The organism is Kitasatospora sp. NPDC002543 (genome assembly GCF_053594915.1).
Map to the genome: position 1 here is coordinate 1 of NZ_JBSFWR010000057.1, position 52,168 is coordinate 52,168.

A 52,168-nucleotide genomic window follows, 5' to 3' on the forward strand; every position below is an offset into this window, starting at 1 on the left:
CTGCCCCCGCCGTCGGGCGCCCCACTCGCCCCACGGCAGTCTGAAAATCATCCAGCCCCCGCAGCACCCACCCCCGGAGCCGCCCCCGGCCCCCCACCCTCCCGAGAGCCCCCCTCCCCCGCCGACCCCCGCAGGGCCCGCTCCAAGTCCCGCAACGCCTGCCCCACCAACCGCGTCCCCGCCCGCACCACATCCCGCTGCACCCCCGGCGGCGCCGACGCCAACCCCTCCTCCAGCCAGGCCTGCGCGTCCCGCACCGCACCGAACTCCACCGGCTGCCCGGTCAGCATCGCCGCCGCCGCGAGCGCCGTGGCCAGCCGCAGTTCCTCCGCGTACGCCGCCGTCCCCGGGACGGGCTCCGCGTCCCCCGCCGGCAGGTGCGCCTCCAGCAGCACCGCCGCCCGCCCGAGGGCCCCGACGGCCGCCCGGGCCCGGTCGATCTGGCGCCGGCTGACCCCGGCCAGCCCGGATTCGTGCCGCCCCGGTTCCGCGTCGGCCCGCTGCATCGCCTGGATCAGCTCGGAGCGGGCCTCCCGCGAGTCGAGCAGCGCGCTCCGCACCACCCGTCCGCGCGGCGCCGACGGCACCTCGTAGCAGGCGATCACCGCTCCCGCGTACCGTCCGGCCGCCGCCAGCCATTCGGCGAGCCGTTCGCCGAGCCGGGCCGTCTGCCAGGTCGGGAACAGCGCGTACGTGACGAGCGCGATCGATCCGCCGAGCAGTGTGAGCCCGACCCGTTCGAAGGCCGTCACCAGCGGGTTGCCCTCCTGCAGTCCGAGCAGGAACACCACGTACGTGGAGATCCCGACGGTGGTGAGCGCGTACCCGGTCCGAAAGGCCAGGTAGGACCCGCCGATGCAGACCACGGCGAGTGCGGCGAGCACCCACTCCCCGGGGTGGGCGAGCTGCACCACGAGCGTCGAGACGGCGACCCCGACGACCGTTCCGGCGAGCCGGGCGACGCCCCGGCTGTAGGTCTGCGCGAAGTCCGGCCGCATCACCATCGCGGCGGTCATCGGCGCCCAGTAGCCGTGGTGGAACCCGACCAGCCGGGCCAGCAGGTAGGCGACGGTGACCACCCCGGCGAGCCGGACGGCGTGCTGGAAGATCGCCGAGCGCGGGTGCAGCTGCCGCCGGACGGCCCGCGCCGCGACCGGCAGCATCCGGGCGATGGTCGGCTTGTGCAGCGATCCGCCGGCGCCGACGACGGGCGTGGTGATGGTGTCCTCGTCGTTGCGGTCCAGGGTGTCGGCGGCCTTGCGCAGCAGTCCGCCGAGCCGCCGGGCGGAGCGCCGGGCCGCGCCCTGGAGCCGCGGTCCCTCGTCCGAGCCGACCAGGGTGAGCGAGGGCGCGGAGCGGGGGAGCCGGACGGGGTCGCCGCTGCGGACGGCCCGGGCGAGGGCGTCCATGACCTCGGCGGCGGCGGCCAGCACCTCCCGTGCCCGGTCCCGTTCGGGCCCTTCCTCGGGGGCGCCCACCTTGGGGTCGGCGAGTGCGGCGAGGGTGGGCCGGATGCGTTCGGCGATGCCGCGCAGGCCGCGCAGTTCGGGTGGCCGGTGGCGGTCCTGCCAGGGGGTGAGGGCGGCCGCGTGGCGGGCCGTCATGAACGGTTCCGGGTCCACGTGCGCGGTCGGGTCCTGACGCAACCGCCGCGCGTAGTCGGCGAGTTCGGCGTAGGTGTCGGCGAGCGCCTCCCGTTGGGCGGTCCAGCTGCCGATCGGCCAGACGGTGATGACGGTGGCCTGGACGACCCCGCCGAGCGCGGCGACCAGCCCGTGGCCGAGCGCGGTGGCCGTGCTGACCGGGAGCTGCACGACGATCAGCATCACCGAGACGGTGTTGGTGGCGACGACTCCGGCGGTGGGCCCGATCGCCCAGGCCAGCCCGGCGCCGAAGGCCCACACGGCGAGCAGCACCGGGAACAGCCCGGGGACGCCGGCGGCCAGGTAGCCGAGGAAGGTGCTGATGCCGAGTCCGGCGCCGGCCGCGACGGCGAGGCTGGCCCGGGGCCGGAAGCTGCGCTGGAAGGTGGCCGAGCCGGCGATGAACGCGCCCATCGCGGCCGAGGTGGCGAGCGCGACCCCGCCGAGCGCGAGGGTCGGGAAGAGCACCAGTGCCACCGCGACCGCCCCGCGCACCGCCCGCTTGGGGTCGGTGAGCGCCCGGTCCAGGGTGAGCCCGGTCCGCGCGGTGTCACGAAGTGCGGCGAACCAGGACATAGCGACATCCTAGGGGGCGGACCTCCGGCGGATCCGACTCAGCCGCGCCGCGACCCACAGCAGTGCCCCGGTCGGCAGGAACACCGCGTCCGCCGCGATCATCGCGAGCGAGAAGACCGGCAGCCCGAGCACCACCGCGATCCCCGCGTGTTCCAGCATCATGACGGCCAGCAGGACGTTCTTGACCCGCCGGTTGAGCAGCGTGAACGGGAACGCCACCTGGAGGAGCACGGTGCCGTACGAGATCAGGAAGACCGGCAGCAGTGCCGAGCCGACCAGGGCGGACAGCCCCGGCCAGGGGGTGAAGTAGTCCAGGTGCAGCGGGTAGTACAGCGCGGTGCCGTCCTGCCAGCGCGAGCCCTGCACCTTGTACCAGCCGGCCGTGGCGTAGATCAGCACCACCTCGGCGGCGATCACCAGCATCGCGCAGTTGTGCACCATGTTGGCCAGCGCGTCGAGCACCGCCCGCGGCTCGCCGTCCGGCCGCAGCCGGCCGAGCACCCACCAGAGCCCGGCCACCGCCCAGAGCCCCCAGAACAGCGGTGACCAGCCGAGGTACGGGAAGGACCGGTCGGTCCAGGTCAGGCCGTCGCCCGCGAACCCGCCGAACTGACAGGCCGCCAGGGCGGTGCCGAGCAGCGCCCAGAGCACCGCCCCGGTCCGTCCCGCCCGGGGCCGGCGCGCGTCCAGCGACCAGACCTCGGCGCAGCGGGTGAAGACCAGGTAGACCGCCATCAGGTGGACGACGTTGTCGCCGCCGTCGCCGAGGAAGACGTCGCGGTTCTGCAGGGACAGCACGGTGACCAGGAACAGCACCGTGCTCGCCTTGGTCCGCCAGCCCAGCAGCACGGCCAGCGCCGCCAGCACCGCCAGGTGGTAGACCAGTTCGAACCAGAGCCGTCCGCCGAACCAGGGCAGCACGGTGAACGCCCCGTTGTCGGCCAGCAGCCGCTCGGCCAGTTCCATCGACCAGGGGGAGCGGTCGCCGTACAGCACCCGCCGGTGCGGCCACTCGCGCAGCAGGTAGGCCAGCCAGACCAGCCCGAAGCCGATCCGCACCACCGCGGCCTGGTGGCGGCCGAGCGCCCGCCCGGTGAGGGCCTCCGCCGCCCGGCCGAGCGGCGAGCGCGGCCCGCCCGTCTCCCGGACGGCCCCGGGCTGTCGCGGCAGCCGGTCGGCGGGCAGCGCCCCGTCCGTCGGGCCGGCCGGCGCCGTCGTCCCGTTCATCCGAGCAGCCCCCGGTAGTCCTCGTCGGTGACCCGCCACCACGGCAGTTCCCGCACCCGGGGCGCCGGCGGCGCGGGCTCGCCGCTCCAGGACGGCGGCGGGACGGTGGCCGCGGTCGAACGGAACTGGATCTCCACGATCCGCTCGCCGTCCGCCTCCCGGCCGATCCGCTGCAGGGCGATCCGTTCGAGGTACTGCTCGGCGAGCCCGGCGCGCGGGGAGGTCCGGGTCTCGTCCTGCGGGTTGTGCGAGCCGTCGTAGAAGTCCCAGGCCCGGCGCAGCAGGTTCTGCTCGACGTGGCTGGGGGCCGGGTTGCCCCGTATCGCGGCGACGTCCTGGGCGGTCAGCCCGATCCAGTCGTGGGTGCGGGTCGTCCCGTCGGACGCGGCGGTGCGGACCCTGGCGTCCACGCCGACGTTCTGCTGGAGCGGGTTGGGTGCGAACAGCTTCCAGTTCTGCTCGAACTCCGGGTACACCACGCCGTCGATCTCGTCCCGGTACTGCCGGGACACCGAGTTGGCGGGGGAGACGTGCAGGAACACCGCGGCGAGGAACAGCCCGGTGCCGCCGGCCAGCACCGCCCCGGCGAAGCCGAGGACCAGCTGTGCGGGCCTGGACCAGGCCCGCCCCGCGGCCGGCCGGTCCGTCGTCTCGGTCATGGCATCCCCAGCCCGGTCGGCGGGCGCCGCCGGCCCGCTGCCGGCGTGCTCGCGCGCGCCCATCCTGCCCTAAGGCGTGGGCGCGGACCGTCAGAGGACGAAGGCCTCCTGGCCGGTGCTGCTCACCATCGGACGGCCCGCGCCCTGCCAGGCGTACATCCCGCCGTCCACGTTCACGGCTTCCCGGCCCTGCTGCACCAGGTACTGGACGACCTGCGCGGAGCGGCCGCCGACCCGGCAGAGCACGTACAGCTTCTCGTCCGGCAGTTCGCCGAGACGGGCGATCACCTCGCCGATCGGGATGTGCAGCGCGCCGTCCACGTGGCCGGCGTCCCACTCGTCCTGCTCGCGCACGTCCAGCAGGGCGGCGTCGGCGGGCACGGCGGCGGCGTCGGCGGAGGGGATCTGCGGGAACATCGTGTGGCTCTCCTGGGATTCGCTGGGGTCGGTGTCATTGTCGCCCACCGGCGACGTTCCGTGGTCGTCGGAGGACGGGCCGGCCGCCGGGGCGGGGCCGCCGAGCAGCCGCTCCAGCTCGGACTGCTGCGCGGCGGCCTTGGCCAGCAGTTCCTCGGCGAGCTGTTCCAGCAGCCGGTCCGGGTCCTGCGGGGCGAGGGCGAGCAGCCGGCCCATCGGGGTCTGCTCCAGCCGGACCTGCTCGGCGGCGGTCTCGGCGATCTTGGCGGTCAGCCAGTCCAGCCGGCGGCGCAGCCAGTCCGCGCGGTCGGGGGCGTCGACGGCGGGCGCGGCCTCCGGCGCGGTGGACCACTCGGCGGCCAGGGCCCCCAGGGCGGACGCGTCCCCGTAGGCGTAGGCCTCGTTGACCCGGACCAGGAAGGCGGCCCGGCGCTGTTGTTCGGACGGGTCGGTGGTCAGGTCGGGGTGGGCGCGGCGGACCAGCTCGCGGTAGATCCGCTGGGCCTCCTTGCCGGGCCGCACCCGCGCCGGCGCGGCGGGCGGCGGCGGGGCCGGCTCGCCGTCCTGGCCGGACTGCTCCCGCACCGAGTCGAACAGCGCGTCCAGGTCGGGCAGTTCCTCGACCTGCCGGCGCGCCTCGGCGGCCCGGCGCAGGTCCTCCGGCCGGCCGGTGCGGGCCGCGACGGCCTCGGCGACGAGCGCGTCCAGCTCGTCCAGCCGGGCGTAGAGCGGGCCGAGCAGCTGGTGGTGGATCAGCGCGAAGTTGTCGATCTCGACCCGCAGCGTCTGCACGTCCACGTCCATGCTGAGCCAGGCCAGCTCGGCGGCGGCGACCCGCTCCTCCAGTGCCTGCTGCTCCGGGTCCGTCCAGCGGGCGGGGCTCTGCGCGCTCACTTCTCGCCTCTGTCTCGTCCGGCCGGCCGGGGTCCTGCGGGCCACCCGTACGGACGGTCCGGCCTGCCACCCTACCGCCGTGATCGCGGGCCCCGTCCGGATGAACCGGGGGTACGGACCGGCGCGCGGCACGCGACACGCAACCGATCCTGAGGAATCTCCCCGTTTCGGTGTCGGGTCCGGCCCGGTCCGTGCTTCGCTGGTATCCGCACAGCGTGTCTTCCTCCGGAGAGACGGCCGCCCCCGGGCGCGGCGGCCAGGCGGGAGCAGAGCGGATCCATGGTGGCCGAGTCCAACTCCACACCGCGGCCGGCGGGTGACGGTACCGCGCCGGGCGACCACCCCACGGGTGTGGCCGCCCTGGTCCGGCTCGCCCCCGTCCTGGTCGACCGGTCCGGCCGGATCGCGCAGTGGGGGCGGGCCGCCGAGGAGCTCTTCGGCCACCGCGCCGAGGTCGCCCACGACCGCCCGGCCTCCGGTCTGCTGCCGGCCCTGGAGTCCCGGGTGCTCGAACGCTGCTCCGTCCGCCGCCCCTGCGACGCGTTCGACACCCTCGCCGAGCGGACGGCCGACGGCCGCCCCTGGATCGGCCGGCTGACCGTCACCGACCGCGAGGAGCACCAGCGCGACGTCCTCTGGTGGGCCTACCCGCTGCCCGGCCCGGCCGGCGGCCTGCTGGCGCTGGCCGCCGACGCCCGCCCGCTGCGCTCCACCGGGCCGCGGCTCGCGCTCGGCGAGCGGCTGCTGCCCTTCGCCGCCGCGCCCGGTGTCCGGGGCGCCTTCCACACCCCGGCGGCGGCGCTCACCCCGGCCGGGATGCCGGTGCCCGAGCCGCTGGCCCGGCTGCTGCCCGCCGCCCACCGGGCGGCGCTGCTGGCCGCGCTGGAGCGGGGCGGGCTGCCCGCGCTGCGGCTGGACCCGGGCACCGTGCTGCCGGTGCTGCCCGCCGACGTGCAGGCCGGTGCGGCGCAGGCGGCCGTCGGCCTCGGCCGCCGCTACCCGACGCCCCAGCAGCGGGCCGCCCGGGTCGGCCCGCCGGCCCAGTCCGAGCAGACCGCGCCCGGCCGCCGCCCGGCCGGCCCGCTGCCCGTCCAGCGCGAGGCCGTCGAGCGGCCCGCGGCCCGGCCGGTGGCAGCCGTCGGCGGCGCCGCGGCGGGTGGCGGCCCGGCCGTCCCTCCGCCCGGTTCCGGCCCGGAGGGCCCGGAGGTGCTCCCGTTCGGCGGGGGAGCCGCCGCCGTCGGGCGCGCCGCCGTCGAGCCGCTCGGCGACCAGGCCCCGCCCGTCACCGTCCCCCTCACCGTCCAGGTGCCCGCCCCCGCCGTCGGCGAGGGCCCGCCCGGAGGCCGGCTCGGCCCGTTCCTCACCAACGGCCAGGCCGGCGAGCAGCTGGCCCTGCTGAACGAGGTCGGCGGCAAGGTCGGCACCACGCTGGACCTCGGTTTCACCGCCCACGAGCTGTGCCAGGTGCTGGTCCCCCGGGTCGCCGACTTCGCCTGCGTGGACCTGGTGGACGGGCTGATCTCGGACTCCGAGCTGCCGGCCGCCCGCCCGGACGACGACACCATGCTGCGCCGGGTCGCCCTGGTCTACAACGAGACCGGCGGCGCCTGGGACCACGTGCTCTCGGAGGGCTCGCTGGTCAGCATGCCCCGCCGCACCCCGCCCGGGATGGCCCTGCAGCTGAACCAGCCGGTGCTGGTCCCGGTGGTCAGCTCGGACGTCGCGGTCGACTACGCGATCGCGCTGGGCGGCGCCCGGCTGGTCCCGGTGGTCTCCGGCCGCTCGATGCTGGTCGTCCCGCTCTCCGCCCGCGGCACCGTGCTGGGCATCCTCAAGCTGCTCCGGCTGCCGGACCGCGCCCCCTTCGACGAGAGCGACGCCGCGACCCTCAAGGAGCTGGCCGTCCGCGCCGCGCTGTCGCTGGACAACGCCCGCCTGCACCGCGCCGAGGCCAGGGTCGCCACCACCCTGCAGCGCTCGATGATCCCGACCCGCCCGCCGCAGATCCCCGGCGTGCAGATCGCCCACCGCTACCTGCCCGGGGACCCGAAGGCCGAGGTCGGCGGCGACTGGTTCGACGCGATCCAGCTGCCCGGCAGCCGGGTCGCCCTGGTGGTCGGCGACGTGATGGGCCACGGTCTGCACTCGGCGGCCGCGATGGGCCGCTTCCGCACCGCCATGCAGACCCTCGCCGCCCTGGACCTGCCGCCCGGCCAACTGCTGCGCCACCTGGACAACCTGGCCCACAAGCTCGGCGACGACCACCTCGCGACCTGCCTGTACGCGGTCTACGACCCGATCAACCGGACCTGCGAGCTGGCCAGCGCGGGCCACGTCCCGCCCGTCCTGGTGCACCCCGACGGCACCGGCGAGCTACTGGAGATCCCGGCCGGCGCGCCGATCGGCGTCGGCGGGGTGCCGTTCGTCGCCAAGACCATCGACGTCTCGGACGGCTCGATGCTGGTGCTCTGCACCGACGGCCTGGTCGAGGTCCGGGGCGGGGACATAGGAGCCGGTCTGGCCGCGCTCTGCGGCAACCTGATCGACCCCCGGCAGAGCCCCGAGCAGGCCTGCGACGTGGTGCTGCGGCGGCTGCACTCGGACGACCGCAAGGACGACGTCGCCCTGCTGGTGGCCCGCTTCGACGGGGTCGCCCCGTCCGAGGTGGCCACCTGGGACCTCACCGTGGACCACCGCGAGGTCGGCCGGGCCCGCTCACTGGTCCGCGAGCAGTTGGCCGGCTGGCATCTGGAGGCGCTCAGCGACACCACCGAGCTGCTGGTCAGCGAGCTGGTGACGAACGCCGTGCGGGTCGCCCGGGACACCGTGAAGCTCCAGCTGATCCGGGTGGACAAGCTGCTGGTCGAGGTCAGCGACGACAACCACAACCTGCCCTCGCTGGAGCCGGCCGAGCAGCTCGGCGAGACCGGCCGCGGCCTGACCCTGGTCACCAAGCTCGCCGAACGCTGGGGCACCGCCCGCAAGGCGGTGGGCAAGGTCGTCTGGTTCGAGCTCCCGTTCCCGCACTCCTGACGGCCCCGAACGCGCACGGGCCGCGCACGGACACCCGTACGCGGCCCGGCCGGCACGGACGTCAGGGGATGGCGGCCCCCGCCGAGCGGCGCCGCCGGGCCTCGACCGCGACCTCCCGCGAGGCGGCCGCGGCCACCGAGGTCGCGGCACCGACGCCGGCCAGCACCCGCGGCCAGAAGTCCCCGAAGACCTCGACCGAGACGGCGATCAGCAGCGCGGTGATCACCGCGACCACGTGCTCCAGACCCGCCAGGTTCGGCAGCACGATCGCCTCGCCGATCATCACCGCCACCACCAGGCCGCCGGTGATCCGGGCCCGGCAGCGGAACGCGATGCAGATCGCCAGTGCCACCACCGCGGCCGAGGGCCCGGTGTCCCGCACGTAGGCGACCCACTTCGGGAAGCCGAACACGTGGTGCGGCCCGACCGCCACGCCGACCCGGGCGAACAGCGTGCCCGCCAGGGTGCAGGTGTAGGCGACCAGCAGGGTCATCCGCCGGCCGAGCACGATCTCGGCGATCGCGAAGACCACGAACACCTGGGCCAGCGCCCCCCAGACCGGAAGGTCCAGCGCCGGCACGTACAGGGAGAGCGGGGTCCGCAGCAGCGAGACCTCCAGCGGCAGCGCCGCCCGCACCACCCCGATGTTGTTGACGAAACGCTCGCCGCCCGGCAGGTGCTGGACGATGCTGAACAGCAGGATCAGAAACGTCGCCACCGTGGCCAGCGGAACGGCCGCGAGCTTCTTGCGCACCACCGCGTCCCGGACCGTCGCGTACAACGTCCCCCACTCGGCGACAGCGACCGATCTGGCGGTTGCCAGCGGCCCCTTTCGCACGCCCCCCGCGTGGGTCCTGTGAATCACAACCGTTTCTCCGAATCCCCGAACTCTCTGCTACTCCCACATTAGAAGCCGGTTAACAGAGCCACATCGGCATGGATGGGGAGTCACGTCATCCTCTGGAGGGAGGCAGTACCCCCATCGGCCCCCCATTTCGGCCGACCGGTCCCCTCCGCCCCCCGACGGAGGGCTACCCCTTCCCGTCCCGGGCCGCCACCGGGACCCTGGGCGCCACCACGGCGGCCCGGGCGTGCCGGCGGCGGAACAGGGCGGGCAGGCTCGGCGCGACGATGAATCCCTCGGCGCGCGCGCTCGCGATGCCGATCCGCGGAATCTCGCTGCTCTTCTCGAAGAGCAGGTAACGCGGTTCCCAGATCGGCCGGTACTTGGCGTTGGCGCGGTACAGCGACTCGATCTGCCACCACCGCGAGAAGAATCCCAGGACCGAACGCCACAGCCGCAGCACCGGGCCGGCGCCGAGGCGCGATCCGCGCTCGAAAACCGAGCGGAACATCGCGAAGTTCAGCGACACCCGCTTCAGCCCGACCTCGTCGGCGCGCTGCAGCAGCTCGATGACCATGAATTCCATCAGGCCGTTCTCGGTGTCCCGGGCCCGGCGCATCAGGTCCAGCGAGAGCCCGTCCGGGCCCCACGGCACGAAGCTCAGCAGCGCCTTGAGCTCGCCGTCGCCGTCGTGGCACTCCAGCATCACGCAGCGGCCGTCGCCCGGGTCGCCGAGCCGGCCGAGCGCCATCGAGAAGCCGCGCTCGGTCGCCCCGTCGCGCCACTCGTCGGCCTTGGCCACCAGCTCGGCCATCTCCGTCTCCGAGATGGCCTCGTGGCGGCGGATGCGCACCGTGTAGCCGGCCCGCTTGACCCGGTTGTAGGCCTGCCGGACCACCCGCATCGCGCGGCCGTCCAGCGAGAACTCGTCCAGTTCGACGATCGCCTCGTCGCCCAGCTCCAGCGCGTCCAGCCCGTGCCGGGCGTAGATCACCCCGGCCTCCTCGGAGGCGCCCATCACGGCCGGGGCCCAGGCGTGCTCGCGGGCCTCGGCCAGCCAGGCGTCGATCGCGCCCGGCCAGGCCTCCGGGTCGCCGATCGGGTCGCCCGAGGCGAGCGAGACGCCGCCGATCACCCGGTAGGTGACCGCGGCCTTGCCGCTGGGGGAGAAGATCACCGCCTTGTCCCGGCGCAGCGCGAAGTAGCCGAGCGAATCCCGCTCGCCCTGCTTGTCCAGCAGGCCGCGCAGCCTGGCCTCGTCCTCGGCGGTCAGCAGCTCCTTGCCGCGCGGGCTGCGGAAGGCCACGTACAGCACCAGCAGGAAGAGCACCGCGCCCATCGCGTTGATCGCGGCGTTCACCCAGGTCGGCGCGGCGATCACCGAGCGCAGGTGCTCGGACGGGGTGATCGTGATCATCCGGCCGACGGAGTACCGGAACAGGTCCCAGAAGCCGGCGCCGGGCAGCTCGTTGGTCAGCCAGACCAGCAGCGCGCCGACCCCGCCGCCGAAGGCCAGCCCGCCGACGAAGGTGGCCGCCGCCGTCTTCGGGTTGGAGCTGTCGCCCTTGGACGTGAACTCCTTCCGCCCGACCAGCAGTGCCAGCACGAACAGGCAGGTCAGGACGGTGGAGACGTAGTTGAGCGGGTGGGCGTCGAAGCGCTCGGACGGCACCAGCATGGCCGCCACGTAGAGCAGCGCGAACATCCCGCCGAGCGCCGTGTTGAAGATCCACGCGGCGCGCTTGCGCCGCCGCATCGCGATCGCGAGGAACACCGACAGCACCGCGCTGGCCAGGCCGGCGGTCATCAGGTACGGGGTGAAGTACTCACCCTCGTTGTGCTCGTAGACCTGGTCGCGGAAGGGCACCAGCAGCACCGTCGCCACGTTCAGCAGCGCGATCAGCCGCAGGTACCAGACGGAGGCCGCGGCGGCCCGGTGGCGCCAGCGGTCGGGCACGCCCGCGGGCCGGGGCCCTTCGGACGTGGCGGACGGCTCCGACTTCACAGTGGACGACACAGCTCAATTCCAAACGATCAGATGGTGGGGCGCATCCGCGAACGGCCCGGCGCCGGGCGCCCGCTCTGCCCGACGGACTGACCGGCGACCTCACCCGGCCGACCGCCCGATCGGAGAAGCGGCCGGGGAAAAGGTCAGCCAACTCCATGTTTCCCCACCGAAGCTGAGAATCGCGTGAACCGGGTAGCGGATTCCCACCCCCGCCGAACGGCGGGGGTGACCACCCCCCGGACGTTCGGCACCCCGCCCCCGCAGCCCCTACTCTCGAAACGACCCACGCGGACCGCCCCACCCGGCCGCCCGAACCGAGGAGGCACCATCACCACCACCCGCGTGCTGATCGTCGACGACGAGATCCTGGTCCGCTCCGGCCTGGGCCTGATCGTCGGCTCCGCCGGCGACCTGGAGGTGGTCGGCGACTGCTCCGGCGGGCAGGCCGAGGAACACGTCCAGCGACTGCGCCCGCACGTGGTGCTGCTCGACATCCGGATGCCCGACCTCGACGGCATCTCGGTGCTGCGCCGCCTGCGGGCCCTGCCCGACCCGCCCGCCGTGGCGATGCTCACCACCTTCGACACCGACGAGTACATCGGCACCGCGCTGCGGGCCGGCGCGACCGGCTTCCTGCTCAAGGACACCGCCCCCGAGCAGCTGGTGCACGCCGTCCGGGTGCTCGCGGCCGGCGGCAACATCCTCTCCCCGACCGTCACCCGCACCGTGATCGGCGGCTACGTGGACGGCGGCGGCCCGGACGCCGAGGCCACCGCGCTCGCCCGCACCCTCACCGGCCGCGAGCTCGACGTGCTCGCGCTGCTCGGCGAGGGCCTGTCCAACGCCGAGATCGCCGACCGGCTCTTCCTCGGCACCGGCACCGTCAAGGACCACATCAGCGCGATCCTCGGCAAGCTCGGCGCCGCCAACCGGGTCCAGGCCGCCGTCCTGGCCCACCGGGCCGGGCTGGTCCGGCCCAAGCCCGGCGACGGGGCATGACCGCCGCGGACCACCTACCGTCCGGACGGCTGCCGGCCTGGTGCACCGCCACCTGGCCGATGCTGCTGCTGCCCGTCCTGTACTCCCTGCTGGACGCCGCCCTGGTGGCCCGGGAGGCCGCCTGGTGGCAGGTGGCGCTGTCCACGCTGGCCGCCCTCGCGCTGTTCCTGCGCCGCCGCTTCCCGGTGACGGCACTGCTGCTCACCATGCCGGGCAGCTGGGTGGACGAGATCTGGCTGGCCCCGATCACGGCCGTCTACTCGGTGGCCGCCGAGCGGCCCCGCCCCCGGATCGTGGTGCCCTGCGGCATCCTGTTCGCCCTGGTCGAGTTCTTCCACTGGCCGCTGCCCGACGGCGTCCTCGACCTCAGCCGCGCCACCGCGCTGGACGCCATCCAGGCCGTGATGCTGGCGGCCGGCCCGGCCGCCACCGGCCTGCTCGCCCGCACCCGGCGGGAACTGGCCGCCCGCCTGGACGAGCTGACCCGCGGCCAGGAGCGGGAGAGCCGGCTGCTGGCCGAGCGGGTGCTGATCAGCGAGCGCGGCCGGCTGGCCCGGGAGATGCACGACGTGGTCTCGCACCAGGTCAGCCTGATCAGCATCCAGGCCGGGGCCCTCCAGGTGAGCAGCACCGACCCGGCCGCGGTGACCGCCGCCCGCACCATCCGCGAGCTGTCCGTGCGGACCCTGGACGAGCTGCGCCAGATGGTGGGGGTGCTGCGCGGCACCGGCGGGCTGCCGGACGCCCCGCTCGCCCCGCAGCCCCGGCTGGCCGACCTGCCCCGGCTGATCGAGGAGAGCGGTCTGAGCGCCGACGCCGAGCTGGTGCCCGGCGACCGCCCGTGGCCGGAGGCGGTCGAGCGGGCCGCCTACCGCACCGTCCAGGAGGCGCTCACCAACATCACCAAGTACGCGCCGGAGGCGGCGGTGCACGTGCGGGTCCGGGCGAAGGGCCGCCGGCTGCGGGTCGAGGTCCGCAACGAGGCACCGCCGGCGCACCCGTCCGAGACCCTGCCGGGCGGCGGCCACGGCCTGGTCGGCCTGCGCGAGCGCGCCCAGCTGCTGGGCGGCACCCTCAGCGCCGGGCCGACCCCGGACGGCGGCTTCGAGGTCCGCGCCGAACTCCCGGCCGGTCACGGCTGACCGGCCCCGCCACCCGGATCGGGGGCCGGATCCGGGCCTGGGGGAACGACAAAAAAGCCCCGCAGATCCGTAGATCTGCGGGGCTTCGCTGTGCGCGAGGGGGGAGTTGAACCCCCACGCCCTTTCGGGCACTGGAACCTGAATCCAGCGCGTCTGCCTATTCCGCCACCCGCGCATGGGTGTTGTCTTCTCTGCCGACCGGTCCTCCGAACCGCTCGGTACCATCGGTACTTCGCGTTTCCTTGGTCCGGCCTCCCTTTCGGGCGGCCCTTCCGACGTGGAAAACATTAGCACGACCTGGGGGGCTGCTCCGAATCCGTTGTCCGGGGAGGCCCACGGCATCCGAACCGATGCCCGACGAACGTCCGTACGACTGCCGGGAGCCCGTTCCCACGAGCACACCTGGCGTGCCGTACCCGAAATGCGTCACCCTGTGTGTCCGAGCCCACCCCCGGGCACCACACGGTCCGGGAACCGTACGGAAGGGCCCGGCGTGGATACGATCAGTACGGAAGTACCGCAAGTAGGAGGCGCGACCGGGTCCCGGGCGGGATCCGGCCGGCAGGCAGGCGAACGAACCCTGGAAGGGGGTGCCCCATGGGAGTGCTGAAGAAGTTCGAGCAGCGGCTCGAGGGTCTCGTCAACGGCACCTTCGCCAAGGTGTTCAAGTCCGAGGTCCAGCCCGTGGAGATCGCCGGAGCGCTGCAGCGCGAGTGCGACAACAACGCGAGCATCTGGAACCGCGACCGCACCGTCGTGCCGAACGACTTCATCGTCGAGCTGAGCCCGCACGACTACGAGCGACTCAGCCCCTACTCCGGGCAGCTCGGCACCGAGCTGTCCGGCATGGTCCGCGAGTACGCGGAGGCCCAGCGGTACACGTTCATGGGGCCGCTCCAGGTGAACCTGGAGAAGGCCGACGACCTGGACACCGGGCTGTACCGGGTGCGCAGCCGCACCCTCGCCGCCGAGGAGCCCCCGCAGCAGCAGCCGCAGCAGTACGCGCCGCAGCAGCCCGGCTACGACCGGCCGCCGGCCGCTCCGGCCCCCGGCGCACCGTGGCAGCAGCCCGGCGCCGGCCAGTACGGCGCGCCCCCGCCGCCGGCCGCGCCCCCCGCGATGCCCCCGGGTCCGCCCGCGCCCGCGGGCGGCAACGTCCGCGCCTTCCCCGGCGCGGGACACGGCGGCGCCGGGATGCGCCGCTGGGTCGAGGTGAACGGCTCCCGGCACCAGATCACCGGTTCCGCCTGCGTGCTCGGCCGGTCCACCGAGGCCGACGTGCGGATCGACGACCCCGGGGTCTCCCGCAAGCACGCCGAGATCCGGCCCGGCACCCCTTCGATGGTGCTCGACCTGGGGTCCACCAACGGCATCGTGGTGGACGGACAGCACACCCAGCGCGCTACGCTCCGCGACGGCTCGCGAATCGTCGTGGGCTCCACCACCATCGTCTACCGGCAGGTCGAAGGGTAGTGTCCGAATTGTTCGCGCGCCTCGCTCACCGACTGGCGGGACGGTCATGTCAGAACTGACCCTCACGGTCATGCGGTTGGGCTTCCTGGCCGTGCTGTGGCTGTTCGTCATCGTCGCGATCCAGGTGATCCGCAGCGACCTGTTCGGCACCAAGGTGAACCCGCGGGCCTCCCGCCGCGGCGGGGGCGCCGCGGCTGCGGGCGGTGCGGCCACCACGACCGCGGCACGCGCCGCGGCGCCGACCCAGGCCGGTCCGTCGGCCGGGCAGACCCAGGCCGGCCAGACCCAGGGCGGCGGGCGCCGCCGCGGCGGTCCGACCCAGCTCGTCGTGGTGCAGGGCTCCCTGGCCGGCACCACGGTGGCGCTCCAGGGCCAGACCATCACGCTCGGCCGCGCGCACGACTCCACCATCGTGCTGGACGACGACTACGCGTCCTCCCGGCATGCCAGGATCTATCCGGATCAGACTGGGCAGTGGACGGTCGAGGATCTAGGCTCCACCAACGGCACCTATCTGGACCGGCAGCGCCTGACCGCGCCCACCCCGCTCCAGCCGGGCATGCCGATCCGTATCGGCAGGACCGTCATCGAACTGCGGAAGTAGTAGCGCATGAGGGACAGCATCCCGTCCATGACCCAGAGGGGGGCACAGGTCGCATGACCCTGGTGCTGCGCTTCGCCGCCGGCTCCCACAAGGGACTGATCCGGGAGGGGAACGAGGACTCCGGCTACGCCGGGCCGCGGCTGCTGGCCGTGGCCGACGGCATGGGCGGCGCCGCGGCCGGCGAGGTCGCTTCCTCCGAGGTGCTCGGCTCGATCGTCCGGCTGGACGAGGACGTGCCGGGCGCCGACCTGCTGACCCTGCTGGGCGACGCCGTCCAGGGCGCCAACGACCGGCTCCGGCAGATGGTCGAGGAGGACCCGCAGCTGGAGGGCATGGGCTGCACCCTGACCGCCATGCTGTGGACGGGCCAGCGGATGGGCATGGTGCACGTCGGCGACTCCCGCGCGTACCTGCTGCGCGACGGCTCCCTGGTGCAGATCACCCAGGACCACACCTGGGTGCAGCGCCTGGTCGACGAGGGCCGGATCACGCCCGAGGAGGCCGAGACCCACCCGCAGCGCTCGCTGCTGATGCGGGCGCTGGACGGCCGCGGCCAGGTCGAGCCCGACCTGTCGATCCGCGAGGTCAGGGCCGGCGACCGCTACCTGATCTGCTCCGACGGCCTCTCCGGTCCGGTCAGCCACCAGACCCTCCAGGAGACCCTCGGCAGCTACTACGCGCCCGAGCAGACCGTGCAGGAGCTGATCCAGCTCGCGCTGCGCGGCGGGGGCCCGGACAACATCACCTGCATCGTGGCGGACGTCATCGACGTCGGCGCCACGGACACCATGAGCGGCCAGTTCAACGACGTCCCGGTGGTGGTCGGCGCGGTCGCCGACGCCCCGCCGTCCTCGGCCGCCGCCGACCGCTCGATCGCGGACACCCCGGCGGGCCGCGCCGCCGGACTCGGCCGCAGCCCCCAGGGCGCCTTCGGCCCCGCCGAGGGCTACGAGGGCGAGTACGGCTCCGGGCAGGGCGGCTTCGGCCCCGCCGAGGGCTACCAGGGCGGCGAGTACGGCTACGGCTCCGGCGAGCCCTCGGTGTACGGCACCGAGGAGTTCGACGAGGAGCGCCCGGCGAAGCGCAAGCGCAAGGGCCTGACGGTCTCGCTGGCCGCCCTGGTCGCGCTCGGCCTGCTCGGCGGCGCCGGCTGGTTCGGCTACCAGTGGACCCAGGACCAGTACTACGTCGGCACCCAGGACGACCACGTCGCGATCTACCAGGGCATCAACCAGAACCTGGCCGGCCTGCGCCTGTCCTCGGTGCATTCCTCGTACAGCAGGATCCAGCTGAAGTGGCTGCCCGAGGACCAGCAGGTCCACGTGAAGAAGACCATCTCGGTCGGCAGCATGAAGGACGCCCAGTCGACGGTCAACGAACTCGACGGCTGGGTCCAGCTCTGCCAGCGGGCGGCGAGGGCGGCCGCCCCGGCCGCACCGCCGGCCACCCAGGCGGTGCAGGCGGCGTACCTGGCCGCCACGCCCACCCCGACCGAGAAGAACCGCGGCCCGGCCGCGGTGGCACCGACCAGCGCACCGACCACCGCGCCGGCCACACCGACGCCGACCGCCCCGGGGGCACCCGCCCCGGCGCCGAACGCCACCCCTCCGACGGCCGGCGGGCAGGGCGACCAGGCGCCGCTGACCGAGGAGGAACTCGGCCGGGCCAACTCCTGCCCGAAGCAGTGACGTCCGTGATCCGACATAGGACCGCCCCGAGCGGTCTTGCCGGCCGTCAGGGAGCGGTCACCACGTGAGCAGCTACGACCTGACCCAAGAGTCCACCCGGTCCGGCCGGCGCCGGGCGGCGGCCGAGCGTGCCGTCCCCCGCCGACGGGGCAACACCACGATCTCCCCGCAGGAGACGCCCAACCGGCGCAACACCGAGCTGGCCCTGCTGGTCTTCGCGGTGCTGGTGCCCGTCCTCGCGTACGCCAACGTCGGCCTCGCGATGGACGGCAAGCTGCCCACCGGCATGCTCGGCTACGGCCTCGGCATGGGTGCCCTGGCCGTGGTCGCGCACCTGTTGGTGCGCCGCTTCGCGCCGTACGCGGACCCGCTGATGCTGCCGATCGCCACCCTGCTGAACGGGCTCGGGGTGGTGATGATCTGGCGGCTGGACAAGGCGGGCAAGCTGCTCAGGGGCAACTACCCGGCGGCCCAGAACCAGCTGATGTGGTCGGCCCTCGGGATCGCCGGCTTCATCGCGGTGATGGTCCTGCTGAAGGACCACCGGGTGCTGCAGCGCTACACCTACATCTCGATGGTGGTGGCCCTGGTCCTGCTCGCCGCACCGGCCTTCTTCCCGGCCCGGGCGGAGGACTTCGGCGCCAAGATCTGGATCCGGATGGGCAGCTTCTCCATCCAGCCCGGCGAGTTCGCCAAGATCGTCCTGACCGTCTTCTTCGCCGGCTACCTGATGGTCAAGCGGGACGCCCTGGCACTGGCCAGCCGCCGGTTCATGGGCCTGTACCTGCCGCGCGGCCGCGACCTCGGCCCGATCGTCGTGATCTGGCTGCTCAGCCTGCTGATCCTGATCTTCGAGAACGACCTGGGCACCTCGTTCCTGTTCTTCGGCCTGTTCGTGGTGATGCTCTACGTCGCCACCGAGCGGACCAGCTGGATCCTGTTCGGCCTGCTGATGTCGGTCGGCGGCGCGGTCGCGGTCGCCTCGACCGCCAGCCACGTGAAGGTCCGCATCGACGCCTGGCTCGACCCGATGGCCGCCTTCGGCGCGAACCCGCCGAAGGGCTCCACCGAGCAGATCGGCCAGTCGCTGATGGCGCTCGGCTCCGGCGGGGTCACCGGCTCCGGCCTCGGCCAGGGCCGCTCCTGGCTGATCGCCTTCGCCGCCAAGAGCGACTTCATCCTGGGCTCGTTCGGCGAGGAGCTCGGGCTGACCGGCCTGATGGCGATCTTCCTGCTGTACGCGCTGCTGGTGCAGCGCGGGCTGCGCACCGCGCTCGCCGCCCGCGACCCGTTCGGCAAGCTGTTCGCCGTCGGCCTCTCCTCGGCGATGGCGATCCAGGTGTTCGTCGTGGCCGGCGGTGTCACCGGGCTGATCCCGCTCACCGGTATGACCATGCCGTTCCTCGCCCAGGGCGGTTCGTCCGTGGTCGCCAACTGGGCGCTGGTCGCGATCCTGCTGAAGATCAGCGACAGCGCCCGCCGACCCGGGGTCGAACCGGCCCCGGCCCCCGAGGGCCAGGGAGGACCCGCCCGATGAACAAGCCGATCCGCCGGGTCTCGATCTTCTGCCTCGTGCTGATCCTGGCCCTGATGGTGCGCACCAACTGGGTGCAGGGCGTCCAGGCCGACTCCTGGGCGACCAACAAGAACAACAAGCGCCAGCTGTACGACCGGTACGCCCACCCGCGCGGCAACATCATCGTCAGCGGCCAGCCGGTCACGAAGTCGGACTTCGTCAACGGCCTGCGCTACAAGTACAAGCGCTCCTGGGTCGACGGCCCGATGTACGCCCCGGTGACCGGCTACTCCTCCCAGGCCTACGGCTCCAACCAGCTGGAGAACCTGGAGGACGGCATCCTCTCCGGCACCGACGACCGGCTGTTCTTCCGCAACACCCTGGACATGCTGACCGGCGAGCAGAAGCGCGGCGGCGACGTGGTCACCACCATCAACGCCAAGGTCCAGAAGGCCGCGTTCGACGCGATGGGCAACAAGAAGGGCGCGGTGGTCGCGCTCGACCCGAAGACCGGCGCGATCCTGGGCCTGGTCTCCACCCCGTCCTACGACCCGGGCACCTTCGCCGGCGGCGAGGCGGCCGACACCAAGGCCTGGACGGACCTCAACGCCGACCCGAACAAGCCGATGCTCAACCGGGCGCTGAAGGAGACCTATCCGCCCGGCTCGACCTTCAAGCTGGTCACCGCGACCGCGGCGTTCGAGAACGGCCGGTACCAGGGCATCGACGACGCCACCGAGACGCCCGAGCCGTACATCCTGCCCGGCACGAACACCCAGCTGAAGAACGAGAGCCCGAACGAGCGCTGCGAGAACGCCACCGTCAAGTCCGGGATGGACCAGTCCTGCAACACGGTCTTCGCCAAGATGGGCGCCGACCTGGGCAAGGAGCGGATGCGGGCGCAGGCCGAGAAGTTCGGCTTCAACAGCACGGTCGACACCCCGATCCGCTCCGAGAAGAGCGTCTTCCCGGACAGCCCGAGCCTGGACGGCACCGCCCAGGACTCGATCGGCCAGCACGACACCCGCGCCACCCCGCTCCAGATGGCCATGGTCTCCGCGGCGATCGCCAACAACGGCAGCCTGATGCAGCCGTACCTGGTCGACCAGGAGCGCTCGGCCACCTTGACCACCGTGTCCAAGCACACCGAGAAGCAGTTCTCCCAGGCGATGAGCCCGGCCACCGCGCAGAAGATGCAGGACCTGATGGTCTCGGTGGTCGAGAACGGCACCGGCACCAACGCCAAGATCCCCGGCCTCCAGGTCGGCGGCAAGACCGGCACCGCGCAGCACGGCGAGGACAACGCCGGGCTGCCGTTCGCCTGGTTCACCTCCTGGGCCAAGACCCCGGACGGCCAGTCGGTCGCGGTCGCGGTGGTCGTCGAGGACGGCTCCCAGAACCGCGACGGCATCAGCGGCGGCCGGCTCGCGGCCCCGATCGCCAAGGCGGTGATGCAGGCAGCACTCGGCAAGTAGGAGCGCGGATCCGGGGTGAGGGGAACGTCACGATCGGCAGCCCCGTCCGGATACCGGTCTGATATCGGCCGACGGCTGACTCCGGTCCGATGCGGTCCGACCGGTAGCGTATCCGCCAGCAGCGGGTGTGCCCGTTGCCGCCCGCGAGGCACCGCACGGCCCGGCCGGAGAACCGGTCGCGGACCGCGCGGCGTCACCCAGAGCGTGCGGGGACACCTACGTCACAACCTCACCGGCGGGTGAGGGAGAGGGTCGGAACTATGGAAGAGCCTCGTCGCCTCGGCGGCAGGTACGAGCTCGGCGGCGTCCTCGGACGCGGCGGCATGGCCGAGGTGTACCTCGCCCATGACACCCGGCTCGGCCGCTCCGTCGCAGTGAAGACGCTCCGGGCCGACATGGCCCGGGATCCGTCGTTCCAGGCCCGGTTCCGCCGCGAGGCGCAGTCGGCGGCGTCCCTGAACCACCCCGCGATCGTCGCCGTGTACGACACCGGCGAGGACTACATCGACGGCATCTCCATCCCGTACATCGTGATGGAGTACGTCGAGGGGTCCACGCTGCGCGAGCTGCTGCACTCCGGCCGCCGGCTGCTGCCCGAGCGCGCGCTGGAGATGACCATCGGCATCCTCCAGGCCCTGGAGTACTCGCACCGGGCCGGCATCGTGCACCGCGACATCAAGCCGGCCAACGTGATGCTGACCCGGCAGGGCAACGTCAAGGTCATGGACTTCGGCATCGCCCGTGCGATGGGTGACGCCGGGATGACCATGACGCAGACCTCCGCCGTCATCGGCACCGCCCAGTACCTCTCCCCCGAGCAGGCCAAGGGCGAGCAGGTCGACGCCCGCTCCGACCTGTACTCCACCGGCTGCCTGCTCTACGAGCTGCTGACCGTCCGCCCGCCGTTCGTCGGCGACTCGCCGGTCGCGGTGGCCTACCAGCACGTCCGGGAGGAGGCGCAGCCGCCGTCCGTCTTCGACCCCGAGGTGCGCCCCGAGGTCGACGCGATCGTGCTGAAGGCGCTCGCCAAGGACCGCGACTACCGCTACCAGACCGCCGACGAGATGCGCGACGACATCGAGCGCTTCCTCGACGGCCTGCCGGTGGCCGCCGCCCAGCAGGCCGCGTACGGCATGGGCGCGGCCGGGTACGGCTACGACCAGAACGGCTACCCGCAGCAGCACGACCCGTACGGCCAGACCAACGTGCTGCCGCAGCAGCCCGGCGGCGGCCCGACCACCGTCCTGCCGCAGGCCTCCGGGCAGCCCGGCTACGGGCAGCAGGGCGGCTACCAGGACGACGGCTACGGCCAGACCTACGCCGGTGCCGCGGGCGGCGGCAACGACGGCTACGACGACGGCTACGGCCGCGGCGGCCGCCGGGGCGAGGACCCGCCGAAGAAGAGCAACACCTCCTGGATCGTGCTGGCGGTGGCCGCCGTGCTGGTCCTGGTCGGCACCTTCTTCGTCGCCCAGGCGATGTTCGGCAACGACAAGAAGGAGACCGCGAAGGTCACCGCCCCGGGCCTGGTCGGCAAGACCCTGGCCGAGGCCAAGACCGCCGCCGCCGCGGCCGGTCCCAAGCTCGTGGTGGCCGAGGGCGAGAAGATCGCCTGCCCGGACACCAACATCAAGAAGGACCAGGTCTGCGTCCAGACCCCGGCGGTCGGCACCCAGGTCGCCGAGGACTCCACCATCACGGTGCAGATCTCCTCGGGCCCGGCCAAGGCGCAGGTCCCGAGCGTGGTCGGCAAGCCGAAGGACCAGGCCACCAAGGCGCTCGCCGACCTCGGCTTCACCAACGTGACCACCGAGTACAAGGACGACGACAACGCCGCGCAGGACACCGTCACCGCCCAGGACCCGGCGGCCAACGCGGCCGTCGACCCGGGCACGGCGATCAAGCTGACCGTGTCGCAGGGCAAGGCCAAGGTGACCGTCCCGAACGTGGTCGGCTCCCAGAAGGAGGACGCCCAGGCCACCCTCCAGGGCCTCGGCTTCCAGGTGGACGTCTCGAAGACCACGCCGGCCCCGGACCCGAGCAAGGTCAACACCATCGCCTCGCAGTCGGTCCCGGCCAACACCAAGGCCCCGGCCAACACCAAGATCACGCTGGTCGTCTACAAGGCGCAGGACAAGCCCCAGATCCCGCCGCTGGCGAACGTCAAGCTGGGCGCCGCCGCGGACCAGCTGAAGGCGCTGGGCCTGACCTACGTCGTGGTCAGCGGCCCCGCGGACCCGAACGCCACCGTGCAGCAGAGCAACCCGCCGGCCGGCACCCTGGTCGACCCGAACAGCCAGATCCAGCTGTACACCAAGGCGGCGGAGCCGACCAAAGGGGGCGACCCCACCACCACACCCCCCAAAGGGGACCACTAGGCCCCCGATATTCCCCTGGTTCGGCTGAACCGGGGGAGGGGCCCGGGTAACTCCCCAGCACGCCCGAGGGCCCGCCGCGATGTCCGCGGCGGGCCCTCGGGCATTTCCGTGCCCGGCCCCCTCCCCAGGGCCGTACGGCGGCCTCAGGAGCGGCGCAGCTCCGGCGGCGGGGTGCGCTTGGCGTCCATGTCGTCCACCCGCACCAGGCTGCCCCAGACGGCCATCCGGTAGCGCGAGGTGTACACCGGCGTGCAGGTGGTCAGGGTGATGTACCGGCCGGGCCCGGCGTAGCCGGAACGGGCCGGAACGGGCGCCACGATGCCGGTGTCGTACTTGGACGTCTCCGCCAGGGTCGCGTCGACCTGGTAGACGTACCACTTGTCCCGGGTCTCGACCACGACCGCGTCGCCCCGGTGGACGGCGTCCAGGTCGTGGAACTTGGCTCCGTGGCCGTCCCGGTGGGCGGCCAGCGCGAAGTTGCCCTGCGGGTCCCACGGCATCGCGGCCTTGTACGGCTGCTCGTAGACGCCCGCGACGCCCTCGTCCAGGACCTCGGTGGAGGTGCCCATCCGGATCAGCACCTGGTAGTCCCGGCCCATCGCCGGGACGTGCAGGAAGCCGACGTCGTCCCCGGCCGCGAACTGCTTCGGCACGGCGCCGGGGGCACCCGGGTCTCCGGGCGTGCCGGAGGCTCCGGGGGCCGGGGCGGGGCCGGGGGACCCCGAGGGGCCCGGGGTCGGCCCCGCGGCCCAGCTGCTGCGCAGCCGGTCGGCGGCCTGCGAGGCGGAGCGGTCCGCCTGCACGTTGGTCCACCACAGCGAGTAGGCCACGAACAGGCCGAGCACCAGGCCCAGGGTGATCAGCAGCTCGCCGAAGACCCCGAGCGCGGCCAGCGCCCGGTTCCGGCCCCGCCCGGCCCGCGGCTCGGGCGGGCGGAAGGCCTCCTGCGCCGGTTCGGCCGACTGCGCGGTCTCGTCCTGCATCTGCGGTGCTCCCCCTCCGGGCCGGGCGGCCGGGCGGCTACCCGCCCGTGATCGCGGCCGGCTTGCCCTGGGCACGCGGCCGTTCCTCGATCATCTTGCCAAAGACGATGAGACGGAACTTGGAAGTGAACTCCGGGGTGCACGTGGTGAGCGTGATGTAGCGGCCGGGCCCGGCGTACCCGGCGCCGTTCGGCACCGGCTTGATCACGCTGACGTTGTTGGGGGAGGTCTCCGGGATCCCCCCGGTGACCTCGTAGGTGTAGTAGCCCGCGGCGGTCTCCACCACGATCTTGTCGCCCTTGCCGAGCTCGTTGATGTACCGGAACGGCTCGCCGTGGGTGTTGCGGTGGGCGGCCAGCGCGAAGTTGCCCGCCTTGTCGCCCGGCATCCCGGTGTTGGCGTAGTGGCCGACCAGGCCCTTGTCGAGCACCGACGGCTTGGAGGTGCCCTCGGCGATCGGGAACTTCAGCCCCAGCTTGGGCAGGTAGATGATGGCGAAGCCCTTGCCGGGCTCGAACACCTCGGGCTTGTCCGGGGCGGCCGGCGCCGGCTGCCCCGGCTGCCCCGGCTGGACGGGCGGGGCAACCGCGTCGAACTGCTGCTCCAGCCGGTTGCGGGCCCCGTCGGCGGCCGCGTCGGCCTGCACGTTGGTCCACCAGAGCTGGTACGCGACGAAGAGCAGCATGACCAGGCCGAGCGAGATGCACAGCTCGCCGACGCCCCGGGCGGCCACCACGAGCAGGGACTCCTTGGGGCGCACCCGCCCGGCGGCACGGCCGTTCGCCCGGCGCCGGCCGTTGCCGGAGCGCAGCGAGGTGCGGCCCTGGGCGGCGCGGCGGCGCTCGGCCCGGCCGCCGGTGGGGGCCGGTTCGCCGGCCGGCGCGCCGATGTCCGGGGGCAGCCGCAGCTGGAGGGTCTGGTCGGGCAGCCAGGGGTACTCGGGCCCGTCCACGAGGGGCTCCTGGGCCTGCTCGTACACGCCCCAGGCGTCCTCGGGCACGGCCTGCACCGGGTACGGGGCGCCGTCGGTGCCGTGTTCCCGGCCCGGGTGGCCGGGGCCGCCGTACTGCCGCACGGTGCCGTACGGGTCCGTCTCCGGCTGGAAGCGCCGCTCCGGACGCAGCGCGGTCACGCCGGTCAGCCCCGGCCGATCACCGGGGCGAGCCCGGCCGACCGGTCGACCGCCTGCGGGAAGCCGCACTCCGCGAGCCAGTTGGCAAGCATCCGGTGACCGCCCTCGGTGAGCACCGACTCGGGGTGGAACTGCACGCCCTCGACCGGGAGTTCACGGTGCCTCAGGCCCATGATCACACCGCTGCCGGTGCGGGCGGTGACCACCAGCTCGGCCGGCACGGTGGCCGGTTCGACCGCCAGCGAGTGGTACCGGGTCGCGGTCAGCGGCGAGGGGAGGCCCGCGAAGACCCCGCCGTCCTCGTGCTCGACCGGCGAGGTCTTGCCGTGCAGCAGCTCGGGCGCCCGGCCGACCACCGCGCCGTAGGCGGCCGCGATCGACTGGAGGCCCAGGCAGACGCCGAACACCGGGAGCCCGATCCGCGCGCAGTGGTGCACCATCTCGATGCAGACCCCGGCCTCCTCCGGGGCGCCGGGCCCGGGGGAGAGCAGCACTCCGTCGAAGCCCTCCTCCCCGGAGCGGCGGACGGCGTGCTCGACCGTCACCTCGTCGTTGCGCACCACCTCGCAGGTGGCGCCCAGCTGGTACAGGTACTGGACCAGGTTGAAGACGAAGCTGTCGTAGTTGTCCACCACCAGGATGCGGGGCGGGGTGCTGGGCCGGGTCGTCATGCGCGCGTGGTCTCCGTGGGATGCGGTGCGGGAAGGGAGTGCCGGGCCCGCCGGCTCAGCCGGTCGCGGCGCCGTCGCCGCCGTCCACTGTGACGTCGCCGAAGGGGAGCAGCGGTTCCGCCCACGGGAAGACGTAGGTGAAGAGGAGGTAGACGATCCCCAGCACGAGGAGCAGCGAGATGACGGCCCGGACCAGGGTGTTCCCCGGGAGGTGACGCCAGATCCAGCCGTACATGGTGCTCCCTCGACGTAGCGGACTGGGTTAAAGAGTAGACCCGCCGGGTTCGGCCGCGGGGCCGGTCCGCTACTGCTGCCCGCCCGCCGAGCGCAGCTCGGTGGTGCCGGAGTAGCCGGGCAGGGTCAGGTCCCCGCTCTCCTGGACCTTCCAGCCCAGCCCGTACGCCTGGACGTACTGGAGGTAGTTGCGGATCGTCGGGTCCGTCTCGACGGTCGAGCGCAGGGCGTCGGTCTTCCCGACCGCCTTGACCACGTAGGGCGGGGAGTAGACCCGGCCCTGGAGCAGCAGGGTGTTGCCGACGCAGCGGACGGCGCTGGTGGAGATCAGCCGCTGGTCCATCACCTGCACGCCCTCGGCGCCGCCCCGCCACAGCGCGTTGACCACGGCCTGGATGTCCTGCTGGTGGATGACCAGGTCGTTGACGCCGGGCTCGGGCACCCCGGGGATGCGCGCGGTGGCGTTCGGCGGGGCGTCGTTGAGGGTGACGGTCAGGCCGCCGCCCTGGAGCGGCTCCAGGGCGGCGCCGGAGCGCAGGCCGTCCAGCTGCGCGGCGTCGGCGGGGTCGTGGCCCTGCTGCTCGGTGAGCTGCTGGGCGCGGGTCTGGAGGTCGGCGAGCTGGGACTGCGCCTGCTGGTTCTGCGCGCTGCGCTGGCGGATCACGTCGCCGAGGCTGAGCAGCGAGTTGTCGGTCCGCAGGTCGGTGCCGCGGGCGGTCTGGGCGCTGATGTAGAAGAGCAGCCCGGCGAGCGCGAACACGGCGCAGGTCAGGGCACGGCCGACAATTCGGGTGCCGGAGCGACGGGTACGGGCCGGCTCAGGGGGAATCGACAAATTAGTCACCGTACCCTTATCTCCTCAAGACCCGCCGAGCCACTACGCTAACGGACGCCGGTGGCGTGTGGCGGAGCGGTCCCAGGACGTTTCTCCACGGCGACCGCGGCCGATTCCACCCGCTGCACCCCGCGCGGTCTCACAGCGCATCGACAGGAGAGCTCCTCGTGCCGAAGTCTCGACTCCGCAAGAAGTCCGACTACACCCCGCCGACGACGGCTGCGGTGAAGATCAGTTCGGGCCGCGGGTGGGTCGCTCCGCTGATGCTCGCGCTGTTCCTGGTCGGCCTGGTGTGGATCGTCACCTACTACGTGACCAGCGGCAGCTACCCGGTCGAGGACTGGCGGAACTGGAACATCCTGGTGGGCTTCGGCTTCATCGCCGCGGGGTTCGGCGTCTCCACCCAGTGGAAGTGACGGCCCGCCCGTCCTGAGGCTCCTCACCGAGCCGTTCTCCGCCGCTCCGGATCGCTCGTCCCGGGGCGGCGGTCAGGCGTGCCCGCGGCCGGGGGACGAGCCCGGACGGAGCCGGAGCGGGGCCGACCGGGAGGGCAGCCGGTCGGTTGTCCCCACCATCGGACCACCCGCTTATCCACATGGTTATCCACACTGGGGAAAAGTCCCCCCACCCTGTGGATAACTTTTCCGCACGGGGCCGTCCACAGCTGTGCACAACTCCCCGGAGGCGCGGGAACCGCACAGCAGGACACGCGTAGAACAGCAGTCCACAACCGGGTGGACGCACAGCCTGTGCACAACCCCGCACCCGCTGTGGACAACCGTCCGAAGGGTCAGGCCCCGTAGAGGGACATCCCGACCAGCAGCATCCCCGCCTCGACCGCCACCGCGCCCGCCACCGCCAGTGCCTGCACCGCGCCGCGCCGCTCGCGCGGGGCGTACATCAGGCCGGCCGCGGTCAGCGAGCCGAGCACCAGGCCGCCGACGTGCGCCCGCCAGTCGATGCCCGGGCGGGAGAAGGTGACGATCAGGTTGAAGACCAGGAACGCCATCGCCGGGGCGATCGGGCCCCGGTTCCGCAACTGCATCACGATCGTGGCGCCGATCAGCCCGAAGACCGCCCCGGAGGCGCCCACCGAGTTCATCCAGTCGCCGGCCACCAGGAAGGCGAAGGTGCTGCCGCCCAGGCCGGAGACCAGGTAGAGGGCCAGGAACCGCAGCCGCCCGAGCGCCTGCTCCAGCGCGGGGCCGAGCCAGAACAGCACCAGCATGTTCATCCCGACGTGCCACCACTCCAGGTGCAGGAAGGTGGCGGTCAGCAGCCGGTACCACTGGTCCGGGCCGTCGGCGATGCCCGCCGGGCCGCCGAGGATGTCGCTCCCCGCGCTGAACAGCGACCAGGTCTGGCCCAGCCTGGGGGTGAGCACGTAGGCCGCCAGCACCCAGACCACGACGTTGAGGCCGATCAGCAGCCGGGTCACCAGCCCGCCGTCGGCGGCCAGGGCGCCGCCGAACCGGGTGGTCGCCTGCCGCGACCCGGCGTGGCCCTCACCGACGCACTCCGGGCACTGGAAGCCCACCGAGGCGGTCACCATGCACCGGGGGCAGATCGGCCGCTCGCAGCGGGTGCAGGAGACCCCGGTGGGGGTCTGCGGGTGCCGGTAGCAGCCGGGCGGACCGGCCTCCGGGGACGGATCGACCGACGGGCGCGGCTCGTCCGGGAGCATCAGCGGGGTCCCCTTCCCGTACACGACCTCCGAAACCGCCAGCCTACTGCCGCGCCCCCGCCCACGGCCCCGCTCCCCCACGTCCGGCTCCACTCCGTTCCCGCGCTCCGCGCCCCCGCGGGGCCCCGTGTCCGGCCGTCCCCGGCCCCCGCCGCACCCGGCCCCGCCGCCCGCCGGGGCCCGCGTACGGCCCACCCCGGATGCCCTTGGACAAATCAGGATGCATGATCAGCATTCAGGTGGATATGTGCATAAAGGACGCCACCCAGGAGGAGAGAACTCGTGAGCTTTTCGGATTCGGCCCGAGAGACGGCCACCAGGACCCGGGACACCGCCGCACAGTTCGCGGACAGCGCCAAGCAGCGCCTCGGCCCCGCCTTGGACGCCTTCGGTCCGAAGGCCGCGCTGGCCGCGCACAACCTCCGCGACCAGTACGACAGGCACCTCGCCCCGCAGTTCGGCCAGGCCTTCGCCAATCTGTCGCCGGAGGCCCAGCAGAACGCCCTGAAGGCCCTTCACCGGGCCCAGGAGGCCGCCCTGGCGGCCCGTCTGTCCGCCACCCGGGCAGCGGACCAGGCCCGGGCCAGCGTGGGCCCCAGGGTCGCCCAGGCGGTCGAGGAGGCCCGCGCCACCGTCGTCCCGGTCGCCCAGGAGGCCCAGGCCCGCGGCGCCGCCGCGCTGACCGCCCTCCACGGCAACGTCAGCTCGGCCGAGATCAGCGAGCTGGCCGCCCGGAACGCCAGGAAGGAGCGCTGCAACCGGCTGTCCACCGGCCTCGCCGTGGCCGGCCTGCTGGCCATCGGCGGCGGTGTCCTGGCCTGGCAGTGGTGGCGCCGGCACAGCAACCCGGAGTGGCTGGTCGAGCCGCCGGCCCCGCAGGAGTCCCGGCCGGCCGGCGCGCACGCCGCCTCCGCCCCGGTGAACGGCTCCGGCCCGGACACCGCCGGTGAGCCGGCGCCCGAGAACGACGGCCCGGTCGCCGGGAACGACGGCCCCGGGCCGCGCTGACCGCGACGGACGTGCCCGGGAACGCCGATGGGCCGCCGACCAGGATCCTGGTCGGCGGCCCATCGGCTACCGCTGCGAACTGTGGAGCATAGGAGACTCGAACTCCTGACATCTGCCTTGCAAAGGCAGCGCTCTACCAACTGAGCTAATGCCCCTCGACGGCACCGCGCGCGTGCCAACGGGCACTAGCGTACCGGTTTCCGGCGCGATTCCCAGCGCCGTCCCCCCGGAACGGTGCCGTTCCACGAGCTCGGCCGGTCCGGTCCGTCGACCGGGCCGGCCGGCCCTGGAAGCGCCGACGGGCGCCTCCGGAGTTCGTCGATCGTCAGATCGCCGGGCGTTCAGCGACCGGCCGGGACCGGGTCGGTGGCCTCGGTCCACAGGTCCTGCTCGGCGCGGTCCGCCTGGACCTGACGGTAGACAAAGAAGCCGCCGAGGGCGACCAGGGCGACCAGGAGAAGCTTCTTCACCGCGGGACCTCGTCCTTCTTGCGTTGGTGGACTCAAGAGCCGGATCCGGCCGGAGTGACCGGGCCGACGAGTCCAGTTGTGTTTCGAGCGCGAATGGGCGGCCGAGTACCAGACTGCCCTTGCGGCCGATGATACACACCGGTGTCCCAATCGTGACCAGCCACCGGTACGGCCAACCCGGCGGTCCGGTCCCAGGATTGACGCCGCACCTCCTGCCGGGCGGCCCGGCCGCGCACGGGCCCCGCCGCGCACGGCGGTCAGGCCCGGTCCGCGGGGCCCTCCGCCGGGCCGTGCGCGGGCTCCTCCGCCGGGCGGCCCGGCACCACCACCACGGCCGTGCCGCCCGCCAGGTCCACCCTGGTCCGCGGTGGCGCCCCCTCGCCCTCCTCGTCCCGCAGCATCAGGGTGCTGCCGCGTTCGTCCAGCTCGTGCTGCTTGCCCGCGGCGAACTGCGCGTGCAGCTGCTCGAACCCGGTGGCCGAGATCTGCCCCTCCCGGCCGGTCCCCCGCCAGGGCACCCAGCGGGCTCGGCCCGCCCGCAGGGCCAGCTGGTCGAGCGCCGCCAGCACCACCAGCGCGCAGACCAGTCCGGGGATGCTCATCGCCCACAACACCGCCATGCCGTCACCGACCCTTCACCGTCCCTCCCCGGAGAACCGCGGGGGCGGGCGGGCGGTTCCCGGTCCGGCGGCGGGACCGCGGCGCGGAACGGGGGCGGAACCGGGCGGGGACCCGGGCGGGAAACGCCGAAGGGCCCGGAGTGGATCACTCCGGGCCCTTCGGGGAGGTGGGCCTAACAGGACTTGAACCTGTGGCCTCTTCCTTATCAGGGAAGCGCTCTAACCGTCTGAGCTATAGGCCCTCACCGAACAGAGATCGTACCGGATTCCGGCCGGTGCCCGGCCCCGCCCGATCCCAGGAACTGTCGAAGGGCCCGGAGTGGATCACTCCGGGCCCTTCGCGGTGGTGGGCCTAACAGGACTTGAACCTGTGGCCTCTTCCTTATCAGGGAAGCGCTCTAACCGTCTGAGCTATAGGCCCTTGCCGCACTGAAAGATTAGCGGACCGACGGCCGATCTCCCAAATCCGGGTCGGCCGGGGCCTCGGCGGCACCCCCCGCGACCAGCTGCGGCACACCGGTGGAGGGGCGCAGCAGCCACTCCTCGCGGGTCGGCGGCAGGCCCGCCGAGCCCTCCTCGGTGCTGCGGACGGCGAGGACCTGGTTGATCCCGATCCGGTTCTGCTCGAAGGCGAGCGCGGAGGCCGCCATGTACAGCCGCCAGACCCGGGCCCGGCCGCGGCCGACCAGCCGGACCGCCTCCGTCCAGTGCGCCTCCAGGTTGGCCACCCACTCGCGCAGGGTCAGCCCGTAGTGCTCGCGCAGCGACTCGACGTCCCGGACCTCGAAGCCCGCCTCCTCCAGCCGGGCCACCGTGGATCCGACGGGGGAGAGCTCGCCGTCCGGGAAGACGTAGCGGTCGATGAAGGGGCTGGTGCGGTGCCGCTCGCCGGGGAGGTCGGGGCGGCGGGCGATCTGGTGGTTGAGCAGCCGGCCGCCGGGCACCAGCAGCCGGTACAGGCCCTCGGCGTAGACCCGGTACTGCTCGGAGCCGACGTGCTCGGCCATCCCGACGCTGGAGATCGCGTCGAAGGGCCCGTCGGCGACCTCCCGGTAGTCCTGGAGCCGGACCTCGACCTGGTCGGACAGCCCGGCCTCCTCGACCCGGGCGCGGGCCAGCGCGACCTGCTCCCGGGAGATGGAGACGCCGACCGCGGTGACCCCGTAGTGCTTCGCCGCGTGCAGCAGCAGCGAGCCCCAGCCGCAGCCGACGTCCAGCAGGCGCATCCCGGGGCGCAGGCCGAGCTTGCGGCAGATCAGGTCGAGCTTGGCCTCCTGGGCGGCCTCCAGGCTCTTCGCCTCGGGCGTCCAGTAGGCGCACGAGTAGACCATCGAGGAGCCCAGCACGAGCCGGTAGAAGTCGTTCCCGACGTCGTAGTGGTGGCTGATGGCCGCGCGGTCCCGGCTGCGGCTGTGCAGCCGCCCGGAGGCCCTGCGGACCTCCTCGCGGGGCGGCTCGGGCTCCGGGCCGACGGCCCCGGCCCGCAGCACGGCGGCGAGCACCCGGCGGCCCTTGGCCCCGAGCACGTCGCGCGGCCCGAGGGCCAGGGCGCGGACCTCCGGCCGCTCGGCGAAGCGGGCGACGGCGGAGAGCGTCTCGTAGAGGTCGGTGCCGGGGGCGAGTTCGAGGTCCCCCGCGACGTAGGCCCGGGCCATGCCCAGTTCGTCGGGCTGCCAGACCAGCCGGCGCAGCGCCCGGCGGTTGCGCAGGACCACGGTGGGCCCGCCCGGCGGCCCGGCGGCGCTGCCGTCCCAGGCCTGCACCCGCAGCGGTACCGGGACTCCCAACAGCCCTTCCAGGGCCTCGACCAGTTGACCTGCGAGCTTCGCCACCGCGCGCCTCCGTCCAGTCGTTCTGCGGAACCTCAGCTGACCCGGTCGGGCGGACCGGGGGCGGCCCACGGCACTCCCAGGCGCAGGACGGGTGGCACCCAGCTAATCCCACCGCGGCCGCCCGGTTTCCGGGTGGCACGCCGCGGGCGGCCGGCTGTCACCCGAAATGCCGACGGGCCCCACCAGGCTGCAACAGCCTGGTGGGGCCCGTACATTCCGTCCCCGGACGGAAAGCTGACCGAGCGTCAGGATCCGGCCAGGATCAGTCCTCCTCGGCCAGGGTGAGCTCGACGCCGCCGGTGAAGCCGGCCGCCGCGTTGTAGATGAACGCGGAGAGCGTGGACAGGGCGGTCAGCAGGACGACGTCGACCACGGCGATCAGCGTGGTGAAGGTCATCACCTTGCCGAAGCCGACGTAGTCCATCAGGTTGAGGCCGCCGCTGCTGTCCGAGCCGGTGACGTCCTTGAGGGTCTTGGTCAGCGAGTCGAAGACGCCGAGCGAGTCCAGCGTCATCCACAGCACGGCCGCGGCCACGATGATGATGATGCCGACGGCCAGCGACAGCAGGAAGCTGACCTTCATCACGGACCACGGGTCGACCTTGGTCACCCGCAGCCGGGCCTTGCGGGTCCGGCCGAGACCGACACCGCCGGGCGCGGGGGCGCCGGCGGGCCGACGGCCCGCCCCGGCGGCAGGGGTGCCCCCTGCCGGGGTGCCGCCGGGCGGGGTGATCCCCGCGGTCCGGGTGCCCCGGGCCGGGGTCGGCTGCCCCTTCGCGTACGTGGTCGGCTGCGAGAAGCCGCCCGAGCCGGTGGCCTGGCCGCTCTGCGGCGCGGGCGTCTGCCCCCCGTAGGTCGCACCGCCCTGACCCGCTCCGCCGACCGGTGGCATCAGCGAGGTGGACGCGGCCGGGTGCTCGTTCGGCGGCTGCGGCACACCGTACGAACCCCCGCCCTGCGCGCCCGGACGGCCGCCGGAGGTCCCTCCCGCAGCACCCGTGGCTCCACTCACCTGGTCCTCCCGCACTTCCCGCCAGGACGGCGGCGCCGCCCTGCTTCGTCAGTCGTCATCCAGCGCCCGGCGGGATTGCCCGGAACTGGTCGGCGTCCGGTGGCGCCGCGTCCGTCACCCGAACGCGGCACCACCGGTCTGCGGTTCGGTTCAGGCCTCGACGTCTCCGTCGACCACCGTCTCCGTACCCTCGGCCGTCTCGGTGGACTCGGTGCCCTCGACCTCGTCCTCCGCCGTCTCCTCGTCCTCGGCCTCCGCGTTGCGGGCCATGCCCACGACCGCGTCGCGCTTTCCGAGGTTGATCAGTTGGACGCCCATGGTGTCACGTCCGGTTTCACGAACCTCGGAAACCCTCGTGCGGATCACCCCACCCGAGAGGGTGATCGCCATGATCTCGTCGGATTCGTCGACCACGAGCGCGCCGACCAGCGAGCCCCGGCCCTCGACGATCTTCGCCGCCTTGGTGCCGTAGCCGCCGCGTCCCTGGACACGGTACTCGTCCACGCCGGTGCGCTTGGCGTACCCGCCGTCGGTGGCGGTGAAGACGTAGGTCCCCGGACGGACCACGTTCATCGACAGCAGTTCGTCGTCCTCGCGGAAGGCCATGCCCTTGACGCCGGAGGTGGCGCGGCCGGTGGGCCGCAGGGCGTCGTCGGTCGCGGTGAAGCGGATCGACTGGGCCTTCTTGGAGACGAGCAGCAGGTCGTCCTCGGCGGAGACCAGCTCGGCGCCGATCAGCTCGTCGTCCTGGCCCTCCTCGTCCTGGCGCAGGTTGATCGCGATCAGGCCGCCGGAGCGCGGCGAGTCGTAGTCCTTGAGCGCGGACTTCTTCACCAGGCCGGCCCGGGTGGCGAGGACCAGGTACGGCTTGTCCTCGTAGGTGCGGACGGCCATCACCTGGGTGATGTGCTCCTCCGGCTGGAAGGCCAGCAGGTTGGCCACGTGCTGGCCGCGGGCGTCGCGCCCGGCGTCCGGCAGTTCGTAGCCCTTGGCCCGGTAGACCCGGCCCTTGTTGGTGAAGAACAGGATCCAGTTGTGGGTCGTCGTCACGAAGAAGTGGTCGACGATGTCGTCCTGCTTCAGCTGGGCACCGCGCACGCCCTTGCCGCCGCGCTTCTGCGAGCGGTAGAGGTCGGAGCGGGTCCGCTTGACGTAGCCGCCCCGGGTGATCGTGACGACGATGTCCTCCTCGGCGATGAGGTCCTCGATGGAGAGGTCGCCGTCGGAGGGGATGAGGGTGGAGCGCCGCTCGTCGCCGTACTTCTCGACGATCGCGGCGAGCTCCTCGGAGATGATCTCCCGCTGGCGGACCGGGGAGGCCAGGATCGCGTTGTACTCGTCGATCTTGCGCTGGAGCTCGTCGTGCTCGTCCGTGATCCGCTGGCGCTCCAGGGCGGCCAGGCGGCGCAGCTGCATCTCCAGGATGGCGTTGGCCTGCAGCTCGTCGATGTCGAGCAGGCCCATCAGGCCGGTGCGGGCGGCGTCGGCGCTCGCCGAGGCCCGGATCAGCGCGATGACCTCGTCGATCAGGTCCAGGGCCTTGAGCAGCGCGCGCAGGATGTGGGCGCGCTCCTCGGCCTTGCGCAGGCGGAAGGTGGTCCGCCGGACGATGACCTCGACCTGGTGGTTGACCCAGTGCCGGATGAAGGCGTCCAGCGACAGGGTGCGCGGCACGCCGTCGACCAGGGCCAGCATGTTGGCACCGAAGTTGGTCTGCAGCTCGGTGTGCTTGTACAGGTTGTTCAGCACGACCTTGGCGACCGCGTCGCGCTTGAGGACGACCACCAGGCGGGTGCCGGTGCGGGACGAGGACTCGTCGCGCACGTCGGCGATGCCGGCGATCTTGCCGTCCTTCACCAGGTCGGCGATCTTCAGCGCGAGGTTGTCCGGGTTGACCTGGTACGGCAGCTCGGTGATCACCAGGCACTGGCGGCCCTGGATCTCCTCGACCTCGACCACGGCGCGCATGGTGACCGAGCCGCGGCCGGTGCGGTAGTAGTCGTCGATCCCGCGGCGGCCGACGATCAGCGCGCCGGTCGGGAAGTCGGGGCCCTTGATCCGCTCGATCAGGGCCTCCAGCAGCTCCTCGGCGGAGGCCTCGGGGTTCTCCAGGTACCAGAGCGCGCCGGAGGCGACCTCGCGCAGGTTGTGCGGCGGGATGTTGGTGGCCATGCCGACCGCGATGCCGGTGGCACCGTTGACCAGCAGGTTGGGGATGCGCGAGGGCAGGACGGTGGGCTCCTGCGAGCGGCCGTCGTAGTTCGGCGCGAAGTCGACGGTCTCCTCGTCGATGTCGCGCATCATCTCCATGGCCAGCGGCATCAGCTTGCACTCGGTGTAGCGCATGGCCGCGGCCGGGTCGTTGCCCGGGGAGCCGAAGTTGCCGTTGCCGTCCACCAGCGGCATCCGCAGCGACCACGGCTGGGCCAGGCGGACCACGGTGTCGTAGATCGAGGTGTCACCGTGCGGGTGGTAGTTGCCCATGACGTCGCCGACGACGCGGGCGCACTTGTAGTAGCCCTTCTCGGGGCGGTACCCGCCGTCGTACATCGCGTAGAGCACGCGGCGGTGCACCGGCTTGAGGCCGTCGCGGACCTCGGGCAGCGCACGGCTGACGATCACGCTCATCGCGTAGTCGAGGTACGAGCGCTGCATCTCGGTCTCGAGCTCGACCGGCTCGATCCGCATCGTCGCCTGGACGGTGGCCTCGGCGGCCTCGGGGGTCTCGGGCTGGTCGCCTTCGGGACGGTTGTCGTCGACCACTGGTGGTCAGTTTCCTTTCACGCGGACTGGAACGTACGAAGCCTGGGGTGCAGGCGTCACACGTCCAGGAAGCGGACGTCCTTGGCGTTGCGCTGGATGAAGGAGCGGCGGGCCTCGACGTCCTCGCCCATCAGCACGGAGAACAGCTCGTCGGCACGGGCGGCGTCCTCCAGGGTGACCTGGAGCAGCAGGCGGTGCTCGGCGTCCATGGTGGTGACCCGGAGCTCCTCGGCGTTCATCTCGCCGAGACCCTTGAAGCGCTGGATCGCGTCGTCCTTGGGCAGCCGGCGCCCGGCCTCCACCCCGGCGGCGATCAGCGCGTCGCGCTCGCGGTCGGAGTAGGCGTACTCGAAGTCGTCCTTGCCCCACTTGATCTTGTACAGCGGGGGCATGGCGAGGTAGACGTACCCGGACTCGACCAGCGGCCGCATGAAGCGGAACAGCAGGGTCAGCAGCAGGGTGCGGATGTGCTGTCCGTCGACGTCGGCGTCGGCCATCAGGACGATCTTGTGGTACCGCAGCTTGGACTCGTCGTAGTCCTCCTGGATGCCGCAGCCGAACGCCGAGATCAGCGCCTGGACCTCGGTGTTCTGGAGGACCTTGTCGATCCGGGCCTTCTCGACGTTCAGGATCTTGCCGCGGATCGGCAGGATGGCCTGGGTGCGCGGGTCGCGGCCCTGCTTGGCCGAGCCGCCGGCGGAGTCACCCTCGACGATGAAGATCTCGCACTCGGACGGGTCCTTGGACTGGCAGTCCGAGAGCTTGCCCGGCAGCGAGGCGGACTCCAGCAGGCCCTTGCGGCGGGTCAGGTCGCGGGCCTTGCGGGCGGCGACGCGCGCGGTGGCGGCCTGGATGGACTTGCGGATGATGTCCGCGGCCTCGTTGGGATTGCGGTCCAGCCAGTCGTTGAGCTGCTCGTGGACCACCTTCTGGACGAAGGTCTTGGCCTCGGTGTTGCCGAGCTTGTCCTTGGTCTGACCCTCGAACTGCGGCTCGCCGAGCTTGACCGAGATGATCGCGGTCAGGCCCTCGCGGATGTCCTCGCCGGAGAGGTTGTCGTCCTTCTCGCGGAGCAGCTTCTTGTCCCGCGCGTAGCGGTTGACCAGGCCGGTCAGCGCGGCGCGGAAGCCCTCCTCGTGGGTACCGCCGCCGTGGGTGTGGATGGTGTTCGCGAAGCTGTAGACCCCCTCGGTGTAGGAGGAGTTCCACTGCATCGCGATCTCCACCGAGATCGCCTTGTCCTTGTCCTCCGCCTCGAAGTCGATCACCGAGGGGTGGATGACCTCGCCCTTGCGGGAGTTGAGGTGGGCGACGAAGTCGGCGATGCCGCCGTCGTACTTGTACGTGACGGAGAGCGGCTTGCCGTCCTCGTCCGCGTGCTCGGGGCGCTCGTCGGTCAGCGAGATGGACAGGCCCTTGTTGAGGAAGGCCATCTCCTGGAAGCGGCGGGAGAGCGTCTCGAAGGAGTAGACGGTGGTCTCGAAGATGTCGCCGTCGGCCCAGAAGGTGACCGTGGTGCCGGTGCGGTCGGTCTCCGCGCCCTTCACCAGGGCGGCGGTCGGCGCGCCCATCTTGTAGTCCTGGGTCCAGATGTGGCCGTCCTTGTGGATCTCCACGGAGAGCCTGGTGGACAGCGCGTTCACCACGGAGACGCCTACGCCGTGCAGACCGCCGGAGACGGCGTAGCCGCCGCCGCCGAACTTGCCGCCGGCGTGCAGGACGGTGAGCACGACCTCGACGGCCGGCTTGTCCTGGCCGGGGACGATGTCCACCGGGATGCCTCGGCCGTTGTCGACGCAGCGGATCGCTCCGTCGGCCATGATCGTGACGTCGATGGTGTCGGCGTACCCGGCCATCGCCTCGTCGACGGAGTTGTCCACGACCTCCTGCACCAGGTGGTGCAGGCCGCGCTCGCCCGTCGAACCGATGTACATGCCGGGGCGCTTGCGGACGGCGTCGAGGCCTTCCAGCACCTGGATGTTGCTACCGGTGTAGGAAGCCTGCTCGGACTGGTCTGGGGTCTGGCTGGGGTTGCCGGAATCGGCCACGAAGCGCCCTCTCTGGCACAGCACGGGCCGCATCCCCCACCCCGTGCGGGCGGGCGTGCGACCACAGCGTTTCGACTCGGTTGCCACTAGCAACAGTGTTTGGCTTTCAGTCTACCGGTACGACTGACAGAGATGGGCGTTTGGCAGCCCTTGAGGGCAGATATGCCGCCCTGAATCCCCTCTGGACATGTCCCGATACTCGCCCGGGGGGCCCAGGGCGCCTGGCAGGGCTGTCAGGGGTTCCGGAAGATCGCCATCCGATCCGTGCCCCCGGCCGCGGTCCGGCGTCCCGGTCAGCCCCAGGTGTCGCCCGGCCCCTTGCTCCCCGGCGCGCGCAGCCGGCCGTAGCCGCGGACCGGCGCCGCCGGGCCGAGCACCTTGATGGTCCGGACCGTCCCGTGCCCCAGCTCGTGGTTCAGACGGGCCACCAACTGCCGTGCCAGCCAGCGCAGTTGGGTGGCCCAGGCGGTGGAGTCGCACTGCACGGTGAGCACCGCGGCCGCCTCGTCGTAGGAGGAGGGGTGGCAGTGGGCGGAGATGTCCGGGCCGACGATCTGCGGCCAGCGGCCCATCACCCCGCCGACGGCGGCCGAGGACTCCCAGCCGCGCTCGGTCAGCAGCCGGTTGAGCGCCGCGCCGAGCGGGACCGGGTCGCGGCCGTCCGAGCGGGCGCCGCTGCGCAGGCCGTGCCGCTTCGCCTCGCGCTTCTCCCGGACCTGCTCGCCGCGCTGGCGGGCGTTGGCCCGGGCCGCGCGCAGCGCCGAGCGGGCCAGGTCGGCGCCGGTCGGCGCGGGGACGCCGGCCTCGGCGGATCCGGGCTTGGGGGCACCGGCCCTGGGGGAGTGCTCCGCCGGCTCGCTCACGGCGATCTCCTTTCCCCAGCCTGTGGACAACGGTCGCGGTCGCGCTCCCGCCGAGCCGTCCAGCCTACGGGAGCGGGCGGGACCGTCGCTCCGCGGCGGGGCGCACGGTGCGGTGACGGTGGTACGGGGTGCGGGGTGGGTGGGGTGGGTGCCCCGAGGCCGGGGACGGAGGCAGGGGGGTCAGGCGTCGATCCGGCGCACCGCGCCGTCGGCGACCGCGAACCGGGCGCCGGCCAGCGCCTTCGGCACGTCCTCGGCGACCGCCGCGGTCACCAGCACCTGCTCGCCGTCGGCCACCAGCTCGGCCAGCCGGTCCCGGCGGGCGGCGTCCAGCTCGGCGAACACGTCGTCCAGGATCAGCACCGGCTCACCGCCGTCGGCCCGCAGCAGCTCGTACGAGGCCAGCCGCAGCGCCAGCGCGAACGACCAGGACTCGCCGTGACTGGCGTAGCCCTTGGCGGGCAGCGGGCCGAGCTTGAGCACCAGCTCGTCGCGGTGCGGACCGACCAGGGTGACGCCGCGGTCGACCTCCTGCTTGCGGACCGCCTGCAGCGCGTTCAGCAGCTGCTCCTCGGCCTGCTCGCGGCTGGTCGGCAGCTCGCCCTCGAAGGAGCTGCGGTACTCCAGGGCGGTCTCGCCGCCGCCGGGGGCCAGCTGCCCGTACGCGGCCGCCACCAGCGGCTGCAGGGCGGCCACCAGCTGGATCCGGAAGGCCGTCAACTCGGCTCCGGCGCGGGCCAGGTGGCCGTCCCAGACCTCCAGGGTGGAGAGGTCGGCGCCCTTGCCGCCGCCGGCCCGGCGGGCCATCGCGGCCGTCTTCAGCAGGGCGTTGCGCTGCTTGAGCACCCGTTCGTAGTCCTGCCGCACCCCGGCCAGCCGGGGTGCCCGGGCGGTCAGCAGCTCGTCCAGGAAGCGCCGCCGCTCACCCGGGTCGCCCTTGACCAGGCTGAGGTCCTCGGGGGCGAACAGCACGGTGCGCAGCAGGCCCAGCACGTCGCGCGGGCGGACGTTGTCGGAGCGGTTGATCCGGGCCCGGTTGGCCTTGCCCGGGGTGAGCTCCAGCTCGATCAGGGTGGACCGGCCGCGGTCCACCACCGAGGTGCGGACCACCGCCCGCTCGGCGCCCAGCCGGATCAGCGGGGCGTCGGTGGCCACCCGGTGGCTGCCCAGGGTGGCGACGTAGCCGATCGCCTCGACCAGGTTGGTCTTGCCCTGGCCGTTCGGACCGACGAAGGCGGTCACGCCCGGGTCGAGGGGAACCTCGGCCCGGGCGTACGACCGGAAGTCGGCGAGCGACAGATGCGCGACGTGCATGGCTGTGGACTGCGCCCGCCTTCTTGGGGAAAACCTGCCGGTTACTTGGACTCGACCGCGTGGCCGCCGAACTGGTTGCGCAGCGCGGCGATCATCTTCATCTGCGGGGAGTCCTCCTGGCGGGAGGCGAAGCGGGCGAACAGCGAGGCGGTGATCGCCGGCAGCGGCACGGCGTGGTCGATCGCGGCCTCGACGGTCCAGCGGCCCTCGCCGGAGTCGGCGGCCCAGCCGCGCAGCTTGTCCAGGTGCTCGTCGTCGTCCAGGGCGCGGACGGCCAGGTCCAGCAGCCAGGAGCGGATGACGGTGCCCTCCTGCCAGCTGCGGAAGACCTCGCGCACGTCGGTGACCTCGGGGGCGGCCTCCAGCAGCTCCCAGCCCTCGGCGAAGGCCTGCATCATCGCGTACTCGATGCCGTTGTGGACCATCTTGGCGAAGTGGCCGGCGCCCACGGCGCCCGCGTGCACCGAGCCGAAGTCGCCCTCGGGCTTCAGGGCGTCGAAGACCGGCAGGGCCTTCGCGACGTGCTCGGCGTCGCCGCCGTACATCAGCGCGTAGCCGTTCTCCAGGCCCCAGACGCCGCCGGAGACGCCGCAGTCCACGAAGCCGATGCCCTTGGCGGCGAGCGTCTCGGCGTGCTTGATGTCGTCGGTCCAGCGGGAGTTGCCGCCGTCGACCACGACGTCGCCGGGGGAGAGCAGCTCGGCGAGCTCGTCGACGGTCGCCTGGGTGGCGGCACCCGCGGGAACCATGACCCAGACCACGCGCGGGCCCTGGAGCTTGGTGACGAGCTCCTGCAGGCTCTCCACGTCGGAGATGTCCGGGTTGCGGTCGTAACCGATGACGGTGTGGCCGGCGCGGCGGATCCGCTCGCGCATGTTGCCGCCCATCTTGCCGAGACCGATGAGGCCGAGCTCCATGACCAAGTCCTTACCTGTGGTGACGTGCCTGCCGGCGGCGCCGTTGCCGCACTCCTTGAGCCTACGCGCTGGAGCGGGCCCGGCCGTCTGCGGTCGGGCCGGGCGGGGGAGACGTCCACAGGCTGTGCACAGCGGGTGTGCACAGCCTGTGGACGGTCGGACGCGGCGGGATCAGCCGGAGAGGCGGACCGGCATGATCAGGTACTGGTAGGCCTTGTCCTCCTCGGCGTCCACCGAGACCTTGCCGCTGAGCAGCGCGGGCTTGGTTGGGGTGGTGAAGCTGAGCTGGGCGAAGGGGGAGTCGATGGCCTTGAGGCCCTCCTCCAGGTAGCCCGGGTTGAAGGCGATCGAGATGGCGTCACCCTCCAGGGAGGCCTCGATCCGCTCGGTGGCCTGGGCGTCGTCGCCCGAGCCGGCCTCCAGCGTCAGCACGCCCTCCTCGAAGTTGAGGCGGACCGGGGTGTTGCGCTCGGCGACCAGCGAGACGCGCTTGAGCGCCTCCAGGAAGGGCTGGGTCTGGATCGCGGCGATCGCGTTGAACTCGGTCGGGAAGAGGCTGCGGAACTTGGGGAACTCGCCCTCCAGCAGCCGGGTGGTGGTCCGGCGGCCGGCGCCCTCGAACCCGATCAGGCCCTCGCCCGCGCCGCCCGAGGAGAGCGCGATGGAGACGTTGTCACCGCTGCCCAGGGACTTGGCGATGTCCTGGAGGGTCTTGGCGGGGACCAGAGCGACGGCGGAGATGTCCGACTGCTCGGGCTTCCACAGCAGGTCGCGGACGGCGAAGCGGTAGCGGTCGGTGGCGGCCAGGGTGATCCGGTCGCCCTCGATCTCGACCCGGACACCGGTGAGCACCGGGAGGGTGTCGTCCCGGCCGGCGGCGACCGCGGCCTGGCTGACGGCGGAGGCGAAGACGTCGCCGGAGACGGTGCCGGTGGCGGTCGGCATCTGGGGCAGCGCCGGGTACTCGTCCACCGGGAGGGTGGGGAGGGTGAAGCGGGAGCTGCCGCAGACCACGCTGACCCGCTGGCCGTCGGTGGAGATCTCCACCGGGCGGTTGGGCAGGTTGCGGGAGATGTCGTTCAGCAGCCGGCCGGAGACCAGGACGGTGCCGGCCTCCTCGACGTCCGCCTCCAGCTCGACCCGGGCCGAGACCTCGTAGTCGAAGCCGGACAGCGCCAGGCTGCCCTCCTGCGCGGTCAGCAGCAGGCCGGCCAGCACCGGCACCGGCGGCCGTGCCGGGAGGCTGCGGGCAGCCCAGGCCACCGCCTCCGCGAGGACGTCACGCTCCACCCGGAACTTCACCGGTAACCGCCTCCTGGATCGAGCGCTCCCGCTCGCACTCTGGTTCGTCTGATCTTGATCGTCGGTTCGGCTGTCCACCGAGCTCGCTCACTCCGCTTCCAGTCGCAAGGACAGTCTGACGTACTCCGCCGACAGACGGGGCAGACGGGCGGAAGCGACCCGAACGGTTGTCGGAGCCCGGTTGTCCACAGATTCGGGGCCCACCCACTTTGAAAGCAAGTCCGGGGTCTAAATGTGTAGTGGTAGTAGTAGGGCCTGTGGAAACCGTGGATAACCCCGTTTCCGCAGGTCAGGGCCCGAATTTTGTCCACAGGGACTGTGGACGGCGGCTGTGGACGGGCAGGCCGCGCTGTGGACAGCCGAGCGTTACCCACAGGCCACGCTCGGTATCCACAGGTTATCCCCAGGGCTGTCCCCAGATCCGGGCCCGGTTATCCACGGGCGCCGGTCAACTTTTCGTGACGCCTTTCACACCAGGGTATGAACGCCAGCTCACGGTTGTCGAACTGTGGACGGGGCTGTGGACAACCTGGGGATAACCTCCCCTCCCCTGGGGACAACCGGTGGACAACCCGGACGGCCCACTGCCGGGCCGTCAATTGTCCACACCCTGTGGATAACGGTTGTGCACAAGTCCACAGGCACCTGACCTGCGCGGAAGAGCGTAGCGGCGACGAGCCTGTGGACGAATTCTGGATAACTCCGCACGCACCCACCTGTGGACGGTGGGGAAGGGGCCGGTCCTGTGGACAACGGCCTTGCGCGCCCCCGGTTTTCGAATCACCGGTCAGTTGTTCGGCGCGGGCTGTGGACTGGCGGATCGTCCGTCGACGGCATCCCTGCCCAGCCGGGGCGCGGTGCACACCTGCGGGCACGGGAAAGGGCGTCAGGATTCGCTCCTGACGCCCTGGTGGTTCTGCTGGGGCCCCCGAGGGGCTCGGTGGCCCTGGTGGCCCTGGTGCGGCCTGTCCGGCCCGGGTACCGCGTCGCGCGGCACCCCGCTAGCTCTTGATGCGGTTGGTGAGTTCGGTGACCTGGTTGTAGATCGAGCGCCGCTCCGCCATCAGCGAGCGGATCTTGCGGTCCGCGTGCATCACCGTGGTGTGGTCGCGGCCGCCGAACTGCGCGCCGATCTTCGGCAGCGAGAGGTCGGTGAGCTCTCGGCAGAGGTACATCGCGATCTGCCGGGCCGTCACCAGCACCCGGCTGCGCGAGGAGCCGCAGAGGTCGTCCACACCCAGGCCGAAGTAGGCGGCGGTCTGCTGCATGATGACCTGCGCGGTGATCTCCGGGCCGGCGTCCTCGTCCCCGCCCGGGATCAGGTCCTTGAGGACGATCCCCGCCAACTCCAGGTCCACCGGGGCCCGGTTGAGGTTGGCGAAGGCGGTGACCCGGATCAGCGCGCCCTCCAACTCCCGGATGTTGCGGGTGATCCGGGACGCGATGAACTCCAACACGTCGGCGGGAGCGTTGAGTTGCTCCTGGATCGCCTTCTTGCGCAGGATCGCGATCCGGGTCTCCAGCTCGGGCGGGGTGACGTCGGTGATCAGGCCCCACTCGAAGCGGTTGCGCAGCCGGTCCTCCAGCGTGGTCAGCAGCTTGGGCGGCCGGTCCGAGGAGAGGACGATCTGCTTGTTCGCGTTGTGCAGGGTGTTGAAGGTGTGGAAGAACTCCTCCTGCGTGGACTCCTTGCTCGCGAGGAACTGGACGTCGTCCACGAGCAGGATGTCCATGTCCCGGTAGCGGCGGCGGAAGGTGTCCGCCTTGCCGTCCCGGATCGAGTTGATGAACTCGTTGGTGAACTCCTCCGAGGACACGTAGCGCACCCGGGTGCCCGGGAAGAGACTGCGCGAGTAGTGCCCGATGGCGTGCAGCAGGTGGGTCTTGCCCAGCCCGGACTCGCCGTAGATGAACAGCGGGTTGTACGCCTTGGCGGGGGCCTCGGCGACCGCCACCGCCGCCGCGTGCGCGAAGCGGTTGCTGGCGCCGATGACGAAGGTGTCGAACAGGTACTTGGGGTTCAGTCGGGCGGCGGGCTCGTCCTTGCGGGAGCCGCCGGCCGGGGGAGCGCCGGGCGGGGCGGGCACCCCGGGGACACCGGGACGCTCGGCGGAGCGCTCCGGGGCGGCCTTCTCGGCCGGGCGTCCGCCGGTGGGGCGGGAGCCGCCGGCCCGGCGGCCGGCGCCGGTGCGGGGCTGCTCGTTCGGGCCGGGGCCGTAGGCACCGCCGAAGAGGTCGCCCTGGGTGGTCGCGGGCGGACCGGGGACGGGCCGCGGCGCCGGGCGGGGCGCGGGCTCCTCCGCGTCGCGGTAGGCGGGCGGCTGCTCCTGGTAGCCCTGCCAGCCGGGACCGCCGCCGGGGCCGCCGTACGGGGCCTGGCGCTGCTCGTAGCCGCCGGTGTCGTAGCGCGGGCGCTCGTAGTCCTGCTCGTACTGCCCCTGCTCGTACGGCTGCCCCTGCTCGTAGGAGCGGCCCTGTTCGTACGGCTGCTGGTAGCCCTGGCCGCCGTAGTCGGGGCCGTCCTCCTCGTCCGGGCCCGGGTAGGGCTCGGCGGGGGCCTGGGGGGTGGGTGCGGGGGAGGTCGGCGCCGCGTTGGCGTCGACCATCACGGCGATCCGGACCGGGCGGCTGAGCTCACGGCTGAGGGCCTCGGTCAGCTGCGGCAGCAGCCGGCCCTCCAGCACCTGCTTGGCCCGCTCGTTCGGGGTCGCCAGCAGGGCGGTGTCGTGCATCATCCACATCGGCTGGGTGCGCTGCACCCACTGCTTGTCCATCTCCCCGACATCGGGGTCGCTGACCAGCCGCTCGACGACCCTGGCCCAGACCGGGACGAGGTCGCTGTTGACATCAGCCACTGGTGCACGCTTTCCAAGAACAAACCAGACAAGTTCTGCAACGGTAGTCAGCGAACAGGGCGGGATCAAGTCGTTGTCCACAGGCTGTGGGCAGGGCGGGCGGGAGCGGGCCGGTTTGACCCTCGCGCCCCGTCCCGCGTACCGTAACCAGGTCGAGTTGTCGATGGCCGCTGCCGCATGTCCGCGGGTCCACCCGCTCCATAAGGCGCGCAGCACGGGCGCCGTGGATTGCCTCAGACCCCAGCCGAACTGGGGCGATGGGCCGGATTTCCGATATCAGGGGAGATCACGCGGACGCACGGTGACGGCCAAGCGACCCCCCGTCATCCTACGATTCACCTCAGGAGCCCCCGAGTGAGCAAGCGCACCTTCCAGCCGAACAACCGTCGTCGCGCGAAGACCCACGGCTTCCGGCTGCGTATGCGTACCCGCGCCGGCCGCGCCATCCTGGCCGCCCGCCGTGGCAAGGGCCGCGCCAGCCTGTCCGCCTGATCCGCGCCAGAGTCTGTTGTGCTGCCCTCCGAGAATCGGCTGCGGCGGCGCCAGGACTTCGCGACCGCGGTGAAACGCGGTCGCCGGGCCGGCCGGCCCCTTCTGGTCGTCCATCTCAGCAGAGACGGTGACCCGCAGGGACCGACCGACCGGACCAGCGACTTCCGCCCGCACGTCGCCGAGGGGACTCCTTCGGCGCGTGCGGGTTTCGTCGTGAGCAAGGCCGTTGGCCCGGCGGTCGTGCGCAACCTGGTCAAGCGCCGGTTGCGCCACCTCGTTCGTGATCGTCTCTTCAGGCTGCCCGCCGGTAGCCTGATAGTGGTGCGTGCGCTGCCCCAGGCCGCGACCGCCTCGTACCAGGACCTCGAACGTGACCTGGACGCGGCACTGAAGCGGTTGCTGAGGACGGAGCCCGCCGCCACGGCGCCGACGGGAGCAGGGCGATGAAGTACCTGCTGATGGGTCTGATCAGGGTCTACCAGTGGACCATCAGCCCACTGCTCGGTCCGGTCTGCCGCTATTACCCCTCCTGCTCGCACTACGGCTACGAGGCCGTGCGGGTGCACGGGGCGGTCAAGGGCGGCGGCCTGACCGTCTGGCGCATCCTGCGCTGCAACCCCTGGTCGCCTGGCGGGGTGGACCACGTTCCGCCGCGCAAGCACCCGGTGTGGCACCGCCGGCTGCGCGATCTGCTGAGCCCCAAGAGCGGGACCGCCGAGCCGGAGCCGGTGGCGAAGCCCGATGCCCAAGGAGTCTGACCGGTGACCTTCGGTTTTCTGAGTCCCCTCTACACGGCGGTGTCCTGGATCATCGTCCAGTTCCACTCGCTGTACAGTCACGTCTTCAATCCGGACGGTGGCTGGGCCTGGGGTCTGTCCATCGCCTCGATGGTCGTCGTCATCCGGATCTGCCTGATCCCGCTCTTCGTGAAGCAGATCAAGGCGACCCGGGCCATGCAGGCGATCCAGCCGAAGATGAAGGCCATCCAGGAGCGCTACAAGAACGACCGGCAGCGCCAGTCGGAAGAGATGATGAAGCTGTACAAGGAGGCGGGTACCAACCCGTTCTCCAGCTGCCTTCCCATCATCGTCCAGGCGCCCTTCTTCACCGCCCTCTACGGCGTGCTCGCCAAGGTCGCCAAGGGCCAGGACATCGGGGTCATCCACGGTGACCTGCTGGTGAGCGCCGGCAAGGCGCACATCTTCGGCGCCCCGCTGTCCGCGACCTTCGTCGGCAGCGGCGAGACCAGCGTCAAGATCGTCACCGCCGTGATGATCATCCTGATGTCGCTGTCGCAGTTCGTCACCCAGCGCCAGCTGATGACCAAGAACGTCGACCTCACGGTGAAGACGCCGTTCATGCAGCAGCAGAAGATGCTGATGTACGTCTTCCCGATCATGTTCGCCGTGATGGGCATCAACTTCCCCGTCGGTGTCCTGGTCTACTGGCTGACCACCAACGTCTGGTCGATGGGCCAGCAGCTGATCGTCATCCACAACAACCCGACCCCGGGCAGCAAGGCCTTCCAGGAGCGCCAGGAGCGACTGAAGAAGGCCGGCCGGCTGCGTCCGGACGGTACGGAGATCAAGGGCGCGCTCTGGGGCATGCTGCCCCCGTCCAAGGCGGCCGTGAGCGAGGCGGCCAGCGCCGCCGCGGTGGTCGAGGAGTCGGCCCAGGCCGCACGCCGCCAGCAGCCCCGTCGGCAGACCAAGGCGCAGCGCCAGCACGGCGCCACCGGACAGCCGACCGTCGAACTGGGCAAGGACGCCCCGGCCGAGGAGCCCGCGGACTCCGCCCCGGCGGATTCCGCCCCGGCCGACTCCGCTGCCAAGCCGGCGCCCGCCAAGCAGACCGCGGCCAAGCCCGCCGGTACCAAGCAGGGCACCCGGCAGCAGCCGAAGCGCGGTGGCGGCCAGCGGCCGAAGAAGAAGTCCTGACCGGTCCCGCGCCCGTTGTGACAGCCGCGAAGAGCTTCGTCCCCGGCCCGACAGACGGGCCCATCTCCGAAGGAGTCCATCAGTGACGGAAGGCACCACCTCCGCCGTCGAGGCCGAGGCCGAGGCCGGCGCCGACGAGAGCCTCATCTCCCGCCTGGAGCAGGAGGGCGACATCGCGGCGGACTACCTGGAGGGTCTGCTCGACATCGCGGACCTCGACGGTGACATCGACATGGACGTCGAGGGCGACCGCGCCCTGGTCTCCATCGTCAGTGACGGCAACGACCGCGCGCTGCAGCGCCTGGTCGGCCAGGACGGCGAGGTGCTGGAGGCGCTCCAGGAGCTGACCCGGTTGGCTGTCCACCGGGAGACCGGTGAGCGCAGCCGCCTCATGCTGGACATTGCCGGCTTCCGGGCCCGCAAGCGCGAGGAGCTGGCGGTGCTCGGCGCCAAGGCCGCCGAGCAGGCCAAGAGCAGTGGCGAGCAGGTCAAGCTGCGGCCGATGACTCCCTTCGAGCGCAAGGTCGTCCACGACGCGATCGCCGCGGCCGGCCTGCGCAGTGAGTCCGAGGGCGAAGAGCCCCAGCGGTGCGTGGTCGTGCTGCCGGTCTGAGGCCGACAGGTCGACGACCGGCCGCCGCGGCGGCCGGAGAGCTTCACCGGACGCGACCCCGTCCGCCTCGTGCGGGCGGGGTCGTCGTCCCTTGTGGGATGTTTCACGTGAAACAGTGCGTTGAGCGGGTCGGTGGATCCGGGGATCGGAGAGGTCGAGATGGACACGGAGAACGCGGCTGCCGGCCGGCCGGGGGCGGACGTGGACCCGGCCGCCGAGGGGCGGGCCACCGAGCTGGACCAGCTGGCCGAGGCGCCGGCCGTCGCCCGGGAGGTCTTCGGTGAGCGCTACGACGCCGCGGTCCGCTACACCGAGCTGCTGGCCACCGCAGGGGTGCAGCGCGGGCTGATCGGGCCCCGCGAGGTGCCCCGGCTCTGGGACCGCCACGTGCTGAACTGCGCGGTGCTGGCCGAGCTGCTGCCCTCCGGGACCACCCTGTGCGACGTCGGCTCCGGGGCCGGCCTGCCGGGCATCCCGGTGGCGCTGGCCCGTCCGGACGTCTCGGTGACGCTGCTGGAGCCGCTGCTGCGCCGGACCACCTTCCTGGAGGAGGTCGTCCGGGAGCTGGGGCTGGACAACGTCACGGTGCTGCGCGGCCGTGCCGAGGAGATGGTCGGCAAGCTCGCGGTGGACGTGGTGACCGCCCGGGCGGTGGCACCGCTGGACCGGCTGGCCGGCTGGGGCATGCCGCTGCTGCGCCCGCACGGGCAGATGCTGGCGCTCAAGGGGGACAGCGCCGAGCAGGAGCTGGCCGACTCGCGGGCCGGGCTGGCCAAGCTGGGCGCGGTCGAGTGGAACGTCATCGCGGTCGGCGAGGGCACCCTGGAGACCTCGACCCGGGTGGTCCAGGTGAAGGCGGGGGAGAGCCCCGGCGGGGTCAAGGCGGCCACCCGGCGCGCCAAGGCGGCCCGGGCGGGCCGCGCCGCGACCGTCCGCGGCGGCGAGCGCGGCCGGGGCGGGCGGCGCCGCAGCCGCTGATCCGGCGTGACACCGGACACGTGCCGGCCACGGGCGGACGGTCCTCCCGCGAGGGGGGAACGTCCGCCCGTCGTCGTTCAGGTGACGGCCCGGTCGACACCGGGGCACCGGAGTGTCGCAACGTCAGATTTCCGGCATAGCGGGCATGGTGTTTCACGTGAAACGTCGCTCCTTGCTCTCGGGCATCCTCCGCCGTGACCGGGCGGCGACTGTTGCCGCTCCGGTTTCACGTGAAACACTGACTCCCATGCAGGACTCGGAGACCGTCGACCAGATCGATGACACGCCCATCGCACGGGCTGCCCAGGCTGCGGTTCAGGCGATCGGCCGAGCGGGCGAGGGACTGCCCCGGCCCGCCGCCACCCGGGTGATCGTGGTCGCCAACCAGAAGGGTGGGGTGGGCAAGACCACCACCACCGTGAACATGGCCGCCTCGCTCGCCATGCACGGCCTGCGCGTCCTGGTCGTCGACCTCGACCCGCAGGGCAACGCCTCCACGGCGCTCGGCATCGACCACCACGCCGAGGTGCCGTCCATCTACGACGTCCTGGTGGAGGGCAAGCCCCTGGCCGACGTGGTGCAGCCGGTGCACGACGTCGAGGGGCTGTTCTGCGTCCCCGCCACCATCGACCTGGCCGGCGCCGAGATCGAGCTGGTCTCCCTGGTGGCCCGGGAGAGCCGACTGCAGCGCGCCATCGCCGCGTACGAGCAGCCGCTCGACTACATCCTGATCGACTGTCCGCCCTCGCTGGGCCTGCTGACGGTCAACGCCCTGGTCGCCGGCCAGGAGGTGATGATCCCGATCCAGTGCGAGTACTACGCGTTGGAGGGCCTCGGCCAGCTGCTGCGCAACGTCGAGCTGGTGCGTGCGCACCTCAACCCCGCACTGCACGTGTCGACCATCCTGCTCACCATGTACGACGCCCGGACCAGGCTGGCCGCCCAGGTCGCCGAGGAGGTCCGGACCCACTTCCACCAAGAGGTGCTGAGCACGGCGATCCCGCGCTCGGTGCGCATCTCGGAGGCGCCCAGCTACGGGCAGACGGTGCTCACCTACGACCCGGGTTCGACCGGGGCGCTCTCCTACCTGGAGGCCGCCCGCGAGCTCGCGCAGCGTGCGGTGGGCCCGGGCGGTTCGCTGGTGGGTCAGCAGCGGGACGGCCAGCAGGGGCACGGCGCCCCGGTGGCACAGCACGGCACGACGGAGGGTCATCAGTGAGTGCTCGCAGGGTTGGTCTGGGCCGAGGGCTGGAGGCGTTGATCCGCCCCGCCGCGCCGGTGGACGGCGGGGCGGAGGCGAAGCCCGCGGCAGCCGCGCCCGTACCGGCCTCGGTGACGCCGCTGCCCAGCGGCCGCGGCACGGTGGCGGCCCGGGCGGCCGCGGAGAAGCGGGCCGAGCGGGCGCAGCCGGCCGGCGCGTACTTCGCCGAGCTGCCGCTGGACGCGATCACCCCCAACCCCCGCCAGCCGCGAGAGGTCTTCGACGAGGACAAGCTGGCCGAGCTGGTCACCTCCATCAAGGAGGTCGGTCTGCTCCAGCCGATCGTGGTGCGCCAGGTCGGTGCCGACAGCTTTGAGCTGATCATGGGGGAGCGCCGCTGGCGCGCCTCCCGGGAGGCCGGGCTGGAGCGGATCCCGGCGATCGTCCGGGCCACCGAGGACGACAAGCTGCTGCTGGACGCCCTCCTGGAGAACCTGCACCGCGCCGAGCTGAACCCGGTGGAGGAGGCCGCCGCCTACGACCAGCTGCTGCGGGACTTCTCCTGCACCCACGAGGAGCTGGCCGACCGGATCGGCCGCTCGCGCACCCACGTCTCCAACACCCTGCGGCTGATGAAGCTGCCGTCGTCCGTCCAGACCCGGCTGGTGGCCGGGACGCTGATGGCCGGGCACGCCCGGGCGCTGCTCGGACTGTCGGACCCGGAGCAGCAGGAGCGGCTCGCCGCGCGGGTCATCGCCGAGGGCCTCACGGTGCGCAACGTCGAGGAGATCGTCGTCCTGATGCGCTCGGAGGAGCCGGACAAGCCCAAGCGCCAGGCGCCGAAGGCGGGCAAGCTGAACTCCCCGGCCTTCAACGACCTGGCGAGCCGGCTGTCGGACCGCTTCGACACCCGGGTCAAGGTCGAGGTGTCGCAGCGCGGCGGCAGGCTGGGCAAGGGCAAGGTGGTGCTGGAGTTCGGTTCGGTGGAGGACCTGAACCGGATCCTGGACAGCATGGCTCCGGGGGAGGACGGTCTGCGGCTGTCGCAGGGCTGAGCCGGACCGGCCCGCCGAGGGTGACGACCCGATGGGTGCGTGTTCCACGTGGCGTTGTTTCACGTGAAACACGCACCCATCGGCGTTCGTGGGGGAATGCTCGACCGTGAGAGGGAGGAGGAGGTGCGGCCATGGGACGGCGGATCGCTCCGCTGACGCTGGACAACCTCGGGGACCTGCCGACGGGCTGCCGCTCCTGCGTGTTCTGGGAGCTGGACCCGGTCAGTGCGAAGGAAGCGGTGGAGTCGGGCAAGCCGGAGCTGGAGAAGGAGGGGTGGATCTCCACGGTGCTGCTGGAGTGGGGCTCCTGCGGTCGGATCGTCTACGTGGACGACCGGCCCGCCGGGTTCGTGCTGTACGCGCCGCCCGCCTACGTCCCCCGCTCGCAGTCCTTCCCGACCAGCCCGGTCTCGCCGGACGCCGTTCAGCTGATGGTCAGCCGGGTGCTGCCGGGCTACCAGGGGCAGGGGCTCGGCCGGGTGCTGGTGCAGACCGCGGCCAAGGACCTGATCGGGCGCGGGGTGCGGGCGATCGAGGCCTTCGGCTCCTCCGGGCGGGAGCCGACCAGCTGTGTGCTGCCGGCCGACCACCTGCTCGCGGTCGGTTTCAAGACCGTCCGCCCGCACGAGCGCTACCCGCGGCTGCGGCTGGAGGCACGGACCACGCTCTCCTGGCGGGCGATCCTGGCGCCCTCGCTGCTCGGCGGCTTCGTGCTGCTCTTCGGCAGCGCCTTCGCCGCCTACGCGACGGCCGCCGCCATGGTGGGCGCGACC

The 52,168-nt window shown here is 72.5% G+C and carries 43 protein-coding genes and 4 tRNA genes; 20 read left to right on the plus strand and 27 right to left on the minus strand.

Annotated elements, in window-relative coordinates; all coding sequences use genetic code 11:
* Positions 1 to 47: 47 nt before the first annotated feature.
* The 4 genes from ACWD4P_RS23025 to ACWD4P_RS23040 all read right to left on the minus strand — a co-directional run bounded on the left by ACWD4P_RS23025 (position 48) and on the right by ACWD4P_RS23040 (position 5,416).
* Positions 48 to 2,219 (minus strand): FUSC family protein, encoded by a 2,172-nt coding sequence (locus ACWD4P_RS23025; protein ID WP_449780868.1) that lies wholly within the window; start codon positions 2,217 to 2,219, stop codon positions 48 to 50.
* Positions 2,220 to 2,228: 9 nt separating this feature from the next.
* Positions 2,229 to 3,446: an HTTM domain-containing protein gene (locus ACWD4P_RS23030; RefSeq protein WP_449780869.1), complete on the minus strand. Its 1,218-nt coding sequence runs from the start codon at positions 3,444 to 3,446 to the stop codon at positions 2,229 to 2,231.
* The gene (locus tag ACWD4P_RS23035; RefSeq protein WP_449780870.1) at positions 3,443 to 4,105 is read right to left on the minus strand and encodes a DUF5819 family protein; all 663 of its coding nucleotides are present in this window, start codon (positions 4,103 to 4,105) and stop codon (positions 3,443 to 3,445) included. Before ACWD4P_RS23035 ends, ACWD4P_RS23030 begins: the two co-directional genes overlap by 4 nt.
* Positions 4,106 to 4,195: 90 nt before the next feature.
* A complete protein-coding gene (locus ACWD4P_RS23040; protein ID WP_449780871.1) occupies positions 4,196 to 5,416 on the minus strand; it encodes a rhodanese-like domain-containing protein in 1,221 nt (406 codons plus the stop codon).
* Positions 5,417 to 5,695: 279 nt separating this feature from the next.
* Here ACWD4P_RS23040 and ACWD4P_RS23045 point away from each other — a divergent pair, with 279 nt between their 5' ends.
* Positions 5,696 to 8,449: a SpoIIE family protein phosphatase gene (locus ACWD4P_RS23045; protein WP_449780872.1), complete on the plus strand. Its 2,754-nt coding sequence runs from the start codon at positions 5,696 to 5,698 to the stop codon at positions 8,447 to 8,449.
* A 61-nt stretch (positions 8,450 to 8,510) separates the two neighbouring features.
* On the opposite strand, the gene ACWD4P_RS23050 is transcribed toward ACWD4P_RS23045, so the two are convergent.
* Together ACWD4P_RS23050 and ACWD4P_RS23055 are read right to left on the minus strand one after the other, a co-directional pair.
* A complete protein-coding gene (locus tag ACWD4P_RS23050; protein ID WP_449780873.1) occupies positions 8,511 to 9,230 on the minus strand; it encodes a hypothetical protein in 720 nt (239 codons plus the stop codon).
* 250 nt (positions 9,231 to 9,480) lie between these two features.
* Positions 9,481 to 11,310, minus strand: coding sequence for a phosphatidylglycerol lysyltransferase domain-containing protein (locus ACWD4P_RS23055; RefSeq protein WP_449780874.1), 1,830 nt, complete (start codon positions 11,308 to 11,310; stop codon positions 9,481 to 9,483).
* A gap of 336 nt (positions 11,311 to 11,646) precedes the next feature.
* On the opposite strand from ACWD4P_RS23055, the gene ACWD4P_RS23060 reads away from it, so the two are divergent.
* Positions 11,647 to 12,300, plus strand: coding sequence for a response regulator transcription factor (locus ACWD4P_RS23060; protein ID WP_359830011.1), 654 nt, complete (start codon positions 11,647 to 11,649; stop codon positions 12,298 to 12,300).
* Positions 12,297 to 13,442 carry a sensor histidine kinase gene (locus ACWD4P_RS23065; protein ID WP_449780875.1) on the plus strand — a complete coding sequence of 382 codons (1,146 nt, stop codon included), beginning with the start codon at positions 12,297 to 12,299 and terminating at the stop codon, positions 13,440 to 13,442. The genes ACWD4P_RS23060 and ACWD4P_RS23065 overlap by 4 nt, the downstream gene beginning before the upstream one ends.
* A gap of 91 nt (positions 13,443 to 13,533) precedes the next feature.
* On the opposite strand, the gene ACWD4P_RS23070 is transcribed toward ACWD4P_RS23065, so the two are convergent.
* Positions 13,534 to 13,617 (minus strand) — tRNA-Leu (locus tag ACWD4P_RS23070).
* A 422-nt stretch (positions 13,618 to 14,039) separates the two neighbouring features.
* On the opposite strand from ACWD4P_RS23070, the gene ACWD4P_RS23075 reads away from it, so the two are divergent.
* The 6 genes from ACWD4P_RS23075 to pknB all read left to right on the plus strand — a co-directional run bounded on the left by ACWD4P_RS23075 (position 14,040) and on the right by pknB (position 22,576).
* Positions 14,040 to 14,915, plus strand: coding sequence for an FhaA domain-containing protein (locus ACWD4P_RS23075; protein ID WP_449780876.1), 876 nt, complete (start codon positions 14,040 to 14,042; stop codon positions 14,913 to 14,915).
* Positions 14,916 to 14,961: 46 nt separating this feature from the next.
* Entirely contained in the window at positions 14,962 to 15,519 is a 558-nt protein-coding gene (locus ACWD4P_RS23080; RefSeq protein WP_449780877.1) for an FHA domain-containing protein FhaB/FipA, read from the plus strand.
* 53 nt (positions 15,520 to 15,572) lie between these two features.
* The gene (locus ACWD4P_RS23085) at positions 15,573 to 17,207 is read left to right on the plus strand and encodes a PP2C family protein-serine/threonine phosphatase (protein WP_449780878.1); all 1,635 of its coding nucleotides are present in this window, start codon (positions 15,573 to 15,575) and stop codon (positions 17,205 to 17,207) included.
* A 160-nt stretch (positions 17,208 to 17,367) separates the two neighbouring features.
* Entirely contained in the window at positions 17,368 to 18,744 is a 1,377-nt protein-coding gene (locus tag ACWD4P_RS23090; RefSeq protein ID WP_359828431.1) for an FtsW/RodA/SpoVE family cell cycle protein, read from the plus strand.
* A complete protein-coding gene (locus ACWD4P_RS23095) occupies positions 18,741 to 20,198 on the plus strand; it encodes a peptidoglycan D,D-transpeptidase FtsI family protein (protein ID WP_359828424.1) in 1,458 nt (485 codons plus the stop codon). Before ACWD4P_RS23090 ends, ACWD4P_RS23095 begins: the two co-directional genes overlap by 4 nt.
* Positions 20,199 to 20,458: 260 nt before the next feature.
* A complete protein-coding gene (gene pknB, locus ACWD4P_RS23100) occupies positions 20,459 to 22,576 on the plus strand; it encodes a Stk1 family PASTA domain-containing Ser/Thr kinase (protein ID WP_449780879.1) in 2,118 nt (705 codons plus the stop codon).
* Positions 22,577 to 22,719: 143 nt separating this feature from the next.
* Here the strand turns inward: pknB and ACWD4P_RS23105 are convergent, their stop codons facing one another.
* The 5 genes from ACWD4P_RS23105 to ACWD4P_RS23125 form a co-directional block, all read right to left on the minus strand.
* The gene (locus ACWD4P_RS23105; RefSeq protein ID WP_449780880.1) at positions 22,720 to 23,559 is read right to left on the minus strand and encodes a class E sortase; all 840 of its coding nucleotides are present in this window, start codon (positions 23,557 to 23,559) and stop codon (positions 22,720 to 22,722) included.
* 37 nt (positions 23,560 to 23,596) lie between these two features.
* A complete protein-coding gene (locus ACWD4P_RS23110; RefSeq protein ID WP_359828420.1) occupies positions 23,597 to 24,691 on the minus strand; it encodes a class E sortase in 1,095 nt (364 codons plus the stop codon).
* 5 nt (positions 24,692 to 24,696) lie between these two features.
* Positions 24,697 to 25,362 carry an aminodeoxychorismate/anthranilate synthase component II gene (locus ACWD4P_RS23115; RefSeq protein WP_449780881.1) on the minus strand — a complete coding sequence of 222 codons (666 nt, stop codon included), beginning with the start codon at positions 25,360 to 25,362 and terminating at the stop codon, positions 24,697 to 24,699.
* A gap of 55 nt (positions 25,363 to 25,417) precedes the next feature.
* A complete protein-coding gene (locus tag ACWD4P_RS23120; protein ID WP_049656795.1) occupies positions 25,418 to 25,597 on the minus strand; it encodes a hypothetical protein in 180 nt (59 codons plus the stop codon).
* A gap of 69 nt (positions 25,598 to 25,666) precedes the next feature.
* Positions 25,667 to 26,431: a DUF881 domain-containing protein gene (locus tag ACWD4P_RS23125; RefSeq protein ID WP_449780882.1), complete on the minus strand. Its 765-nt coding sequence runs from the start codon at positions 26,429 to 26,431 to the stop codon at positions 25,667 to 25,669.
* A gap of 167 nt (positions 26,432 to 26,598) precedes the next feature.
* On the opposite strand from ACWD4P_RS23125, the gene crgA reads away from it, so the two are divergent.
* On the plus strand, positions 26,599 to 26,847 hold the full coding sequence (crgA, locus tag ACWD4P_RS23130) for a cell division protein CrgA (RefSeq protein WP_359828417.1): 249 nt from the start codon (positions 26,599 to 26,601) through the stop codon (positions 26,845 to 26,847).
* Positions 26,848 to 27,221: 374 nt separating this feature from the next.
* Here crgA and ACWD4P_RS23135 read toward each other — a convergent pair whose 3' ends face one another.
* The gene (locus ACWD4P_RS23135) at positions 27,222 to 28,115 is read right to left on the minus strand and encodes a rhomboid family intramembrane serine protease (protein WP_449780883.1); all 894 of its coding nucleotides are present in this window, start codon (positions 28,113 to 28,115) and stop codon (positions 27,222 to 27,224) included.
* A 282-nt stretch (positions 28,116 to 28,397) separates the two neighbouring features.
* Here ACWD4P_RS23135 and ACWD4P_RS23140 point away from each other — a divergent pair, with 282 nt between their 5' ends.
* The gene (locus ACWD4P_RS23140; protein ID WP_449780884.1) at positions 28,398 to 29,123 is read left to right on the plus strand and encodes a DUF5324 family protein; all 726 of its coding nucleotides are present in this window, start codon (positions 28,398 to 28,400) and stop codon (positions 29,121 to 29,123) included.
* An 82-nt stretch (positions 29,124 to 29,205) separates the two neighbouring features.
* On the opposite strand, the gene ACWD4P_RS23145 is transcribed toward ACWD4P_RS23140, so the two are convergent.
* From ACWD4P_RS23145 to dnaA, 14 genes are all read right to left on the minus strand, one after another.
* Positions 29,206 to 29,278, minus strand: a tRNA-Ala gene (locus ACWD4P_RS23145).
* 186 nt (positions 29,279 to 29,464) lie between these two features.
* The gene (locus ACWD4P_RS23150; RefSeq protein WP_014137031.1) at positions 29,465 to 29,593 is read right to left on the minus strand and encodes a DLW-39 family protein; all 129 of its coding nucleotides are present in this window, start codon (positions 29,591 to 29,593) and stop codon (positions 29,465 to 29,467) included.
* 257 nt (positions 29,594 to 29,850) lie between these two features.
* On the minus strand, positions 29,851 to 30,213 hold the full coding sequence (locus ACWD4P_RS23155; protein ID WP_449780885.1) for a DUF6191 domain-containing protein: 363 nt from the start codon (positions 30,211 to 30,213) through the stop codon (positions 29,851 to 29,853).
* A 168-nt stretch (positions 30,214 to 30,381) separates the two neighbouring features.
* Positions 30,382 to 30,455, minus strand: a tRNA-Ile gene (locus ACWD4P_RS23160).
* A 102-nt stretch (positions 30,456 to 30,557) separates the two neighbouring features.
* Positions 30,558 to 30,634: transfer RNA gene (locus ACWD4P_RS23165), tRNA-Ile, on the minus strand.
* Between the two features lie 16 nt (positions 30,635 to 30,650).
* A complete protein-coding gene (locus ACWD4P_RS23170; RefSeq protein ID WP_449780886.1) occupies positions 30,651 to 32,045 on the minus strand; it encodes a class I SAM-dependent methyltransferase in 1,395 nt (464 codons plus the stop codon).
* Positions 32,046 to 32,307: 262 nt separating this feature from the next.
* Positions 32,308 to 32,982, minus strand: a complete 675-nt coding sequence (locus ACWD4P_RS23175; protein WP_359828048.1) for a DUF3566 domain-containing protein — start codon at positions 32,980 to 32,982, stop codon at positions 32,308 to 32,310.
* 225 nt (positions 32,983 to 33,207) lie between these two features.
* Positions 33,208 to 35,745, minus strand: a complete 2,538-nt coding sequence (gene gyrA, locus ACWD4P_RS23180; RefSeq protein WP_449780890.1) for a DNA gyrase subunit A — start codon at positions 35,743 to 35,745, stop codon at positions 33,208 to 33,210.
* Positions 35,746 to 35,876: 131 nt separating this feature from the next.
* Positions 35,877 to 37,892: a DNA topoisomerase (ATP-hydrolyzing) subunit B gene (gene gyrB / locus ACWD4P_RS23185; RefSeq protein WP_359828052.1), complete on the minus strand. Its 2,016-nt coding sequence runs from the start codon at positions 37,890 to 37,892 to the stop codon at positions 35,877 to 35,879.
* 269 nt (positions 37,893 to 38,161) lie between these two features.
* Positions 38,162 to 38,641, minus strand: a complete 480-nt coding sequence (locus tag ACWD4P_RS23190; RefSeq protein WP_449780891.1) for a DUF721 domain-containing protein — start codon at positions 38,639 to 38,641, stop codon at positions 38,162 to 38,164.
* A gap of 270 nt (positions 38,642 to 38,911) precedes the next feature.
* The gene (gene recF / locus ACWD4P_RS23195; RefSeq protein WP_359828054.1) at positions 38,912 to 40,045 is read right to left on the minus strand and encodes a DNA replication/repair protein RecF; all 1,134 of its coding nucleotides are present in this window, start codon (positions 40,043 to 40,045) and stop codon (positions 38,912 to 38,914) included.
* Positions 40,046 to 40,086: 41 nt separating this feature from the next.
* Positions 40,087 to 40,962, minus strand: a complete 876-nt coding sequence (gene gnd / locus ACWD4P_RS23200) for a phosphogluconate dehydrogenase (NAD(+)-dependent, decarboxylating) (protein WP_359828056.1) — start codon at positions 40,960 to 40,962, stop codon at positions 40,087 to 40,089.
* Between the two features lie 171 nt (positions 40,963 to 41,133).
* The gene (gene dnaN, locus ACWD4P_RS23205; protein WP_359828058.1) at positions 41,134 to 42,264 is read right to left on the minus strand and encodes a DNA polymerase III subunit beta; all 1,131 of its coding nucleotides are present in this window, start codon (positions 42,262 to 42,264) and stop codon (positions 41,134 to 41,136) included.
* A gap of 1,001 nt (positions 42,265 to 43,265) precedes the next feature.
* Entirely contained in the window at positions 43,266 to 45,119 is a 1,854-nt protein-coding gene (gene dnaA / locus ACWD4P_RS23210) for a chromosomal replication initiator protein DnaA (protein WP_449780887.1), read from the minus strand.
* Between the two features lie 354 nt (positions 45,120 to 45,473).
* Between dnaA and rpmH the strand changes: the two genes are divergently transcribed.
* From rpmH to ACWD4P_RS23255, 9 genes are all read left to right on the plus strand, one after another.
* Positions 45,474 to 45,611: a 50S ribosomal protein L34 gene (gene rpmH, locus ACWD4P_RS23215; RefSeq protein WP_030059672.1), complete on the plus strand. Its 138-nt coding sequence runs from the start codon at positions 45,474 to 45,476 to the stop codon at positions 45,609 to 45,611.
* 18 nt (positions 45,612 to 45,629) lie between these two features.
* Positions 45,630 to 46,058, plus strand: a complete 429-nt coding sequence (rnpA, locus tag ACWD4P_RS23220) for a ribonuclease P protein component (RefSeq protein ID WP_359829997.1) — start codon at positions 45,630 to 45,632, stop codon at positions 46,056 to 46,058.
* A complete protein-coding gene (gene yidD / locus ACWD4P_RS23225) occupies positions 46,055 to 46,369 on the plus strand; it encodes a membrane protein insertion efficiency factor YidD (RefSeq protein ID WP_350743783.1) in 315 nt (104 codons plus the stop codon). Before rnpA ends, yidD begins: the two co-directional genes overlap by 4 nt.
* Before the next feature lie 3 nt (positions 46,370 to 46,372).
* Positions 46,373 to 47,548, plus strand: a complete 1,176-nt coding sequence (yidC, locus tag ACWD4P_RS23230) for a membrane protein insertase YidC (RefSeq protein ID WP_359829995.1) — start codon at positions 46,373 to 46,375, stop codon at positions 47,546 to 47,548.
* An 82-nt stretch (positions 47,549 to 47,630) separates the two neighbouring features.
* Positions 47,631 to 48,161: a Jag family protein gene (locus tag ACWD4P_RS23235; protein ID WP_359829994.1), complete on the plus strand. Its 531-nt coding sequence runs from the start codon at positions 47,631 to 47,633 to the stop codon at positions 48,159 to 48,161.
* 159 nt (positions 48,162 to 48,320) lie between these two features.
* On the plus strand, positions 48,321 to 49,139 hold the full coding sequence (gene rsmG, locus ACWD4P_RS23240; protein ID WP_359829992.1) for a 16S rRNA (guanine(527)-N(7))-methyltransferase RsmG: 819 nt from the start codon (positions 48,321 to 48,323) through the stop codon (positions 49,137 to 49,139).
* A 274-nt stretch (positions 49,140 to 49,413) separates the two neighbouring features.
* The gene (locus ACWD4P_RS23245) at positions 49,414 to 50,358 is read left to right on the plus strand and encodes a ParA family protein (RefSeq protein ID WP_359829999.1); all 945 of its coding nucleotides are present in this window, start codon (positions 49,414 to 49,416) and stop codon (positions 50,356 to 50,358) included.
* On the plus strand, positions 50,355 to 51,395 hold the full coding sequence (locus tag ACWD4P_RS23250) for a ParB/RepB/Spo0J family partition protein (RefSeq protein ID WP_449780888.1): 1,041 nt from the start codon (positions 50,355 to 50,357) through the stop codon (positions 51,393 to 51,395). The genes ACWD4P_RS23245 and ACWD4P_RS23250 overlap by 4 nt, the downstream gene beginning before the upstream one ends.
* Before the next feature lie 131 nt (positions 51,396 to 51,526).
* Positions 51,527 to 52,168, plus strand: a 642-nt coding sequence (locus tag ACWD4P_RS23255; RefSeq protein ID WP_449780889.1) for a GNAT family N-acetyltransferase, incomplete at its 3' end; no start/stop codon positions are given.

Excerpts from the sequence above, each read along its gene's own strand:
- ACWD4P_RS23025 (WP_449780868.1), bottom strand. The coding sequence starts at position 2,219 with ATGTCCTGGTTCGCCGCACTTCGTGACACCGCGCGGACCGGGCTCACC.
- ACWD4P_RS23030 (WP_449780869.1), bottom strand. The coding sequence starts at position 3,446 with ATGAACGGGACGACGGCGCCGGCCGGCCCGACGGACGGGGCGCTGCCC.
- ACWD4P_RS23035 (WP_449780870.1), bottom strand. The coding sequence starts at position 4,105 with ATGACCGAGACGACGGACCGGCCGGCCGCGGGGCGGGCCTGGTCCAGG.
- ACWD4P_RS23045 (WP_449780872.1), top strand. The coding sequence starts at position 5,696 with ATGGTGGCCGAGTCCAACTCCACACCGCGGCCGGCGGGTGACGGTACC.
- ACWD4P_RS23065 (WP_449780875.1), top strand. The coding sequence starts at position 12,297 with ATGACCGCCGCGGACCACCTACCGTCCGGACGGCTGCCGGCCTGGTGC.
- ACWD4P_RS23075 (WP_449780876.1), top strand. The coding sequence starts at position 14,040 with ATGGGAGTGCTGAAGAAGTTCGAGCAGCGGCTCGAGGGTCTCGTCAAC.
- ACWD4P_RS23080 (WP_449780877.1), top strand. The coding sequence starts at position 14,962 with ATGTCAGAACTGACCCTCACGGTCATGCGGTTGGGCTTCCTGGCCGTG.
- ACWD4P_RS23085 (WP_449780878.1), top strand. The coding sequence starts at position 15,573 with ATGACCCTGGTGCTGCGCTTCGCCGCCGGCTCCCACAAGGGACTGATC.
- ACWD4P_RS23095 (WP_359828424.1), top strand. The coding sequence starts at position 18,741 with ATGAACAAGCCGATCCGCCGGGTCTCGATCTTCTGCCTCGTGCTGATC.
- pknB (WP_449780879.1), top strand. The coding sequence starts at position 20,459 with ATGGAAGAGCCTCGTCGCCTCGGCGGCAGGTACGAGCTCGGCGGCGTC.
- ACWD4P_RS23105 (WP_449780880.1), bottom strand. The coding sequence starts at position 23,559 with ATGCAGGACGAGACCGCGCAGTCGGCCGAACCGGCGCAGGAGGCCTTC.
- ACWD4P_RS23115 (WP_449780881.1), bottom strand. The coding sequence starts at position 25,362 with ATGACGACCCGGCCCAGCACCCCGCCCCGCATCCTGGTGGTGGACAAC.
- ACWD4P_RS23120 (WP_049656795.1), bottom strand. The coding sequence starts at position 25,597 with ATGTACGGCTGGATCTGGCGTCACCTCCCGGGGAACACCCTGGTCCGG.
- ACWD4P_RS23135 (WP_449780883.1), bottom strand. The coding sequence starts at position 28,115 with ATGCTCCCGGACGAGCCGCGCCCGTCGGTCGATCCGTCCCCGGAGGCC.
- ACWD4P_RS23155 (WP_449780885.1), bottom strand. The coding sequence starts at position 30,213 with ATGGCGGTGTTGTGGGCGATGAGCATCCCCGGACTGGTCTGCGCGCTG.
- gyrA (WP_449780890.1), bottom strand. The coding sequence starts at position 35,745 with ATGCGGATCGAGCCGGTCGAGCTCGAGACCGAGATGCAGCGCTCGTAC.
- recF (WP_359828054.1), bottom strand. The coding sequence starts at position 40,045 with ATGCACGTCGCGCATCTGTCGCTCGCCGACTTCCGGTCGTACGCCCGG.
- gnd (WP_359828056.1), bottom strand. The coding sequence starts at position 40,962 with ATGGAGCTCGGCCTCATCGGTCTCGGCAAGATGGGCGGCAACATGCGC.
- yidD (WP_350743783.1), top strand. The coding sequence starts at position 46,055 with ATGAAGTACCTGCTGATGGGTCTGATCAGGGTCTACCAGTGGACCATC.
- rsmG (WP_359829992.1), top strand. The coding sequence starts at position 48,321 with ATGGACACGGAGAACGCGGCTGCCGGCCGGCCGGGGGCGGACGTGGAC.